Consider the following 56,103-nt stretch of genomic DNA (forward strand, 5'->3'; position numbering starts at 1 on the left):
TCCTTGCGGCCGGCGACGTGTTGTCAAGGCACGCTTTCCCGCCTTGACAACACGTCACCGGCCGTCAACACAATCCAGCTTCGGGGTGCACCCCCAACGCAACACGCCCCGCGAGGCCCGAGAACCCGCACGCCCCACGCAACACGCCCCGCGAGGCCCGAACCCGCCCCCCCAACGCAACACGCCCCGCGAGGCCCGAACCCGCCCCCACCGCAACACGCCCCGCGAGGACCCCAAAGCCCACCTCACCGAGCCATCTCCAACACAAACTCCCGAAACACCCCCACAGCCCGACTAACCGGCTCCCCCCTCCGCCAAGCCAACCCGATCGTCCTCCCCACCGGCGGCTCGATCTGCACCTCCGCCACGCCGGCCGGCGCCCCCGGCTCGAAATGCGGCAGCAACGCCACCCCCAACCCGGCCGCCACCAACCCCCGCACGGTGTCCGACTCCTGCCCCTCGAACGCGATCCTCGGCGAAAACCCCGCCGCCGCACACAACTCGTCCGTGATCCGCCTCAGCCCATACCCGGGCTCCAGCAACACGAACTCCTCATCCGCCAGCTCCTCCATCCGCACCCCACTGCGCCCAGCCAACCGATGCCCCGAAGGCACCGACAACAAAATCGGCTGCGTGGACAACACCGCCGTCTCGAACACCACGTCGTCAGGAACCGGCGCCAGCAACGCCAAATCCAGCTCGCCACCGGCAAGCCGATCCACCATCTCCTGCCGCGACCCCTGCACCAACGTGAACCGCGCCCCCGGCACCTGCGCCCGGTACCCCCGCAGCAAAGACGGCACCAACGACCTCCCCAGCAGGTGCAGGAACCCCAGCACCACCCGCCCGCTCTCCGGCTCGATCTCCTCCCGAGCCAGCCGCGCTCCCGCGTCGACGGAAGCCAGCGCCCGCTCGGAAGCCTCCGCCAACAACTCCGCCGCCCGCGTCAGCCGGATTCCCCGCCCATCCGACACCGTCAACGGCGCCCCCAGCGACTCCCCGAGGGCCGTGAGCCGGCGGCTCACCGTGGGCTGCGGCACACCCAGTAGCTCGGCCGCGCGTGTGACGTTCCTCGTGCTCCGCAGGGTCGCGAGGAGCAGCAGGTGGGGCGCGAGCTGGGAAGTCAGGTCTTCATGCGTCACGGTATGGATTATCGCGCATAACCGTATTGGACGTATTGGTTAGCTCTCCTTACTTTCGGCAGACGTGACCACTACAGCCAGTACCACCGTTCGGGTCAAGGTCGCCGTCGCCGCTGCCGGGTTCACGTCGTTCGCGCTGCTCTACGCGCCGCAGCCGGTGCTGCCGCAGCTCGCGCAGCAGTACCACCTCGACCCCGGCGGCGCGTCGCTCGCGGTGAGCGTGGCGACCGGGGCGCTGGCGATCTCGGTGCTGCCCATCGCGGCACTGTCCGAAGTGGTCGGGCGCCGGTCGGTGATCATCGCGTCGGTGGTGATTTCGGCGGTGCTGGGGCTGCTGCTGCCGCTCGTGCCGTCGTACTCGGTGATGCTGGTGCTGCGCGCTGTCCAGGGTGTGGCAATCGCGGGGTTCCCCGGCGTCGCCACGGCGTACCTCGTCGAGCGGCTCGGCAAGGTCGGCGTCGCGGCGGCGGTGGGCGCGATGATCGCCGGCAACTCCATCGGCGGCATGACCGGCCGCCTCGCGACGGGCTTCACCGCGGGCCCGCTGGGCTGGCGCGGCGCGCTGTACGTCGTGGCCGGCATCTCGCTGGTCTGCGCGATCGTCACCGTCGTCGCGCTGCCGCGCGGCCGGCAGCACCAGGAAGACCGCCAATCCCTGCGTGACGTCGGCATCGGCCTGCTCCAAGCCGTGCGCAAACCCGTGCTCCTGGCCCAGTACGCCGTCGCGCTGCTGGCCATGGGCTCGTTCGTCGCGCTCTACAACGCCGCCGGCTTCCGCCTCACCGGTGAGCTGCACCTCTCGCCGGCCATCGCGTCACTCGTCTTCCTCGCCTACGCGCTGGGCTCGGTCTCCTCGGCGACGGCCAACCAGCTGGCGACGAGGATCGGCCGCCGCCGCGCGATCATCGGCGCGCTGCTGCTCATGGCCGTCGGTGCGGCGCTCACCATCCCGGACTCCGTGGCGATGGTCGCCGTCGGTTTTGTGGTGCTGACCTGCTCGTTCTTCGCGGCTCACGCCATCGCCAACAGCTGGGCCGCCGCCGAGGCACCCGAGAATGCCCGCGGCCAGACCGGCGGCTGCTACACGCTCATGTACTACCTCGGCAGCAGCGTCGGCGGCGCGGTCGGCGCGGTGATCTACGGCGAAGCCGGCTGGGCCTGGCTCATCGCCGCCGTGGCCGTGTGGCTCCTGCTCGCCGCGGCCGCCGTCGGCGTGGGCACCACGGTCCACGTCCGCACCCGCGAGCTGGCGCACACGTAAGACCTCAGCCGACCGCCGCCACCAGCAGCCCGCCACCGACCGGCAACAGGGCCGGGACCAGGCGTTCGTCCTCCCGCATCGCCCGCGCGACCTCGCGCAGGGCGAGCGTCTCCGGGTCTCGCCGCGACGGGTCGGCGACGCGGCCGCCGGCCAGCACGTTGTGGAAGGCGATGATCCCGCCGCGGCGCAGCAGCGAGACGCCCTTCTCGTAGTAGTTGGGGAACTCGAGGCGCGTCGCGTCGACGAACACCAGGTCGTAGCCGCCGGGCGTGAGCCGGGGGAGCACGTCGAGGGCGCGGCCGACGATCAGCCGCGTGCGGCCGGGTGCGATGCCGGCTTCGAGGAACGTCTTGCGCGCCGCGCGCTGGTACTCCGGCTCGAGGTCGATCGACGTCAGCACGCCGTCGGGGGCCATCCCGCGCAGCAGGTGCAGGCCGCTCACCCCGACCCCCGTGCCGACCTCCACCACGGCCCGCGCGCCGAGCGTCGCGGCGAGGAAACGCAAGGTCGCGCCCGCCCCCGACGCCAGCGGGGCGCAGCCCAGGTCGGCCGCGCGCGCCCGCGCTGCGGCCAGTACGTCGTCGTCGGGAAGGTACCCGTCGACGTACTCGGCGCCGACCGGCTCGGCCGCCGAGGCCGCATGCGTCCCGGAACTCACGCGCGAAGGTTAGCGTTGCTTGTCGATAAATCAGCGAAGGCTCCCTGGTAAGCCCGCCGAAATAACTTCTCAGCCTGCTCTCAGTCCCGTCTCACTAGAACCATAAGGAGACCCGACAAACTCAATCTCGACCGTGCGGGAACACCGTGCCCGAGAGCAGCGTTGGCTGAGCAGAAGAGGAGAGTCGCAGATGGAGGTGCCTGCTCCCCTGATGCAGACCGCTGACAAGTCGGAACCCGAGCCGGTGACCGTGGACTCGGGCGAGGCCACCTGGACGCCCCCGTCCTGGGACGAGGTCGTGCGCGAACACGCCGACCGCGTCTACCGCCTGGCCTACCGCCTCACCGGTAACACGCACGACGCCGAGGACCTCACGCAGGAGACGTTCATCCGCGTCTTCCGCTCGCTCGCGTCGTACAAGCCGGGCACCTTCGAGGGCTGGCTCCACCGCATCACCACGAACCTGTTCCTCGACATGGCCCGCCGCCGCTCGCGCGTGCGCATGGAGGGGCTGCCGGACGACACCGACCGCATCGTCGGCGACGACCCGAGCCCCGAGCAGGTCTACACCGACACGCACCTCGACCCCGACTTGCAGGAGGCGCTCGACGAGCTGCCCCCGGAGTTCCGGGCCGCCGTGGTGCTCTGCGACGTCGAAGGCCTCTCGTACGAGGAGATCGGCGCCACGCTGGGTGTCAAGCTCGGCACCGTTCGCAGCCGCATCCACCGCGGCCGGCAGGCGCTGCGTGCGTCGCTGGAGCGCCGCCGTGCGCTCCGGGACGAGTCTGTGAAGGTGCCGGTATGACCGCTGCGCGAGGGTGGGGTCTCCCCGAGTCGCACCTGCTTCCCGATGTCGTGGTCGCGCTGGTCGACGGCGAGCTGTCGCTCGGCGCGCAGGACCGCGCGTCGGCCCACATCGCCCGTTGCCCGGGGTGCGCTGCCGAGGTCGCCGCCCAGCGGCAGGCCGTCGCGGCTGTGAAGCGCGCCGGCGAGCCGTCGATGTCGGCCGGGTTCCTCGCGAGCCTGCGGTCGATCCCGGACCACACCGAGCTGCCCGGCACTCCCGACAACCTGGCGATGACGGCCGACGGCCAGCTCGTCGCCATCCAGCGCCCGGACCGGGTCGCGGGCCTGCGTGACGCGGGGGTCCTCGGAGGTACTGCCCCGTTGGGCTCGTCCACGCCGCTCGGGCACTCGTCCCACGTGCTCGGCGGCGGCCGTTTCACCCTCACCCGTAAGCGCGCCGCACAAGGCGCGGGCGTTGTCGTCTCCGGGCTGGTGCTGAGCGCGCTGGCCCTGGTCGGCACGACCGCCGACAGCGGCGAAGGCGCCCCGGACACCGGCGGTGTGCCGCAGCCCAACGCGAACCTGCTGCCCGCGCAAATGGCCGTACCCCGCTCCGAGCCGACGCTGCCGCCCCCGACGTCGCCGACGGCCACGCCGGTCGTCGACCGGCTGACTCCGGTTCCGGCTCGCTGAGCCACCCGCACCGCTTCTCCAGGGGGAGGTAGCGGTGCGGGGCAACAGCTCATGAGGCCGGTGTGTTCGGCCACTGCCCCGGTTGGCTGAGCGCTCGCCGCGTTCCAGCGCGCGGAGCCAGCGCGCGGCCGGCCATCTGCCGCCGACTGCCACGCGGCTGGTCGCGTGGCCGGCCCGAATGTGCTCGGCGAACGGCCCCGACCACCGAGGCAGATCGTGTGGTGCGGCTCGGGCCAACAGCCATTTCACCGTCGTCTGGGCAGACTCGGACGTCGAGGCTTGGGTATCGTCACGCCCAGCCACCTGATCTCAGCCCCGGGGAATGATGACCGAGCAGCCGAACGCGAATTCCGCCCAGCCGCCTGCCGCGGGCGACGACCGGCTGGGACCCCGGCCGCTCGACCGCCCCGCCGTGGACCCGGCGCAGGAAGCGGTGTTCGGCCGGCCGCGCGGTGTCGACGGCGCGTTCGACAAGCTCTACACACCCGCCCCCAACGGCAAGGGCAACCTCGACCTCGCCCCGCCCACACCGGAGTCGCTCGCGGAGGCGTTCCGCCGCCCGCCGGGTGCCGAAGGCGTGGTGCTGGAGCGCCCGCGCGAGGCGACCGGCGAGCAGGCCGCGCCCGAAGATCCCCTGTGGACGGACCCGCGCGACCCGTGGCGTGATCCCGCGGCCGGCGCCGTGCTGGCCGGCCCGGCGATGCCCGCGGAAGACGAAGAGAAGCCCCGCAAACGCCCGTCCGGCGCGCTGCTGAGCCTGCCCGAGGTGCTGTTCGGCCGCCGCGTGCAGCCGAAGGCCCTGGCGCTGCTCGGTGTGGTCGCGCTGCTCGTGGGCGCGGTCGGCGGGCTCGTCGGCTGGTGGATCGCCGACACGGGTTCGGCGCTCACCGGCAGCGCCACGATCTCCGAGGCCGAAGCGGCAAAGGAACGCCCGCCGGGGTCGATCGCCGACATCGCGAAGCGCGTCTCGCCCGCGGTCGTGTCGCTCGAGGTCTTCAAGCCCGGCGCCGACTCCGGTGAGCAGGGCTCGGGCGTGATGATCGACCCGCAGGGCTACATCCTCACCAACGAGCACGTGGTCACCACCGCCGTCGCCGACTCGACCGTGAAGATCACCGCGATCTTCAACGACGGCACGCGCACCGAGGCCAAGATCGTCGGCTCCGACCAGAAGACCGACCTCGCCGTGGTGAAGGTCAACGTGACCAACCCCGTGGTGATGCAGATCGGCAAGTCGTCCGACCTGCAGGTGGGCGACGCCGTGATCGCCGTCGGTTCGCCGCTGGCCCTGCAGAACTCCGTGACGTCGGGCATCGTCAGCGCGCTCGACCGGCCGATCACGGCCGGCGGCGACAGCGGCGAGCCGCCCGTGACCTACGAGGCCATCCAGACCGACGCCGCCATCAACCACGGCAACTCCGGTGGCGCGCTCGTCGACTCCACCGGCGCGCTCGTGGGCATCAACTCGTCGATCCGCTCGTCGAGTGCCGACGGCGGCAGCATCGGCATCGGTTTCGCCATCCCGAGCGACTACGCGATGAAGATCGCGAAGGCGCTGATCAAGGACGGCAAGGTCGTCCACGCGGACATCGGCATCAACGCCTCCTCCACGGTCGCCGGCTCGGCCACGATGGGCGCGCAGGTGAAGAACGTCGAGCCCAACGGCCCCGCGGCCGCGGCCGGTATCAAGGAGGGCGACGTGATCACGAAGATCGGCGACCGCCTGGTACGCGACTCCGCGGAGCTGACCGTGGCTGTCCGCAACCACGACGTCGGTGAGGTCGTGCCGGTCCAGCTCGCGCGCGCCGGCGCGGTGCTGGTTGTCGACGTGACGCTCGGATCCGACTGATCGACGTCACATCGTCTTAAGCCCCGCTTCGTCCTTCGGGCCTGCCGGAACACGGGGCGGCCCGGGTACTCTGACCGGGGAAGCACCGAGCGGAGGTTCACGGGTGTTCGACAGTGTCGGATGGGGCGAGATCCTCGTGCTCATCGTCGCCGGTCTCTTCATCCTCGGCCCGGAGCGCCTTCCGGAAGCCGCGTCGTGGATGGCGAAGAGCGTGCGCAAGGTTCGCGAGTTCGCCAACGGTGCGCGCGCGCAGCTGCGCGAGGAGATGGGGCCGGAGTTCGACCAGCTTCGCAAGCCGCTGGAAGACCTGCGCGGGCTCCGCAACTTCGACCCCAAGCGGGTCGTGACCCAGCACTTGTTCGACGGGGACGCGGATCCGTTGGGGCTCAACAGCTTCAACTCCACGAACGGTTCGAACGGGACGAACGGGTCCAACGGTTCCCACGCCGTGAAGCCGCAGAGCGCCACGCCTCAGGCCGAACCGCTCAAGCCGGGCGAGCGGCCCCCGGTCGACCCCGACGCCACCTGAGCGCCGGGTCCGTCCGCTTGCGACCGGTCCGGGTGTGACCTCGGCCGGACCTCGCGACGTCGGGCGAGGGCCGACTTGCGGCGGTCGGAACGGGCGAGTTGGCTGTGGCGGGCTGCCGGTGTCGCGGCCGGCCCGACGTGACCCGACCTCTCGCACGACGAAACGAACTTCCTGGGTAGCCTCGGGCAAACCGCCCATAACGACCCTGGAGGTCTCTGACATGTCACGCCGTGCGGGCGCCCTGGCCGCAATCATCGCCGCAGCGGGTGTCCTGGCCGCCGGGTGCACCGCGGACGACGAGCCCAGCACCCAGCCGCCGGCCACTTACACGTCGGTGCCGGCGCCCGCGACGACCGGCGGGCCGTTCGGCTCGCCGTCCCCGAGCAGCACGCTGAACGCCCCGGCCGGAGACCAGACCTACGTGAAGCGCGGCGCCCAGACCGGCGTGCCCGACGTCGACGTCCTCATCACGCTCGACTGGGCCAAGGGCAAGATCAACCCGCCCGCCGGCACCGTCGACGTGCAGGTCGGCGACCGCGTCCGGGTCGTGCTCACCTCGGACCAGCAGGTCGACGTGAACGTCGACGGCCACCCCGAAGCCGCCACCGCCGTCGGCCCCGGCGACTCCGCGAACGTCGACTGGGCCGTCACGCAGCCCGGCGCCACCGCGGTGACGCTGGGCGCCGACAAGACCATCCTGACGACCGTCCGCGCCTCCTAGGCCTCCTAGGCGCCGACGAACCCCTCAGCGGCCGGCGGGGCTGACGTTCAGCATCATCCCCGCCAGGCCACGGGCCCGGACGGTGAGCTTCTTCGCCGCTTCCTTGAGCACCAGCGACGCCGGCGCGTCCGGCTCCGCCAGCACGATCGGCGTGCCCTCGTCGCCCTGCTCACGCAGGCGCGGGTCGAGCGGCACCTGGCCCAGCAGCGGCACCTGCGAGCCCACGGACTTCGACAGCGAGTCGGCCACGGCCTGGCCACCGCCGGAGCCGAAGATCTCCATGCGCTCGCCCGAAGGCGTCTCCAGCCACGACATGTTCTCGATCACGCCGGCCACGCGCTGACGCGTCTGCATCGCGATCGCCCCCGCGCGCTCGGCCACCTCGGCGGCGGCCTGCTGCGGCGTGGTGACCACGAGGATCTCCGCGTTCGGGACCAGTTGCGCGACGGAGATCGCGATGTCGCCGGTGCCCGGCGGCAGGTCCAGCAGCAGGATGTCGAGGTCGCCCCAGAACACATCGGCGAGGAACTGCTGCAACGCGCGGTGCAGCATCGGGCCGCGCCACACCACCGGCGCGTTGCCCGGCGTGAACATGCCGATCGAGATCACCTTCACGCCGTGCGACTGCGGCGGCATGATCATCGTCTCGACCTTGGTCGGCTTCTCGCGCGCGCCCAGCATGCGGGGGATCGAGTGGCCGTAGATGTCCGCGTCGACGACACCGACGGACAGGCCGCGCTCGGCCATCGCGACGGCCAGGTTCACGGTGACCGAAGACTTTCCGACCCCGCCCTTGCCCGAAGCCACGCAGTAAACGCGGGTCATCGAACCCGGCTGCGCGAACGGGATCACCGGCTCGGCGGAGTCACCGCGCAGCGACTTGCGCAGCTCCGTGCGCTGCTCGTCGCTCATCACGTCGAGCTCGACCCGCACGTCGGCGACGCCGGGGAGCTTCTTGACGGCCTTGGTGGTGTCCTCGGTCAGCGTCGCCTTGAGCGGGCAGCCCGCCACGGTGAGGTAGATGCCGACGGCGACCACGCCGTCTTCGCCGACCACGACGTCCTTGACCATGCCGAGGTCGGTGATCGGCTTTTTGATTTCGGGGTCGTACACGTCCTTCAGCGCGGTGCGGACGTCTTCGACGCTGGGGAACTGCTGTGTACTCGTCACCAGACCCATGTTACGTACCGGTCGGCACGTCCGATTTCGCCGCCTGCTTCGGCTTGCGTGATTTCGGTCGTACCGCGAGGTCGTCACGCAGCCGATCGAGCTCGCTGCGCAGGTAGTCGCGGGTGGCGACCTCGCCGACGGCGAGCCGCAGCGCCGCCAGCTCACGCGCCAGGTACTCGGTGTCGGCCTTCGTCTGCGCGGCGCGCGTGCGGTCCTCTTCCAGCGAGACGCGGTCGCGGTCGTCCTGCCGGTTCTGCGCCAGCAGGATGAGCGGCGCGGCGTACGCGGCCTGCGTGGAGAAGGCCAGGTTGAGCAGGATGAACGGGTACGGATCCCAGCGCAGCGACACCGCGACCAGGTTCAGCACGATCCAGACGATGACGATGAGCGTCTGCCAGAACAGGTACTTGCCGGTGCCGAGGAACCGCGCGATGCGCTCGGTGAAGCGGCCGAAGGTGTCCGGGTCGATGTTGAGCCGGAACCGCGCCTGGCTGCGCGGCTGGTCGAGCCGGCGGCCCGAGGAGAGTTCAGGCACGGTCGGCCTCCTGGGTGTGGGCTTCGGCCTGGTCGTGGACCTCGACGGGCACGTCGGCGACGTCGTGCAGGCCGGTTTCGCGCCAGTCGTCGGGCAGCAGGTGGTCGAGCACGTCGTCGACGGTGACGGCGCCCAGCAGGTGCTCCTCGGGGTCGACCACGGGGCCGCATGCGAGGTTGTACGCGGCGAAGTAGCGCGTGACCTCGGCCAGCGAGGCCTCGGGCCGCAGCGCCGTGAGGTCGGTGTCCACGGCGCTCGCCACGAGCTCCGCGGGCGGCTCGCGCAGCAGGCGCTGGAAGTGCACCACGCCCACGAACCGGCCGGTCGGCGTCGCCGTCGGCGGGCGGCACACGAACACCATGCTGGCCAGCGCGGCGGGCAGGTCGGCGTTGCGGATGTGCGCGAGCGCCTCGGCCACGGTCGCGTCGGGCGTGAGCACCACCGGTTCCGGGGTCATCAGACCGCCGGCGGTGTGGGACGAGTAGGCCAGCAGCCGCTTGACCGGCGCCGACTCCTCGGGCTCCATCAGCGCGAGCAGCCGCCTCTGGTCGGCGGGCGCCAGCTCGGCCAGCAGATCGGCGGCGTCGTCCGGGCTCATCGCCTCGAGGACGTCGGCCGCGCGCTCCTCCGACAGGTAGGCCAGCAGCTCCTTCTGGTCGTCCTCGGGCAGCTCTTCGAGCACGTCGGCGAGGCGTTCGTCGTCCATCGCGTCGGCGACCTCGTGGCGGCGTTTGAGCGGCAGGTCGCGCACGGTCGCGGCGATGTCGACGGCCCGCATGGTGTCGAACAGCATCAGCAGCTGCCCGGCGCCTTGCGGCTGTCCGGTGAGGTCGGTGAGGCCGAGCCCGGCGACCTCGTTCCACTGCAGCACGTGCATGGCGGTGCGGCGGCGGGCGATTCCGAGCCGGGTCTGGCGTTCGCGGATGGCGAGCTTCGCGAGCACCCAGTCGCGGGTGCGGGTGGGTTCCATCGCGGCGTCGACCACCGTCACGCGCGTCTCCGTGCCGGCGAGCGACGCGTGCGCGTCGAGCAGCTGCCCGCAGACGAGGACCTCGTTGGGGCGCTGGGTGAAGTGCCGCATGTTCACCGAACCGGTGGCCAGCGTCACAGCCGTCGGCTCGATCGTGGTGACGCGCAGCATCGGCACGAAAACGCGCCGCCGCGTCGCGAGCTCGACCACGAGGCCGAGGATGCGGGGCGGCTGCTGGTCGAGTCGCAGGCCCGCGACGACGTCGCGGACCTTGCCGATCGACTCGCCGTCGGGCCCGAACACCGGCAGACCCGCCAGCCGAGCCACAAAAACCCTGTTCACGGCAGCCATGGGGCAGACACTATCCGCAAGGCGGCCCCTGCGCCCGCGTCGCGCAACCGTGTCTTGCCAGCGTCCTCTCAGCTAGGACTTGCAGGCCCAGGCGGTCATAGCGGGAAGAACCGCGTAGAAGGGCTGCTCGTCGCCGAGACCGGTGAAGTCGCGCAGATCCGACTCGGACCAGAGCCGGTTCTGCACCGCGCGCACGAGCGTCCACGCGCGAGCGCGGTCGGGGTCGAGTCCGGTGGCTCGCAGTTTTTCGTCCACTGTGGATTCGCCGAACCGGTTCCACAGCAAGGAGAACACACCGTACTCGAGGTCGCCGGCGATCGGTTTGGGGTCGATCACGAGCCACGGTTCGCGCCGGGCGGCCAGCACGTTCTCGTAGTGCAGGTCCTCGTTCACGAGCAGCGCGCCCGCGGCGGGGCCGAGGTCGCGGCACACTTCGAGGGCCGCGTCGAGCTCACGGCGGGCGAACGGGCCGCCGAGGTCGTGCCAGCTCTTCGGCAGTTCCTCCAGGAGACGTTCGGCTTCGCTGCTCAACGTCCGCGACAACGCGGGTGGCGCCGGCAACCCCAGCCGGCGGGCGAGCTCGCTCATGATTTCCACGGCTTCGAGCACCGGCTCGGTGTGCAGCGTGCGCGTGTGGTCGAGGCGTTCCAGCAGTTGCACGCTTTCGTCCGGCGCGGACTCCAGCACCAGCACCGCACCCTGACCGGCCCATGTGGACAGTGCGAGCGGCTCGTCGCGGGATTCCTCGTGCGGCCAGCCGAGTTTGAGCACGGCGGGCGTGCCGTCGGCCCGGCGCGCGGGCTGCACGACGCCGACGAACCCGTGCATCGCCTCGCCTTCGAACTCCAGGTCCCATTCGCGGGCGAAGCGGCCGGCGAGATCGGGCAACGACGTCAGCCACGGCAGACACTCGGGTCCGAGGACCCGGGGTGCGCGAGCGGCGAACGACGGCGGGTCACGAGTCGGGGCACGTCCTTAATCGTGCCGGTCACGTCGAGTCATTTCTTTGGGCCGATTCCGCGCGTACAGTGAAATTCCAGGGGTTCTGCGATCCCGGGGAGTTGCCATGATCGTTGAAATTCTCAGTGCCGTGATCGTCGCGGGCGGGGTCTGGTTCGCGTCGGGCGTTCGGGTCGTGAAGCAATTCGAGCGCGGCCTGGTGTTCCGCTTCGGCCGGGTCCGGCCGGAGGTGCGCGGTCCGGGCGTGACACTGCTGGTGCCGGTGGTCGACCGCATGCACAAGGTGAACATGCAGATCGTCACCATGCCGGTGCCGGGCCAGGACGGCATCACACGCGACAACGTGACGGTCCGGGTCGACGCCGTCGTGTACTTCAACGTGGTCGACCCGGTGCTGGCCGCGGTCAACGTGCAGGACTACCGCGCGGCCGTCGGCCAGGTGGCCCAGACGTCGCTGCGGTCCATCATCGGCAAGAGCGACCTCGACGACCTGCTGTCGAACCGGGAACGGCTCAACCAGGGCCTCGAGATCATGATCGACAGCCCCGCGATCGACTGGGGCATCCACATCGACCGCGTCGAGATCAAGGATGTGGCGCTGCCGGAGTCGATGAAGCGCTCGATGTCCCGCCAGGCCGAGGCCGAACGCGAGCGCCGCGCCCGGGTGATCTCGGCCGACGGTGAGCTGCAGGCGTCGGAGAAGCTCGCGCAGGCCGCGGCGGCGATGAGCGACCACCCGGGTGCGTTGCAGCTGCGCCTGCTCGAGACGGTGGTGCAGGTTTCGGCGGAGAAGAACTCGACGCTCGTGCTGCCGTTCCCCGTTGAGCTGCTGCGGTTCCTCGACGCGAACACGCCGAAGGCCACGAAATCGGTGCCCGAGGAGGCGGTTTCGCCGGAGCCCGCCGCGCTCGACAAGTCCGAGACCAACGGGTTCGCGGGGCCGCCGCAGCCGCGCCACGAAGGCGACGCGCTGGCCGAGTGAGGCACCGGTGCGGCCCGCCTTGGTCGACGGGCCGCGCGAGTGTGCTGTCCGGTCAGTTGTCGAGGTACCCGTTGGTTCCGAGGATCACGATGGTGACGAAAAAGCCCACGTACAGCGCCACGATCACGTAACCGATCACCACTGCCGACAGCGCCATGCCGCGTCCGCCGGCCTCGCCGCGATTGGCCTTGGCGAGCGCGATGTGGCCCATGACGATCCCGGGGATCGCGATCAGGCACGTGATCAGGCCCAGCAGCGAGCAGACGAGCGCGCCGATGGCGAGGCCGTTGGACTGCTGCTGGCCGTACGGCGAGTACGGCTGACCGTAGGGCTGCGGCGGGCCGTACGGCGAGTACGGCGCGGCGGCCGGCATGCCGGGAGCGCCGGGCACACCGGGAGCGCCGGGAGCGCCCGGGTACGAGGCGGTCGGGCCCGGGTACGGCTGGCCGGGGTAGGCCGGAGCCGCATACGCACCGGCCGGCTGCACGCCGGGGTAGGCGGCGGGCTCGGGCTGGCCCGGCACCGCGAAGCCGCCGGAGGGCTGGCTGCCGGGCGCGGCGTAGGGAGACGGCTGCTCACCGGTCGTGCTCCCCGGCGCCGCGTAGGACGACGCGGTCTCGGTCGAGCCCGGCGCGGCGAACGAAGACCCGGTGCTGTCCGGCGCCGCGAAGGTCGTCGGCTGGTCGCTCGCCGAGCTGACGCTGTCGGGCGAGCTGAACGCCGTCGCGTCGCCCGACGGCGGGTCGTACGGGGCCGGGTCCGCGGTGGCCGGCGGGTCGTACGAGCCGGGGTCGGCGGTCACCGGCGGCTCGTACGCCGTGGTCTCGTTCGGCCGGTCCTGCGGCTCGGACGGGTTGGTCATCGGGTTCCCCCTCGGTTCTGGTGGTCGCCCACCGCGAGCCTTCTCAGCCGAAGGCGCCGTACTTGTCGAGCTCGTGCAGCACGAGCGGGATCATGATCCCCCACACGGCCAGCGCCAGGTAACCGATCACGAAGCCGGCGATCGCGAGCGCGCCGCCGGTCGCCCGCCCGTGGCGCGAGCGGTAGTAGGCGATGTGCCCCATCACGATCCCGGCGATCGCGGCGGGCGCGCACACGATGAAGCCCGCGATCGAGCACACCAGCGACCCGATCGCCAGACCCGCGCCGGGCGGCGGGCCCTGCGGCGGGTACGGCTGGTGCTCGAACGACGGGTGTTCGTAGCTCTCGTTCATCACGCTCCTTCCCGGCCACAGGTTGCCCGGAACCGGACTTTCCTGATTCGGCCAAAAGCAGGCCGACCCCGCGCGGCACGTAACCTGTTGCCGCGAAGCCATTCGGCCGTGACTGTGGCCGGATTGGTAACGATCGACACAGTACCGGGGCAAACGCGGTCCCGGCGTGAGCACCCTCATAGGCGCGTACCCGCCCGGCCGTCCATACTCCGCGGTAACCCCGCGGAAGGAGCCCAGGATGGCCCGCCTCGCCCAGACCGCCGGCCTGACCGACGTGCAGTCCGAGATCCTCGCGACCGTGCGTTCGTTCGTGGACAAGGAGGTCATCCCGCACGCTCAGGAGCTGGAGCACGCGGACGCCTACCCGGCGGAGATCGTCGAGGGCATGAGGGCGCTGGGCCTGTTCGGCCTCACCATCCCCGAGGAGTACGGCGGCCTCGGCGAGTCGCTGCTCACCTACGCGCTCGTCGTGGAGGAGATCGCGCGCGGCTGGATGAGCGTCTCGGGCGTCATCAACACGCACTTCATCGTCGCGCACATGATTTCCCGCCACGGCACCGAAGAGCAGAAGCAGCGCTACCTGCCGCGGATGGCCACGGGTGAGGTGCGCGGCGCGTTCTCGATGTCGGAGCCGGACCTGGGTTCCGACGTCGCCGCGATCAAGACCCGGGCCCTTTGCGACGGCGACGACTACGTGATCGACGGCGCGAAGATGTGGCTCACCAACGGCGGCACCTCGAACCTCATCGCGTTGCTCGTGAAGACCGACGAAGGCGCGCCGAAGGCCCACCACAACCTGACGACGTTCCTCGTCGAGAAGCCCGAGGGCTACGGCGAGGTGCTGCCGGGCCTCACCATCCCGGGGAAGATCGAGAAGATGGGTTACAAGGGCGTCGACACCACCGAGGCGGTGTTCGACGGCTTCCGCATCGGCGCCGGCCAGGTACTCGGCGGCGCGCCCGGCGAGGGCTTCGCGTACATGATGGACGGTGTCGAGGTCGGCCGCGTGAACGTGGCGGCGCGGGCGTGCGGCATCGCGATCCGCGCGTTCGAGCTGGCGGTGGAGTACGCGCAGCAGCGCAAGACGTTCGGCAAGCCGATCGCCGAGCACCAGGCCATCGCGTTCAAGCTCGCGGAGATGGCGACGAAGGTCGAGGCCGCCCACCTGATGATGGTGAACGCCGCGCGGCTCAAGGATTCCGGCGTCCGCAACGACGTCGGGGCCGGCATGGCGAAGCTGCTCGCATCGGAATACTGCGCCGAGGTCACGCAGGACGCGTTCCGCATCCACGGCGGCTACGGCTACTCCAAGGAGTACGAGATCGAGCGGCTCATGCGCGAGGCACCGTTCCTGCTGATCGGCGAAGGCACCAGCGAGATCCAGAAGACCATCATCAGCCGCGGGCTGCTGCGCGAGTACAAGTCGAAATCCTGAGCGGCTCCGAGTACCCGAGTTCACACCGGAGTGCGCGAAACCGCTCGTACCCTGGACCAGTGAGCGAGCTTTCGGACACCGAGCTGACGCGCGCAGCGCAGTCCGGTGACGTGACGGCGCTCGGCGCGCTGCTCGCGCGCCACGAAGCCGGCATGCGCGGCGTCGCGATCGCGCTCCTCGGTTACACGGCCGAGGCCGACGACGCCCTGCAGGACGCGGCCGTGGTCGCGCTGCGGCGGATCGGCGACGTCCGCGACCCGGCCGCGGTCGGTGCGTGGCTGCGGATGGTGGTGCGCAACGCCTGCCGCGCACGGCTTCGGTCCACACGCGACATTCCCGTCGCCGACGGCTGGGACCTCACGGCGTCCACGCTCGCCACTCCCGAGCAGCTGCTCGACGACCACGCGCTGCGCGACTGGGTCTCCCACGCCGTCGAACAGCTCTCGCCGCCCGTGCGGCTCGTGATGCTGCTGCGGCACTTCTCGCTCGGCGTGACGTCGTACGAGCAGATCGCGCGGGCGCTCGGCATCCCCGTCGGCACCGTGCGCAGCCGGCTGAACCAGGGCCGCGCCAAGCTCGCCGAAGCCCTGCGCGCCACCGCGGCTTCGGCCCACGACGACGCCGGCGCGCTCGTCGCGGGCAGCAAGCTCGACGCGCTGGACACCCTGGCCGCGGCCGAACGCGGCGAGTTCACCCGGGTCCTCGCCGACCGGTGGGCCGAGGACGTCGTGCTCACCGCGGGCGACGTCCGCGGTGTCGGCCACGACTTCCTGCTGCGCGGCATGGAGGGCGACCTCGCCGCCGGCGTGCGCCAGCGGCCGGTGCACATCGTCGCGAGCCGCGAGGTCGTGGTGTGGGAGATGGACCTGCTCAACCCACCCGACAACCCGACGCACTGCCCGCCCGGCGTCGCCTGGCTGATGAGGCTGGATGGCGGCCGCGTGGCAGAGCTGCGGCTCCACCACGCGCCTATGGCCGCCGTCACAGCGAACTGATCGAACCAACCCTCACCGCTGCGCATCGTGCGGGTGTCCACACACCCCGTACGAGACGGAGCACCCCGTGTCCGACCAAAACGTGACCGACCACCTCGCCCCCGGCACCCACACCGTCGAGCTCGACGGCCTCGTGCAGCGCTACCACGTCCACGGCACCGGCCCGGTGTGCCTCGCGCACTCCGGCGGCCCCGGCATCGACTGGGAGTACCTGCGCATGCCGGCCGTGGAGGAGCAGTTCACCGTCGTCTACCCGGAGCCCATCGGCACCGGCGGTTCGAGCCGGCTGGCCACGCACCCCGACGGCTACACGCGCGACCGCTACGTCCGCGCGGTCCTCGCCCTGCTCGACCACCTCGGGCTCGGGAAGACCCTCTTCCTCGGCCATTCCCATGGCGGTTTCGTCGCCCAGCGCCTCGCGCTGACGCACCCCGAGCGCGTCTCCGGGATCGTGCTCTACGACAGCGCGCCCGTCGTCGGAGCGGAGCACGGCGAGGAGCTGATGCGCCAGCTGGAGGAGTACGCGGCCCGCTCCGAAGGCGACCCCGGTCTGCCCGCCGTGCTCGCCGCGTTCCAGTCGCTCGGCTCGCTGTCGTCCGACGAAGACGTGACCACTGCCGTGCGCGGGATCCTGCCCGCGTACTTCGCCGACTTCCGCGGCCGCGTCGCCGAGTTCGGCCCGATGCAGGACCAGGTGAGCGGCGGGTACATCTCCGGCCGCGACGCCGAGGGCACGCCCGAGTTGTTCGACGACCGCCCGGTGCTGAACACGATCGAGGTGCCGGCACTCGTGGTCGTCGGCCGCTACGACGTGATCTGCGGGGTGCGCTGGGGCCGCGAGCTGCACGACGGGATCCCGGGCTCGCGGCTCGTGGTCCTGGAGCACAGCGGGCACTTCGGCCACCTGGAGGAGCCCGAGCTGTTCGCCGACGCGGTGGTCGGTTTCGCGAAGGGCCTGGACCACTGACGCACCGAGGGTGAACGGCATTCACCAGTACGCGGTTCGCACGGTTCGCCGGTTCTTGACAAGATGGACCCCTCGGACCGGACGAGTACGCAGGTGATGATGGTGAGCAGTCCCTTTGGTGGTGGACGGCCGGCCGGGCCGCCGCGGCTTCCGACGCCGCCCACCGGCTGGCCGATCGGGTCGTACGGCACTTACCAGGAAGCCCAGCGCGCGGTGGACTTCCTGGCGGAGAGCGAGTTCGCGGTCACGGACGTGACGATCGTCGGGGTTGACCTGATGCTTGTGGAGCGCGTGATCGGCAGGCTCACGTGGGGCCGGGTCCTGGGCGCGGGCGCGATGTCCGGCGCGTGGTTCGGCTTGTTCGCCGGGCTGCTGCTGGGCCTGTTCGTGAACCAGGGCTTCGCGTTGCAACTGCTCACCGGGCTCGTGCTCGGTGTCCTTTCGGGTCTGTTGTTCGCCGGCATCGGTTACCGCGCGGCCCGCGGGCGCCGTGACTTCTCGTCCGCGAGCCAATTGGTGGCCGGGCGTTACGACGTGCTGTGCCAGCCGCGTTCGGCCGAACAGGGGCGGGAACTGCTCTCGAAGCTGGCGTTGAAGCCGCCACCCGCCACTGCCTGACACCCGTTCTCCACTGCCCGGCGCCGCATCCCCGTGGTGCCGAGCAGTGAAGAACTGGGGCCGATTAGGGGGCGTCCTGGGCCGAATTCGGGTTGTGCCGTTGGCGAATTCGTGCTGAGTCACCCGAATGGAAGCACGGTCGGCCGACAGTTCACCCCGGTAATTCCGGCGTTTCGCGCTGCGCAAGCCTGAATCGTTACGGATACTGCTTGCGGGGTGTGATCGCCGGGCATAGGTTGTCCGACACCAGTCGGGCGGCCGCGTCCTCCAGCGCGACCGGCCGAGCACTGGCACGTCGGGGTGCTGGCGCGACTCGCCTCATCGCGTCGTGATGCCTGGGGGCGTCACGGTAACCGGCGTGCGCGGGTGAGGAGGCTTTTGTTCGATGGGGAAGAAGAGGCTACGGGGTCGCTCGCCCGCCCGAACGGGTGCGCTGCTGGCCGCCGGATTGATGACCACGGGTCTGCTCGCCGCGTGTGGCACAGGCTCGGGACCGATGAAGATCAACGTGTACTACGCGCCCGAGGACAATTTCCAGACCGTTGTGGACAACTGCAACAAAGCCGCGAACGGGCGCTACGAAATCGTCTACAACAAACTCCAGCGCGGTGCCGACGACCAGCGAATCCAGATGGCGCGGCGGCTCGCCGCCGGTGACACGTCCATGGACATCCTCGGTCTCGACGTGACGTGGGTGTCGGAGTTCGCCGAGGCCGGCTGGGCCGAGGAGTGGACGGGCCAGAACAAGGCCGCCGCGTCCGACGGCGTGCTGCAGGGCCCGCTCGAGACGGCCACTTACAACGGGAAGCTCTACGCCGCACCGAAGAACACCAACGTGCAGCTGCTCTGGTACGACGACCGCATCACCCCGAACCCGCCGAAGACGTGGGACGAGATGATGCAGATGTCGCAGCAGCTCAAGAAGGAGAAAAAGCCGTACAGCATCGTGTTCACCGGTGCGCAGTACGAAGGCCTGGTCGTCATCTACAACACGCTGGTGGAGTCACTCGGCGGCCACATCCTGTCCGACGACGGCAAGTCCGTGGTGATGGACCAGGGCGCGGTGGACGCGCTGGCGCTGCTCAAGCAGGTCACGTCGTCGGGCATCACGGACCCGTCGCTGACCAACCAGAAGGAGGACGACGTCCGCCAGACGTTCCAGCGCGGCAACGCCGCGTTCGAGCTCAACTGGCCGTTCGTCTACGCCTCCTACGCCGAGGAGAAGCCGCAGGACCTGTCGCACTTCAAGTGGGCGGTGTACCCCGAGGCGAAGGCCGGCATGCCGGCGAAGACGACCATCGGCGGTTACGACCTCGCGGTGAGCACGTACTCGCAGCACAAGCCCGAGGCGTTCGAAGCCGCGTTGTGCTTGCGCAGTGCGGAGAACCAGAAGTTCTCGGCCATCAACGACGGCGTGCCGCCGACCATCGAATCGGTGTACCACAACGACGTTCCGCTCGACCCGTCGAAGCCGGCGTCGAACGACAACCCGAACATGGCCATCAAGTACCCGATGCGCGACACCATCCTCGACGCGTTGAAGACTGCCGCGGTGCGCCCGCTTTCCCCGGCGTACCAGAACGCGTCCACGGTCATGTCGAAGATCCTGTCGCCGCCTTCGGAGATCAACCCGCCCGTGACGGCCCAGCAGCTGCGGGAACAACTCAGTGACGCGCTCCAGTCGAAGGGAGTGATCCCGTGACCGTCCAGGACCCCTCAACCGGTACCGCCGACACCACCGACACCACCGGCGCACCGGCCGCGCACGAGGTCGTGAGCCACCGCAAGGGAAAACCCGCTCTCAGCGAGGGGAAGAGGGCCGAACGGCGGCTGGGCCTGTGGCTCTGCGCGCCGGCCTTCCTCGTGATGATCGCGGTGACGGGCTACCCGATCGTCTACTCGATCTGGCTTTCGCTGCAGCGCTACGACCTGCGGTTCCCGGCGCAGCAGGAGTTCGTCGGGTTCGCCAACTACGGGGCCGTGCTCACGAGCTCGTACTGGTGGACCGCGTTCGGCACCACGATGTTCCTGACCGTGGTGTCGGTGGCGATCGAGTTCGCGCTCGGCATGGCGCTCGCGTTGATCATGCACCGCACGCTGGTGGGTCGCGGGCTCGTGCGCACCGTCGCGCTGATCCCGTACGGCATCGTCACCGTCGTGGCCGCGTTCTCGTGGTACTTCGCGTGGACGCCGGAGACCGGCTACCTCGCGAACGCCCTCGGCGAAGGCGCGGCGCCGCTCACCGAGCAGTGGCCGTCGCTGTTCATCATCATCCTCGCCGAGGTGTGGAAGACCACGCCGTTCATGGCGCTGCTGCTGATGGCCGGTCTCGCATTGGTGCCGGAGGACCTGCTCAAGGCCGCCGCGATGGACGGCGCGAGCGCGTGGCAGCGGTTCACCAAGGTGATGCTGCCGGTGATGAAACCCGCGATCCTCGTCGCGCTGCTGTTCCGCACGCTCGACGCGTTCCGCATCTTCGACAACATCTACGTGCTCACGAACGGAGCGCAGGATACGGGATCGGTGTCGATGATGACCTACGACAACCTCGTCAAGGGTCTCAACCTCGGCATCGGGTCCACGATGGCCGTGCTGATCTTCATCACGGTGGCGATCATCGCGTTCCTGTTCATCAAGGTGTTCGGCACCGCCGCACCCGGTACGGACGACGGGGGTAAACGCTGATGGCCATCGGTGGTGCGGTCACGACCGGCCGCAAAGTGAGCTGGGGCCTCATCGACATCCTCGTCGTGGCCTTCGCGCTGATCCCCGTGCTGTGGATCATCTCCCTGTCCTTCAAGACGAAGGACACGCTCAACGACGGCAGCTTCTGGCCCCAGCAGTGGACGCTGAAGAACTACGCCGACATCTTCCAGACGTCGGAGTTCCTGCGGGCCTTGGTGAACTCGATCGGCATCGCGGTGATCTCCACGGTGATCGCGGTGGTGCTGGGCACGATGGCGGCCTACGCCATCGCGCGCCTCGAGTTCCCCGGGAAACAGCTGCTCGTCGGGCTTTCCCTGCTGATCGCGATGTTCCCGCAGGTCTCGCTCGTCACGCCGCTGTTCAACATCGAGCGCAACCTGGGTCTCTTCGACACGTGGACGGGCCTGATCCTGCCCTACATCACGTTCGCCCTGCCGCTTTCGATCTACACGCTCTCGGCGTTCTTCCGGGAGATCCCGTGGGAGCTCGAAAAAGCGGCGAAGATGGACGGCGCGACGCCGGCCCAGGCCTTCCGGAAGGTGATCGCGCCGCTGGCCGCGCCGGGCGTGTTCACCACGGCGATCCTGGTGTTCATCTTCTGCTGGAACGACTTCCTGTTCGCCATCTCGCTGACGTCCACCACGGCGTCGCGCACGGTGCCGGCCGCGTTGTCGTTCTTCACCGGGTCTTCGCAGTTCGAGGACCCGACGGGCCAGGTGAGCGCGGCCGCGGTCGTGATCACCATCCCGATCATCCTGTTCGTGTTGTTCTTCCAGCGTCGCATCGTGGCGGGGCTGACGTCCGGTGCGGTGAAGGGCTGACCCATGGCTGAAATCGTCCTCGACAAAGTTTCGAAGCGTTACCCCGACGGCGCGCTTGCGGTGTCCGAAGTGGACATCACCATCGCGGACGGCGAGTTCATCATCCTCGTCGGCCCGTCCGGCTGCGGGAAGTCGACCACCCTCAACATGGTGGCCGGGCTGGAGGACATCTCGTCCGGCGAGCTGCGCATCGACGGCAAGCGTGTGAACGAGCGGGCGCCGAAGGACCGCGACATCGCGATGGTGTTCCAGTCCTACGCGCTCTACCCGCACATGAGCGTGCGCGAGAACATGGCGTTCCCGTTGCGGCTGGCCAAGGTGGCGGACGCGACGGTGAAGGCGAAGGTGGAGGAGGCGGCGAAGATCCTCGACCTCACCGCGCACCTGGACCGCAAGCCGTCGAACCTCTCCGGTGGCCAGCGCCAGCGCGTGGCGATGGGGCGCGCGATCGTGCGCAACCCCAAGGCGTTCCTGATGGACGAACCACTGTCCAACCTGGACGCCAAGCTGCGTGGGCAGATGCGCACGTCGGTGTCGAAGATCCAGAAGCAGCTGGGCACGACCACGCTGTACGTGACCCACGACCAGACCGAGGCCATGACGCTGGGTGACCGCGTGGTGGTGCTGCGGGCCGGGTACGTGCAGCAGATCGGCTCGCCGCAGTTCCTCTACGACAACCCGGCGAACCTGTTCGTGGCCGGGTTCATCGGCTCGCCGTCGATGAACTTCGTCCCGGCGACGCTGGAGAACGGCGAGCTGCACAGCCCGCTGGGCACCACGCCGCTCACCGACCGCGTCCGCCGCATGGCCGAGGCCGCCAACGCCCCGCGCGAGGTGATCGCCGGCATCCGGCCGGAGAACTTCGAGGACGCGTCGCTCGTCGACGCCGCCCAGCGCGGCGCCGGTTCCACGTTCACCGCGCACATCGACGTGCTCGAGTCGATGGGCTCGGAGAAGTTCGCGCACTTCACCGTGGAAGGCGAGGTGGCCACGTCGGCCGAGCTCGCCGAGCTGGCCGCCGACAGCGGTTCCGCCGACGTGCCGGGCGCCGAGTCACTCATCGTGGCCCGGCTCTCGGCCGAGTCCCAGGCCGCGGAGAACGCGGACCTGGAGATCTGGTTCGACGCGGACAAGGTGAAGCTGTTCGACCCGAGCAACGGCCGGAACCTGACCTACCAGGAATAGGTTCCTGCCCGCGAAGGCCCCTTCACGCTCAGCTCGGGAAGGGGCCTTCGTCGTGCTCAGGGGATCTTCGCGAACACCAGCGCCGCGACCTGGCTCGCGACCGGGCACGCGGCCGCGCCGCTCGAACCGCTCGTGTCCACCACGCTCACCACCGCCTGCTCGCCGCGCCCCGGGGTGTCGGGCGACGGCTGAGTGGTCGTCAGGTGGCAGAACGCTCCGTCGGTGCTCTGGCGCGCCGTGCGGCCGCCGAGGGTTGTGGTCGCGCCGGTGGGTGCCTGTTTCTGCACGGAGAACGCGACGCTCACCGTGCCGCGGATGCAGGAGTGGCCCGACAACCCGGCCGAGGGCTGCGTGCCGGCACCGGCGATCGTGTCGAGCTCGTGGACGTTGAGCAGCGCGCACGGGTCGACGCGGCCCCACGAGCGGTCGGGGAACTGGTGGTGGCGCACCTTGCCGCCGCTCGCGGCCGCGAGGACCCCGCCCACCACGGCGTCGGCGTCGGAGCAGCGGTCGGCCGACGCGCCGGCGCCCTCGGCGTCGGTCACGGCGACGTTGAGGCGGATGCCGTCGGCGAATGTCACCACGCGTGAGCAGGTTTTGTCGGGCGTGAACCCGGCCTGCTGCACGGCGACGCCGTCGGGGAGCGGCCCGGAGTACTCGTACGGCTTCACGTTCGGGTCGGCGTCGGCGGCCAGCGGGCCCACGCTCACCGTGTGCTGCCTGCCGCTGCGCACGTAGTCGGTCCGGCAGTCGGTGAACGACGAGTCGGGGTCGTCGGCCGTCGCGCCGCGCAGGCGGGAGACGTCGAGCAGGCTGCAGTAGTCGAGCGTGGTGAAGTCGCCGAGCGCCGCAACGGCCGTCATCGGCGAGGGGGCTTGCGAGACGGGCGCGGGGGCGGCGGCCGAGGAGCAGCCGGCGAGCAGGAGCGCGCCACCGAGCGCGACGACAACGGGTCCGAAGGGGGAGCGCACGGGGTGCAGTATCACCACGAATCGTGCGAAAAATCAGCCCTGACAGGGAAATCCCACAGTGCGCTGTGGTGTTCACGCAGGTCAGCGCCGTGAAATCGGACGCCGGTCCGTGCGTGGCGGGCGGGCCGGCTCGGGCCCTTAGGGGTCCGAATCGTCCCGGGGAGCGATGTGCTCGCGGCGCGTTCCTGGTGTCCTGGAGTCACGAACCCAACGGGAGGGACCACGATGACCGCACCTGTCACGCAGAGGCTGAGCCGCCCGCGCAACGACCGCATGATCGGCGGCGTGTGTGCCGGGCTCGCCCGCCGCTTCGGCACCACGCCGGGCAAGGTCCGCGTGCTCGCGCTGCTGTCCTGCCTGCTGCCCGGCCCGCAGTTCGTCGCCTACCTGATCCTCTGGGCCGTCATGCCCAGCGAGTGACGTCCGGCCGCACCGAAGCCGTGAAGGGCACCCGCGTGGTGCTCTTCACGGCTTTTCGCGCGGAACCGGGGGAGCGGCCGGATGCGGGTGGCGCGGCTGGCGCCACGCGCACATCGCCTGATCGATCTCGGCCTGGTCGAGCCCCGGGTGCGGCAGCTCGGTCGCGCGGCCCGGCTCGGCGCGCAGGCCGTCGAGGATCAGCGCGAGACAGCGGCGCCACAGGTGCGGCTCCACGGCGCTGGTGTACTCGACCGCCGCGCCGACCATCTGGTGGATCAGCGGCAGATCGGTGGGCACGAGGTCGGCCCGCAGCTGCCCGGACTCCTGCGCGCGCTCCATCAGCCGCGTGATGAGCGGCACCATGTGCGCTTTCACCTCGGCCACGTGCTCGTGCCCGAACGCCTTGGACAGCATGATCTCCCGCAGCCCGCGGTCGGCGGAGTGCAGCTCGACCGTGCGCCACACGAAGTCGACGAAGCCGTCCCACGGGTCTTCGGCGCCCAGCGCCTGCTCCGCGAGGTCGGCGATGTCCTGCAATTGCTCGACGAACATCGCCTCGACCAGGTGTTCCTTGCTGGGGAACCGCCGGTAGACGGTGCCGACGCCCAGGCCGGCGTGGTGGGCGACGTCGTCAAGCGTCGCCTCCAGCCCGCGTTTGCCGAAGACGGCGCGAGCGGATTCGAGGATGCGCCGGCGGTTGAGCTCGGCATCACGCCGCAGCGGCCGCGCCGGTGCGGCGTCCGGTGGCATGACGCCCAGGTTACCAAAAGAAGTCGAGGCACCATCTCCGGTTTTTGTGTACCTTGGGCCAAGTAAGGGGAGGGACCTACTCCGCATAGCGCTTTGAGCACTATCCGTGAGAGAAATCCGCATGCCTGACTCGACGGCCACGCTCGAGCGTCCGGGGGAGGACGCGCCGAGCCACGCCGAAAACCCGCACCACTCCAGACGCTGGGCCATCCTCGTGATGATCGGCCTGGCCCAGCTGATGGTGGTGCTCGACGCCACCGTCGTGAACATCGCGCTGCCTTCCGCGCAGGTCGACCTCGGTTTCTCCAACGACGCCCGCCAGTGGGTCGTCACCGCGTACGCGCTCGCGTTCGGCAGCCTGCTGCTGCTCGGCGGGCGGCTCGCGGACCTGTTCGGCCGCAAGAACGCGTTCCTCGTGGGCCTGGCCGGCTTCGCCGCGGTGTCCGCGATCGGCGGCGCGGCGAGCAGCATCGAGATGCTGCTGATCGCCCGCGCGGCACAGGGTGTGTTCGGCGCGCTGCTCGCGCCGGCCGCGCTTTCCCTGCTCACCACCACGTTCACCGACCCGAAGGAACGCGGCCGCGCGTTCGGCGTGTTCGGCGCGATCGGTGGTGGCGGTGCCGCCATCGGCCTGCTGCTGGGCGGCGTGCTCACCGAGTACCTCGACTGGCGCTGGTGCATGTTCGTGAACATCGTGTTCGCGGTCATCGCCTTCATCGGCGGCGCGCTGCTGCTGCGCCGCCAGGAGTCCGACGGCCCGCGGCCGAAGCTCGACCTCCCGGGCACGATCAGCGCGTCGGCCGGTCTCTTCGCGCTCGTCTACGGCTTCTCCAACGCCGAGCACGACTCGTGGGGCTCGATCTCGGTGTGGGGTTTCCTCGCGGCGGGGCTGGCGCTGCTGGCGACGTTCGTCGTGCTGCAGCAACGCGTGAAGCACCCGTTGCTGCCGATGCGCGTGCTGCTCGACCGCGACCGCGGCGGCTCGTACATCGCGATGTTCCTCATCGCGATCGGGATGTTCTCGATCTTCCTGTTCCTCACGTTCTACGTGCAGCAGAACCTGAAGTTCACGCCCATCGAGAGCGGGTTCGGCTTCCTGCCGATGGTCGCCACGCTCATGGCGGCCGCGACCACGGCGACGAGCGTGCTGCTGCCGCGATTCGGGCCGAAGCCGCTGGTGCCCACGGGCATGCTGATCGCCGCGGGCGGTCTGCTGTGGCTGAGTGCGATCGACGCCGGCAGCACCTACGCCGGAGGCGTGCTGGGACCGCTCATGGTGCTCGGCGTGGGCATCGGCCTGTCGATGGCGCCGGCGATGAGCGTCGCGACCTTCGGGGTCGAGCTGCACGACGCGGGCGTCGCGTCGGCGACGGTCAACACGATGCAGCAGGTGGGTGGCTCGATCGGCACCGCGCTGCTGAGCACGCTCGCGGGCAACGCCGCGACGGCGTTTCTGGCCGGGCGCGCGCCCACGCCGCAGCTCGTCGCGGAGGCAGCCGTGCACAGCTACACCACGGCGTTCACCTGGGCCGCGGTCATCTTCGCGGTCGGCGCGGTGATCACCGGGCTGCTGCTGCGCCCGGGCGCCCCGCGCGGTACGGCCGTGGTGTCGGCGGTCCATGTCTGACCACTGTTGTCTGCCTCGGCTCCGCCGAGGCGGCGAGATCGCCGCAAGCCGGCTTCTTCCCTCCCGATTTTCGTGCGGCCCAGGGGCCGCACGAAAATCGCTCAGTCCAGAAGCCGGCGCGATCTCGCGAGTGGCTGGGCGTCTGACCACTGACCGTTCTTTTTTCAACACCGGTAACCCACGCCGCGGCCCGCGCGACTCACCGGACATGACGGACCCGGCGAAGGTCTTCTTCCGCAATCCGAGCTACGACGGCCAGTTCGTGCGCACGCTCAACGCCGCGGTGGTGCACGCGGCCGACCTCGGCGAGGCGTTCGCGACCGCGCGCGGCCTCGACAAGCTCTCCGGCGGTGGCTGGTACGACGCGTGGTTGGCCACCGCGGATCGTGCTCGCGTCGCGGCGGACTCGGCGCTGGCCGCCGGGGACCGCGTGAGCGCGCGCCACGCGTTCCTGCGCGCGAGCGAGTACTTCCGGCAGGCGTACTTCTTCATTCGGTCCGATGTGGACGATCCGCGGCTGCAGTCCGCGTACCGCGGTCACGTCGAGGCGTTCGCGGAGGCCGCGAAGCTCCTCGAGTACCCCGCCGAAGCGGTGCGGATCCCATACGAGGACACGACTCTGCACGGCTACTTCTTCGCTCCGCACGCGTCCAGCACGCCGCGGCCCACCGTCGTACTGCCGTGCGGCTACGACTCCACGGCCGAATCCGGCTGGCTCGACGTGCCCGGCGCCGTCGACCGCGGCTACAACGTGCTCGTGTTCGACGGCCCCGGGCAAGGCGAGACGCTCTACATCCAGCACCGGTACCTGCGCCACGACTTCGAAAACTTGCTCACCCCCGTGCTCGACTGGCTGCTCGACCGGCCCGAGGTCGACCCGGAGAAGGTGGTCCTCGTCGGCCGGTCGTTCGCCGGGTACCTCGCGCCGCGCGCGGCGACGGCCGAGCACCGGATCGTCGCGCTCGTGTGCGACCCGGCGCAGCCGGACCTCGGCGCGCGGGTGCCGTCCGGCCCGGCCGCACTGGCGGCCGCGCCCGCGGTGCGGGTGCAGATGCGGCGCAACGCCGACCGCGCGGAGTTCTTCCGCGCCCGCATGGCCGCCCACGGCATCGACTCCGTCCGCGAGTACTTCGCCGAGTTGCGGCGGTTCACCATGCTCGCCGACGCGGCGAACATCACCTGCCCGGCCCTGCTCGTGGAGTCTGAACACGACTTCACGGGCGGCGGCGGCCCAACACTGCGCGACGCGCTCACCACCAAAGCCCAGGTCGTCCGGCTCACCGCGGCCGAAGGCGTCGACGGCCACTGCGCCGGCCTCGGCCAGCAGGTGTGGACGGGCACCGTCTACCCGTGGCTGTCGAAGACGTTGTGAGATCGCGCCGGCTTCTGGACTGAGCGATTTCCGTGCGGCCCCTGGGTCGCGCGGAAATCGGGAGGGAAGAAGCCGGCTTGCGGCGATCTCACCGCCTCGGCGGAACCGAGGCAGAAGAAACTGCTGAAAACCGTTCCCACGCCGATTGCCGCGTCACGCCCAGTGCCTCGCCGATGCGCGCCCAGGCCACACCGCGCGACCGCAGCAGGTCCACCTGAGCCTGGATGCGTCCGTCGGCCTGGGCGCTCACCATGGCCATGCGCGGGATACTCTGCAGGATCTCGTCGTCGGACTTCCGTTCCCACAGCGTCACTTCCGGCGTGGCCGGCTCGTGCTGCCCGGCGAGGATCTCGCCGCACAGGCTCACGCAGCCGTCGCAGATGTACACACCCGCGCCGGAGATGAGCTTGCTGACCTCGTCGGCGCGCTTGAGGCAGAAGGAGCAGTAGCTGTCGTCGGTCATCGGACCTCCCCAGGAACATGTCAGGACGTCCCTGACACTAGCCGTGTCAGGGAGGTCCTGACAAGGGTCAGTGGCGACGGGAGCGCAGCGCCTCGATCACGTCGTCGTCCCAGCGGTGGGTGCGGATGAGCCGGTAGCGCTCGGCGGCGACCCACAGGTACGCCTCGGCGTCGGTGCGGTCGCCGACCAGGTCGGCCTGGCGGAGCATGCCGGTGACGGGCGTGAACTCCTCGTCGAACCAGCGCTGCGCGAGCCCGGCGCGATCGGTGAAGCGGCCCTCGTCCTGCATCAGCCGGAAGCCCCACGCCTCCACGTGCTCGCCGAGCTGCGCGTAGTCCCACGGGTCCGACATGATCACCGACGCCCGCGCGTGGCCGGTCAGCGGCACGCGTTCGAGGAACAGCCGCCGGTAGTCCTTCACGATCAGGTCGCCGCGGTAGCGGATGCCGTTGGGGTTGAGCTTCGTGCGCACCGCGGTGACCTGGGCCTCTAGTGTGGACAGACCCTGTGCGTGGGCGACGGACACGCGATGGTGGCCGTCGATGATGAAGTGCAGCTCGCCCACGCGGTACACCTCGATCGGCGGGATCGCTTCCCCTCGGCGGGCCGCGAGCGCGAGCCGCTCCCAGCGTTCGCGCACGCGCCCGGACGTCGGGCGGAAGCGGCGGTCGAAGTCGCGGCTGCGGTCCACGGTGCCCACGATCGAGTCCAAAGTGATCACTCGCAGCCCGATGCGCGACTCGCCGGCGTAACCCAGCGCGTCGACGACTTCGTGGAACGGCAGCATGATGTTCACGTCGTCGGGCTCGCGGCGCAGCCACGTGGACAGTCGCGAAAGGACCTGGCCGCGGCGGGCGCGCAGGAAGTCGTGTTCGGCGTCGGCGCGCGGGAAGCCAGTGGGTCTGGTCATTGCGGGAACTCCATGATCCGGTGGCCCACCACGTTGCGCACGCGGGTGGTGCCGACCACGCGGTCGGGCACCGGTTCGCCGTGCGGGTGGATGTGGCCGTGCAGCAGCCAGCGCGGCCGCAGCGTGGCGATCGTGCGGTGCAGGCAGGCGAAACCGCGGTGCGGTGGGTCTTCGCGGTCCCCGAGGTGCAGCGGAGGGGAGTGGGTGAGCAGCACGTCGACCTCGCGCCCGTCGCGGCGGCGCCACTTCGCGCGCCATTCGAGCCTGCGGGCCCGGCGCGACTGCTGGCGTTGCGTCCATTGGTTCGGGCCGTCGTTGTATCGGATCGAGCCGCCGAGCCCGGCGAACCGGAGGCCGGCGACGTCGACCACCCGTCCGTCGGCGTTGATCCCGCCCGCGGGGCCGGGCCATTCGGTGGGGAAACCGTCCTTCATGGACAGTCCGCCGTAGCGGGTGTACCCACTCAGGTCGGGATCGTGGTTGCCCGGAACGAACACGCACGGCACGTCGAGCGCGCCGGCGAGGAACTCGAGGTAGTCGTACGGCAGGTCGCCGGCGGCGACCACGAGGTCGACGTCGAGCGAGCGGACCGCACCGGTCCACAGCCGTTCGTCGACCTCGTCGGCCACCACCAGCGCTTTCGGCATGCGCCCAGGGTAAGGCCTGGTGGCGTCACTTCATGCCGTGAGAGAAACCCGGGTTGAGGGTGATCACGGTGACGATGCCGAGGATCCAGACGATCCCGAGGGTCAGGGCCCAGAACTTGAGGTTGGTCAGCAAACGAGGCATGGGAGTACTCCTGTAGTGCTACCGGGTGAAGGAACGGGGACCGCGTGGCGGCCTAGAGCCAGCCGTTCTTCCGGAATATTCGGTACAGGAGCAGGCAGATCGCGAAGATCACCGTGACCGCGATCGGGTAGCCGAACTTCCAGTGCAGCTCGGGCATGTAGTCGAAGTTCATGCCGTAGATCCCCGCGCCCATCGTGGGAACGGTGATGATCGCGGCCCACGCGGTGATCTTGCGCATGTCGGTGTTCTGCTGCAGCGAGATCTTCGCGACGGTGGCGTCGACCAGGGTGCTCAGCAGCTCGTCGAACGCGGCCACGCGCTCGGACACGGTCACGAGGTGGTCGGCGACGTCGCGGAAGTACGAGCGCACCTCGTCGGGCACCAGCCGCGTGTAGCCCTCGGCCAGGCGCGAGACGGGCGTGGCGAGCGGCAGCACGGCGCGGCGCAGCTCCAGCACTTCCCGCTTCATCAGGTAGATCTGCTCGGCGCTCACCAGCGAACGCGGCGCGAACACCTGTGCCTCGATCTCGTCGATGTCGGACTCGATGCGGCTCGAGACCTCGAGGTAGTGGTCCACCACGTGGTCGGCGATGGCGTGGACCACCGCGGCCGGGCCGAGGTTCAGGCGTTCCTGGTCGTCGTCCATGTCGCGGCGCAGCCGGGCGAGGCCGGAGTGGTTGCCGTGGCGCACGGTGATCACGAAGTCGCGGCCGAGGAACACCATGAGCTCGCCGGTCTCGACGATCTCGTTGGCCGTCGTCGGCGACTCGTGCTCCACGTAGCGGACGGTCTTGAGCACCAGGAAGAGCGTGTCGTCGTAGCGCTCGAGCTTCGGCCGCTGGTGGGCTTCCAGTGCGTCTTCCACGGCCAGCTCGTGGAGCCCGAACGTGTCGGCGATGCCCTGGATCTGCTCTCCGTCCGGTTCGTGCAGTCCGATCCAGACGAACCCCGCGTGCCGCTTGCGCACCTCTTTGATGGCGTCGGAATGCGTCCAGCGGCCGGGCAAGCGCGCGCCGTCGACGTACACCGCGCAGTCGACGACGTACGCCGACAAGGGCACGGGGATCGGCCGCTCGAGCATCGGCTTGGTGCGGCTGCCGCCGCGGCCGCGAAGGCCTCCGAGGGAGGGGATGGCAGGCATGGGATCTCCTGGGCTGGCGTCGTGGTGGAGCACGAAGACGACGGCCAGGCGGACTTCAGCGTCCGTCCGGCATCACCGGCGTTCCCTGTTCGCCGGACCTACCAGGAGAGAGATCGGCCGGCCGGCTCGGCGGGAACGCTGGGACTACTAGGGAGCGGACTATCGCCACTACTCATGGGGCGTTCCTCACCTCCTTCAGGCCGGCGCGATTGTGAGACGCGGAGAGTGGTGGGGCTCGCGTTGACGCACGAACACCAATGGTCGAGGGTACTCCTCACCACCGGTGAGTGTCGCAAGTGGCTCAGGCGGGGTTACCGATCCGGCCAAAAGCAGGCCGACCCCCACGCGGCACGTAACCGTTGCTACGAAGTCATTCGGCGTGATGTGGTCGGATTGGTAACGATCGGCACAGTACCCCGGCACGGAGTTGTTCGAAGAGGAGCGCGGGTGGCCATCGCCCTGGAAGAGATCAAGCAGCGGTTGCGCACGTTCGCCGAGGTCGAGGCGCGCGGCGTCTCGCCGCTGTACGAGCACCTCGCCGCGCAGTCGGCCGAGGACGACGACGTCGCCGGCCTGCTCACCGACGCTCGCGGCGGCGAGGCTCGCGGCACCCTGCTGCTGGCCACGGCCCACCGCCTCATCCAGGCCGACCCGATCCACCCGCTGTCGCGCTACTACCCGTCACTGGGCGGTTTCGACGGCGTGGACAACGAGACCTGGCCGCTGTTCCGCACCTTCCTGCTGGAGCGCGCGGACAAGGCCCGTCAGATCATTTCGACTCGCTACACCCAGACCAACGAGGTCCGCCGCGCCTCGCTCGTGTACCCCGCGGTCGCAGCGGCCGCGAAGGAAGCGGGCGGCAAGATCGCCCTGCTCGAGGTCGGCTGCAGCGCGGGTTTGCTGCTCGGCCTCGACCGCTTCTCCTACCGCTACCAGTGCGACGGCGGCGAGCAGCTCGTCGCCGGACCCGCCAAGGCCGCCGTCGGCCTGCACTGCGCCCTGGACCTCGCGCCCGGCGCGGTGCTGCCGAAGCTGCCGAAGAAGGTCTCCATCGCCGCGCGCGCCGGTCTGGACCGTGCCCCCGTCGACCTCGCCGACGAGGACGAGCTGGCCTGGCTGGAAGCCTGCGTCTGGGCCGACCAGCCGGATCGCATCCGGCTCCTTCGCACGGCCGCCGCGGAACAGCGCAAACACGTGCCGCCCCTGATCGCCGGCGACGGCGTGGACGACCTGGCCGCGGCCGCGGCGACGTTGCCGGCCGAGCTGCCGCTGGTGGTCCTCACCAGCCACGCGCTGGCCTACTTCGGCGACCGTCGGGCCGACTTCGTGGCCGCGTTGGCTTCGCTCGCGGCTACGCGCCCCCTGTGGTGGGTCACGGAGGGCTTCTACGCGGCCGGTCTCAAGCTCGTGATGCCGGATCGCACGGACCTGGACGCACCGGCGCCCGGCTCGTCGGACTCCTGCGTGCTCGGCCTGGTCTCGTGGTCCGACGGCAAGCCCGTGGCCCGCGCGCTGGCCCGGACCACGCCGCGCGGGCAGCGCATGACGTGGCTGCCCGCCTGACCGCTCGCGCAGGCGCACCAGCTGCACCAGCTGCACGCTGTGTCACCTGTGTCACATTCACCCCATCGGTCACACCCGCGCACCGCTCGCCCATGCGTCCACACATGCATGCATTGATGCGGAATTGCTCAACCCGCATTTCCCGTGCTCATCCGCCGATCGGTGCGGGGATAACACCATTCACCGACGTGCGAAATCCACGAACATTCGCGCAAGCAATCGGCGCACCGCGGAAATGCACCGACTTGACTCAGGTCCTCGGCAGCGCGCCCCAGTCACGCAGCGTGATGAAAAGCAAGTCCACGAGCAGGCCCGAGGTGTGCAGCTCCACCAGTTCGGCCGAGTCGACCCAGCGGGCGTCGTCGGCGTCGTCGCCGGCGGTGAGGGTTCCGGCCGCGACGGTGCACTCGTAGTCCCGGATGTCGTAGGGGCCGCGGGCGACCATGCCCACGAATGTGTGCGGTGTCACGTCGAGGCCGGTCTCTTCGCGCAGCTCGCGAACGACGGCTTCGGTGTCCGTTTCGCCCTGTTCGACCCGGCCGCCGGGCAACGACCAGAGGCCCTTGCCCGGATCGTGACCGCGCTGGATGAGCAGCAGTCTGCCCTGGTCGTCGAACACGATGCCGCCCACGCAGGGCACTCGGATGTCCATGAGTGTCAACCCCTGGATTCGTCACGCTGTACACGGAGAGTAGCCATACGGTACACTTCGGACGGCCTGCTGACCCATGCGCGGGACTTTCCTGCCGCGTGGGTGGTTGGTGCGGTACAACGTAGAAAGTCAGTTTTCCGGTGCCACGTTTAGAGACGGGATTGATCGCTGTGAACGCGAAGAAGCTTGCGGGTCTCGTGGGTATCGCGTTGGTGCTGTTCTTCGTGATCGCTCAGCCGAACCAGGCGGCGGGACTCGTCGGCAACATCGTCGAATTCCTCCGTAGCTCGGCCGAATCGGTGGTCTCGTTCGTCAGCAACGTGTTCAACGGCTGACGGAGGATAACCTCGAGACATGTTCGCGCCACGCGACCCCGACGAGTACCTGCTCGACACCGAGCGGCGGGTCATTCGCATCCGCCGCCACTGGGCAGTGCTGCTCTGGGACACGTTCGAGGCGGCGGCCCTGCTCGCCGTCTGTGTGCTGGTCTCGTACCTGCTGCCACCGTCGTTGTGGGTGGTGCAGAACATCCTCTGGTACGTCGCGCTGCTGGTCGTGCTGCGGTTCGCCTACGCGGTCGTCCAGTGGTGGGTCGAGCGCCTCGTCGTCACGGACAAGCGCTTCGTGCTGACCAAGGGCGTCATCACCACGAAGGTGCTGATGATGCCCATCACGAAGGTCACCGACCTCACCTACGAGCGGCCCGGCTGGGGCCGGGTGCTCGGTTACGGGACGATGGTCGTCGAGTCCGCCGGTCAGATCCAGGCGCTGAACCGCATCGACTACCTGCCTCGGCCCGAGGAGTTCTACGACACGATCTCGGAGCTCGTGTTCGGCGACAAGCAGAAACAGGCCGAGCGCTTCTCCATGATCAAGGCGCAGCGTGCCGCGAGGGGCAAGAAGCCCGTCGGCTGACCTGCGGGCGTTGTCCCAGGTACCGGCGTCGCTGTGATGCAGCGCATCGTCGAGAATGGTCACGATGCGCATCGACCTGCACGCCCACTCCACGGCCTCCGACGGCACTGACAGCCCTTCCGGGCTTGTCCAAGCCGCCGTCCGGGCCGGCCTCGACGTGGTCGCGATCACCGACCACGACACCACCGCCGGCTGGGCGCCGGCGGCGGAGGCCGTCCCGCCCGGGCTGACTCTCGTCCCCGGCGCCGAGCTGTCCACCGTGTCCGTCGACCCGGAAACGGGCTGGCGGATCAGCGTGCACCTGCTCGCATACCTCTTCGACCCGACCGCGCCCGCGCTGGTCGCCGAGCAGACGCGCCTGCGGGCCGAACGCCGCACGCGGCTGCGCGCGATGGCGGCCCGCATGGCCGCCGACGGCCTCCCGATCGACGCCGACGAGATCATGGGCCTGCTGCCCGCCGACTCGCCGGCCGGCCGGCCGCACCTCGCGCAGGCGCTCGTGCGCGCCGGGCTGGTGTCGAGCGTCGACGAGGCCTTCGCGGAGTACCTCGGCAGCCGCCGCGGCTACTACGTGCCGCGCCACGACACCGCCGTCGAGGAGGCGATCGACATGATCGTCGCCGCGGGTGGCGTCACGGTGATCGCGCACCCGTTCGCCTACAGCCGCGGCGCGACGATCAGCGAGGACACCCTGCGCGACCTCGCCCGCCGAGGCTTGACCGGCGTCGAGGTGGACCACCCCAACCACGAGCCGGCCACGCGCGTCCGCACGCGTGAGCTCGCCGACGAGCTGGGGCTCATCCGCACCGGGTCGAGCGACTACCACGGCACGAACAAGACGATCGGCCTCGGCCAGGAGACGACCGACCCCGGTCAGTTCGAGCAGCTCGTCGCACGCGCCACCGGGTCGCAGATCGTGAAGGGCTGAGATGGGCGTCGCGCAGTTCTTCGACGCGAAGCTGTTCATCAGTGCCACCATCACTCTCATCGTCATCATGGACCCGCCGGGCACGGTGCCGGTGTTCCTGAGCCTGGTCGGCCGCAAGCCGATGGCCACGCGCGTGAAGGCGGCGCGTCAAGCGGTGCTGGTTTCGCTGCTGGTCATCACGCTGTTCGCCGTCGCCGGGCAAGCGATCCTCGCGTACCTCGGCATCGGCATCCCTGCGCTGCAGGGCGCTGGTGGCCTGCTGCTCCTGCTCATCGCGCTGCAGCTGCTCACGGGCAAGGGCGGCAACGAACCCGAAGCGACCGACGACGTCAATGTCGCCCTCGTGCCCCTCGGCACGCCGTTGCTCGCCGGCCCGGGCGCCATCGCGGCGACGATCGTGTTCGTCCGCCAGGCCGACGGCCACCTCGGCGCCTACATCGCGCTGGGGTGCGCGATCATCGCCGTGCACTTCGTGATCTACACGTGCATGCGCTTCTCGGGCGTGGTCATCCGGCTGATCAAGGAAAGCGGCATCACGCTCGTCGCGAAGATCGCGGGTCTGCTGCTGGCGGCGATCGCCGTGGAGCTGGTGGCGAACTCCGTGAAAGGCTTCATCGCCGGGAACTTCTAGGCTCGGCCGGCAGTCGCTGCCCGAGGCGTGGATCTCGCGCACCGACACGGTTTCGCGGTTGCCGGGCCACGAGCCGCGGCGTTCGGCCGAGGGCCGCCCCGCGCCGGAAAGTGTCGGTGGTGGTGCGTAGCGTGGACGCCGGAACCGAACGGGGGTCGAGTGAAGGAACAGCTGGGGTTCGATTTCGGCGTCGAGCAGCCGCAGCGGCTCACGAAGGTGTCGCCGGCGCGGCTGAGCACGTTCGAGGACTGCCCGCGCCGCTACCGCCTGAGCTACCTGCAGCGCCCGACGCCGCAGCGCACCGGCCCGTGGGCGCACAGCACGCTGGGCGCGGTGGTGCACAACGCGTTGCGGGCATTGTTCGACCTGCCCGTCGCCAAGCGCACCGCGCAGCGCGCGATGGCGCTCGTGGGCGAGTACTGGAAGGACGCGGGGTTCGAGGACGCCGAACAGGCCGCGCGCTACCGGGCGCGGGCCAAGGGCTGGGTCGGGGAGTACGTGGAGGACCACGACGTCACCGACGACCCGATCGGCCTCGAGCGCTGGGTGTCCGCGCCGGTCAGCACCACCGGCGGGCAGCCCACGATGATCATCGAGGGCCGCGCCGACCGCATCGACCGGCGCGGCGGCGAACTGGTCATCGTCGACTACAAGACCGGCCGGCGCGCTCCCGACGAGTACGAGGCCCGCGCTTCGCAGGCGTTGGCCATGTACGCGGTGGCTTCTTCTCGCACACTTCGCATGCCCTGCACCAAGGTCGAGCTCCACCACCTGCCCACCGGCACGATCGCCGCGGCCGAACACACGCCCGACTCGCTCCGCCGCCACCTCCAACGCGCCGAAGAAACCGCGGGCGACTTACGCCTCGCCACGGATACCCTCGACGCAGGCGCCGACGGCGACGCCCTGTTCCCCGCCCGCCCCGACCGCCGCTGCTCCTGGTGCGACTTCCGTCCGAGCTGTGCGGAAGGCCAGCAGGCCGCGCCCGCGTCCCAGCCGTGGGACCTCCTGGCGCCTTGACCGCCCTCCCTTCGAGCCGACGATTGGACGGACCCTCCACCGTGGCCTCACCCGACACCGAGGAACTGACCACCGCCCCCTTGGCCGCGGCGGACGTCGCCACTCGCGAGGGCACCGGTCCGTCGGACGCCCACGTCGAAGCTCCGCCGGCGGAGGCTGACGAGCACGGTCAGCCGTCGGAACCTGTTTCGGAAGCGTCTGTCGCCGAGTCGGCGGCCGTCGACGCCGAGCCCGACCCGGCCACGGCGACGCACGCGGCTGAGACGGCGGCCGAGTACCTGCCCGTCGCGGCGCCACAGCGGATCGACGCCGTCGGCGCGGGGAAGCCGCGTGGGCGGTGGTGGCGGGGGTTGACGGGGTCGATCGCCGCGGGACTGGCCGTGCTGGCGGTGGGCGTGCTGGGTGTCGGCGCGGCCTGCCTCGCCACCGGGGCGCCCGGGCCGAGCGTGCTGTTGCTGGTGGGCCACCCCGTCGCCGCGGTGGTCGCGTTGGTGCTGCAGCGGGTCGCGGATCGGCGCTACGGCCGCGCCGCCGGCCTGGCGGGCATTGGGGTGCTGGTGGTCGCTTTCGTGGCGCTCACCGTGTTCTGGTGGGCCTGACCCGCGTGCTCTCCGAGGACGACGCGGCGGAGCTGTACGACGTCCTCAACAGCTGGGGCGACTTCCCCGCGGATCACTTCTACGACGCCCTCGTCGAGAGCGCGCACAACGTCCTCGACGTCGGGTGCGGCACCGGCGGCATGCTGCACCACGCCCGCGACCGAGGCCACCGAGGCCGGCTCCTCGGCCTCGATCCCGATCGCGCGGCGCTCGCCCGGGCAAGGCGGCGCACGGACGTCGAGTGGCGGGAAGGAACCGCCGCCGCGCTCACCGCCGAAGCCGAGTTCGACCTGGCCACGATGACCGGCCACGCGTTCCAGTGCCTCACCACCGACGAAGAGCTGCGCGACTCCCTCACCGCCATCCGTCGCGCGCTACGACCCGGCGGAAGGTTCGCGTTCGAGACGCGCCACCCGCGGGCAAAGGCTTGGGAGGACTGGACTCCCGCTCACCCGGTCACCGTCTCCCAGCCGCGTCCCCTCCGGTTGTGGCACGAGGTCGAGTCGGTCGTCGGCGGCGTTGTCACGTTCACCGAGACCGCCGCCGACCCCGAAGGCACCGTGCTGCGCGTCGACCGCGCGGCGCTGCGGTTCCTCGGCCCGGCCGAGCTGGACGACTTTCTCGCCGCGGCGGGGTTCGTCGTCGAGGAGCGGTTCGGCGACTGCGAACGCGGCCCCCTGACGGAGCAGAGCCGCGAGATCGTCACGATCGCTAGCGCAGTGCGGCAACCACAGGACCGCGCTGCTCAAGCAGCACCGGCCCCAAAGCTGTAAGCCGTACAACCCCTCGGTATGCCCCACGGTCGACGCCGACCGTGCGGATCGTGGCGCCGTTGGATTCGTTGAGCACGGCCAAACCGCCGTTGATGGGGACGACGAGCTGGCGGGCGAAGGTGATGCCGGGGCCACGGGTGCTGTCGAGGGTCCAGCGCGGGGTGAGGTCGTCGCGCGACAGAGCGACGGTCTTGGTGCCCGTGAACCAGTACACGCCGCTGTCGGTGCGGGTGGTCTGTTCGACGCCGCCCGCGGGGTCGCCGGCCAAATCGCCGGCCGGCAGGTCCATCGGGTACGCGGAGCGCTCATTGCCGTCCGGGCCGTAGATGACCAGGAGCTTCTGGTCGGGCAGCAGCACGGCTGTGAAGTCGCCCGACATGGCAATCACGCGGGCGCGCGAGCCGGCCAGGATGGTGCTGAAGACGACCTGCGGCTCGTCCTCGTGTTCGGCCGTGGCCTTGTAAACGGTGAGGCGGTCGTGGGGATCGCCGGGGCAGCGCTCGATCACGCCGACCTTCTCGGCGGCCGCGGCGACCGTGCCGTACGTGCAGCCCGTGCGCGGCTGCTTGTTCGGGTTGACCATGAACGGGACCTGGCCGTACTCCATGCTCTTCACGAGGTCGTCGCGCCAGGTGTCGAGCAGGTGCTTGCCGGTGGTGGTCACGTGGCTGCCGTCGCTGACGAGCTGGGTGCCGAGCTCCGCGTCGCCGTTGCGCTGGGCCGTGATCTGGCCCGTGGTCGGGTCGAGCTGTGTGACCTCGCTGCAGCCCATTGCCTTGTGGTACACCGCGTTCACGCGGCCCCACGCGGTGTCCACAGTGCACAGTTGCAGGTTCTCGCGCGTGTAGTGCCAGCGGATCTGCCCGGTGAGCGGGTCGCGGCCCGCGATCTCGCCGCCGTCGGCGGTGGTCACGGTGTCGCCCTCGCCGATCGGCACGGGCGTGGCCGAACTGGGCGCCTGCCACAGCTGCGCCATCGAACCCGGCACAGCCGTGGGCGCCGGCGGCAACCTCGGCGGCGTGGAAGCGAGCGCGCGGCTCGTGTGCAGGTTGTCGCTGTTCAACACGACAACCAGCGCCACAACCACCACGACCACAGCGATCAACGCCGCGATCACGCGGTCCCGCCCGCGGTTCCACGGCGAGCGCCGCACGCGAACGGGAGGGCCCGTCACAGTGCTCGCAGAACTCTGCGACGGGGGCAAAACATCTTCGGTGCCGAGGGGACGGTGCGAAACCACCCCGGAGTCCGAAGGCGGTACAAAAGCCGGAACGTCCGGTTCAGACTGGTCCGGTGCGCCGTCTTCGTGGTCGCTCACGTACCTGGCTCCCGCCTTCGGCTCCGCTGGTCCCCTCAGTCTGCCGACGCAGGTGTATCAGACGTCGCGGAGGGGCGGCGACGACGGCGCCGACGTGCCGGACGCTCACCCGTTTCTCCGGTTTCGCCCGAAGCCGAGGCCGACGCGGTGGCCGCGCCGGCAGGGCCGGTCGACTCCCCACCGCCACCACCACGGGTGCGGCGACGCGACCGCGTGCGCTCCTCGCCCGAACCCGAACCCGAACCCGAACCCGAACCCGAACCCGAACCCGAACCCGAACCCGAACCCGAACCCGAACCCGAACCCGACGCAGCGGAGTCGGCGGCAGCCGCAGCGTGCGCCTTCTCGACCGCCTCAGCCGCATTCGCGCCACCACGGGTGCGCTTGCGCGGAGCCCGCGTGCGCTTGCGCGGCGCGGCCTCCTCGGCAGCGGCGCCCCGGCCACCACGGCCACGGCGCCTGCCGCCCAGGTCCTCTTCCTCCTCGGCGGCCAGCCCGGCGCGAGTCCGCTTCGCGAGCGGGAGCCGGCCGGTGGTGCCCTCCGGGATGCCGAGGTCGCTGAACAGGTGCGGCGACGACGAGTACGTCTCCACCGGCTCCGGCTTGTCCAGACCCAGCGTGTCGGAAATAAGCTTCCAGCGGGGCATCTCGTCCCAGTCGACGAGTGTGACCGCGACACCCGTGCGCCCCGCGCGGCCGGTGCGGCCGATGCGGTGCACGTAGGTCTTCTCGTCGTCGGGGCACTGGTAGTTGATGACGTGGGTGACGTCGTCGATGTCGATGCCGCGAGCCGCGACGTCGGTGGCCACCAGCACGTCGACCTTGCCCGAGCGGAACGCGCGCAGCGCCTGTTCGCGAGCGCCCTGGCCGAGGTCACCGTGCACGGCGGCGGCCGCGAAGCCGCGCTCCACCAGGTCGTCGGCCACCTTCTGCGCGGTGCGCTTGGTGCGGCTGAAGATCATGGTGAGCCCGCGGCCTTCGGACTGCAGCACCCGGGCGATGACCTCCGGCTTGTCCATCGAGTGCGCCCGGTAGACGAACTGCGTGGTGCGCTCGTGGATCGCGCTCGCGTCGTTTTCCTCGGCGCGGATGTGCGTGGGCTGACGCAGGAACGTGCGCGCCAGCGTGATGATCGGGCCCGGCATCGTGGCGGAGAACAGCATGGTCTGCCGTTCGTCCGGCACCATCCGCAGGATGCGCTCGATGTCGGGCAGGAAGCCCAGGTCGAGCATCTCGTCGGCCTCGTCGAGCACGAGCCCGCGGACCTTGCCCAGCACCAGGTGCTGCTGCTCGGCCAGGTCGAGCAGGCGGCCCGGGGTGCCGATCACGACGTCGACGCCCTTGCGCAGCGCCTCGATCTGCGGCTCGTACGGCCGCCCGCCGTAGATGGCCAGCGTGCGGATGCCGAGGTGCTTGCCGGCGCCCTTGAGGTCGTTGGCGACCTGGATGCACAGCTCGCGGGTCGGGACCACGACCAGCACCTGCGGGGTGCCGTCGCCGGGCACCTGCACGCGGTGCAGCAACGGGACGCCGAAGCCCAGCGTCTTGCCCATGCCGGTGCGGGCCTGGCCGATGAGGTCGTCGCCCGCCATGGCCAGCGGCAGCGTGAGCGCCTGGATGGCGAACGTGCGCTCGATGCCGGCCTCGCCCAGCGCCTTCACGATCTCCGGCTTCACGCCGAACGATGCGAAGGTGGGCGCCTCGGGCTCGACCTCGACGCCCGCCTGCAGCGGGTGCGAGGTGTCGAGCGCGGCCGGGCCGGTCTCGCTGTGCTCCAGCGCGACTGCGGGGGTGGTGGTTTCTTCGGTTGTGGACTGTTCTGCGGTCAGGGTGATCGCCTCTCTCGTGACCAGCGCGCACAGGCCGGTTGTCACTCGACACTCGACCGGGGGGTCTGGGCAGGCACCGTGAAGATCCGGCGCCGCAGCCGCCCTCCCGGGAATGCCGCTGGAGGCGTGCACGCACAATTGCAGCGAGCCCCGGCAGCCCTGGTGGCGCCGGTCGCCCGCCTGTTTCCCGCAGCCAGAAGACGTGCGGAAGCCTTGTCAATTCTTCCGCAGTGTACCTGGTCAGGAGTTTTTCAACACTACCGGGCGCGACGGCGCGGCGTGGGATCGGTCTCTTCACGGCGTCGACCACGGGTTCGGCGATACCCTCGTCGCCGTGACCGACCCGAAAGAGATCAGCGAAGGCGTCGTCGACCTGCTCGGCGTGATCGCCTATCTCGAGCTTTCCGCGTTCGACCGGATGGCCGAGGACGCCCGCACCGCGCCGACGCTCGCCGGCCGCGCCGCGCTCGCCTCCATGGCCGCGGCCGAGATCGGTCACTTCGACATGCTTTCGGCCCACCTCGCCGCCCACGGCGTGTCCGTCGACGACGCCATGCGCCCTTTCGTGGCCCAGGTCGACGCGTGGCACGCCTCGACGCGGCCCAAGTCGTGGCTGGAATCGCTGGTCAAGGCCTACGTCGGCGACGGCCTCGCGGCGGATCTGTACCGCGAGATCGCCAGCTGGCTCGACCCGGAGACGAAGGACCTGGTGCTCACCGTCCTCGCCGACACGGGTCATTCCGCGTTCGCCGAGCGCGAAGTCGCCGCAGGCATCAAGGCTGACCCGAAGACGCGCGACAAGCTCGCGCTGTGGGGCCGCCGGCTCCTGGGCGAGGCCCTCACGCAGGCCCAGTACGTGGTCGCCGAACGCGATGGCCTGGCCGAACTCATCGTCTCGGGCTCCGGCGACCTGTCGGGAATCGCCGGGTTGTTCCGGCGGTTGCAGCAGGGGCACACGAAGCGCATGCAGGCGCTCGGTCTCGGCTGAAGTGCCGGTTCACCACGCGGTGGCGCGACACCGCAGCGCTGCGGTTGGGCTAGCCTTGCCAGGCGTAACGACAACGAATTTCCAGCGGAGGTCCCACGTGGAGGTCAAGATCGGCATCAAGGACACGCCGCGCGAGCTGGTGGTGTCCAGTGGCCAGACCGCCGACGAGGTGGAGAAGCTGGTCGCCGAGGCCCTGACGGCCGGTGACGGGCTCTTCCGCCTCAACGACGAGAAGGGCCGCAAGTACATCGTCCCGTCCGACCGCATCGCGTACGTCGAGATCGCCCCCTCGGACGTCCGCAAGGTCGGCTTCGGCGTCGGCGACTGAGGCTCGCGAGTTCTGGCGGTTCTCGAGTTTTCGCGGTTTGACGAAAAGCCGCCCTGGGCTTTGGCCCGGGGCGGCTTTTTCCTGTCTTGGGGAGCTTTGATGAGTCGCTGGGCCCCGAATCAGGCAGTCGCCGCTTCGACTTCTTCCAAGCTCGTCGGCACCGAAAACGGCGGCGTGGACGTCCCCATGATCCGGTACCGCCCCCAGGGGTCCGGATCCGACAGCTCACCGTCAGCCGAACGATCCTCCACCACGACCGTGCAAGCCTTCTTCCGGCCGCCCACCGCCGCGGTCAGCTCGCCCGAAGCGGAGACCCGCCCGTACCAGTGGTAGTACCCGTCGATCGGCTGGAAGTAGCCGCGCAGGTCGACCTGCACAGCCATTTCCACGCCATCGACGACGAGGGTCGCAGTGCCGGCGTAACCGTCTTCGTCGCTCATGAAAAGCCTCCCAACGAGAGAAAACAGCTCAGCCCGCGTCGCTGTCCGCCGGGGCGTCGGTCTTGGCGCGTCCGAGCCGGACGACCTTGTTCTCCTCCAGCGGCAGGTTCGGGTCGATCACGACGCCGTGCTGGCGGGTGAGCCCGTCGATGGCCGCCCAGATGATCTGCGTGAGGTACTCGACCACGGAGTCGCGACTCATCGAACGGCGGTCGAGCCACCACTCGCCGGTGCTCTGGACCATGCCGACGATCCCGTGTGCCCACGGTTCGGCCGCGCCGGAGTCCATGGAGAACATTCGCATGTAGTCGCCGAGCAGGGCGGTCAGCGCGGTGGCGATGACTTCCTTGTCCTCGGCGACGACGTCGGAGTCGCTCACCGTCTTCTCGTGCAGACCGCCGCGGGCGAGCAGGCGGTAGAGGTTCGGGTGTTCCTCGATGACGGAGAAGAACGCGTCGAGCGCCATGCGGATGCGGGGCACCGGCGCGAGCTCCGCGTTGATCGCCGGGATCAGGCGTTCGAAGAGGATCTCCGTGCCGCGCTGGCCGAGGGCCACGTACAGGTCGGCCTTGTCCTCGAAGTGCCGGTACAGCACGGGTTTCGTGACGCCGGCCTCCGCCGCGACGTCCTCCATGCCCAGGTCCGGACCATGGCTGTCGAGCGCCCGCAGCGCGGCCTCCACGAACTCCGCCCGGCGCGCGATGCGGTGCTTGCGCCACCGGTCCCGCCGGGCGTCACCGGTCGCGGCCTCGCCCGGAGCCGGGTGCTTGCCGGACTGCTTGCTGGAGCGCTTGACACGTTCGATCACCCGGGTCATGCTACCAGAGGTAACTGTTACCTCAAGTTACAGCTAGAGGTTACCGCTACAGGAGAGAGGGCGAGCGATGACGCGGACGCTCAAGGAGACCGATCGGGAGAAGACCGCCGACCGGCTGCTGAAGTCTTCGGCGAACAAGTTCTACGACCCCGATGTCGACATCGACTGGGACGCACCGCTCGTCGACGGCAAGAACTTCATCCTCCCCGAGCGCTCGTCGCTCTACGGCACGAAACTCTGGGACGAGCTCACCCCCGAGCAGCGCATCGAGCTCGGCAAGCACGAGGTCGCGAGCGTCGCCACCACCGGCCTGTGGTTCGAGATCCTCCTTATGCAGATGCTGCTCAAGGAGGTCTACGACGAGGACCCCACGAGCTCCCACGCGCAGTTCGCCCTCACCGAGATCGCCGACGAATGCCGCCACTCCACGATGTTCGCCCGCATGGCCGCGCGCATCGGCTGCCCCGCCTATGGCCCGGTGCCGGCGCTGCGCCAGTTCGCGAAGCTCATGCCCACCATCTCCTACGGCCCCGCCCGCTACGGCGCGATCCTCGTGGCCGAAGAGGTGCTCGACCGCTTGCAGCGCGAGCAGATGGTCGACGAGAACGTGCAGCCGCTGGTGCGCATGGTCAACCGCATCCACGTGCTCGAAGAAGCGCGCCACGTGACCTTCGCGCGCGAAGAGGTCACGCGCGGGATGGCCAAGCTGGGCAAGCACGAGATCGCCTACCAGCAGTTCATCATCGCGTTGATCTCGTACTTCGTCACGCGCGCGTTCATCAACCCCAACGTCTACAAGGCTGTCGGCATCCGCCCGCGCGACGGCGTCGAAGCGGCGCTGAACAACCCGCACTGGCGCGCGACGATCGCGTGGGCCGGCGAGAAGATCATGCCCTTCCTGCAGGAGTCGGGCCTGGTCGGCTTGCCGGGGCGCTATTTCTGGAAGAAGTCCTTCCTGCTGCCGGAGGGCAAGTGACCACGCTCGAAGGGCTGCGTGACCCGGCGCGCGAGCACCGGTTCGTGGCCGGCGACGGTGCCGCCCTGCAGGTCGAGACGTCCGGTCCGGCAGACGCACCGACGACGCTCGTGCTGGTGCACGGCTGGACGCAGGACCACCGCACGTGGGACGGCGTCGTGCGGCACCTCGGTCCGGCCACGCGGGTGTTGCGCTACGACCTGCGCGGCCACGGGGGATCGTCGCCGGCTCGGCGGGGGGCTGCGACGATCCCGCGACTCGCGGACGACCTCGCCGAGCTGATCGCCGAACGCGTACCGAAGGGACCGCTCGTGCTGGCGGGCCATTCGATGGGCGGCATGACGATCATGGCGCTCGCCGAACGTCATCCGGAGCTGGTGAAGGCGCGCGTCGCCGGTGTGGCGTTCGTGGCCACGTCGTCGGGCCAGATGGACCGCATCACGCTGGGGCTGCCGGGCCTGGCCGGGTCGATGTCGGCGCGGTTCGAGCGGCGGCTGGCCAAAGCGCTGGCGCACCGCAAGGGCGAACGGCTGCCGTTGAGCCCGGCGATGGTGCGGTCCGGCGCGCGGTTCCTGGTGTTCGGCGACAAACCGAACCGCGGCGACGTGAACAGTGTCGTGGACCAGCTGCTGTGCGCGCATCCAGCATCATTGGGGGAATTCCAGGACGCGATCTCCGTGCACGACTGCCGCGTGGCCTTGCGCGCGCTGCGGACTGTGCCCGCAGTGGTGCTGGCGGGGGAGAAGGACCGGCTGTGCCCGCTGTCGCACGCGAAGGTGATCGCCGACGAGCTGCCCGACGCCGAGTTCATCCGCTACCCGGGCGCCGGCCACATGCTTCCGCAGGAACGCGCGGCCGAAGTCGCCGCGCGGCTCAAGACCCTGCTGCAGGCCGTGTCCGCTAGAACCCCTGCTGCATAAGGGACTTCAACGCCGCGACGGTCGCCGGCACATCCTCGAACACGGGGGTGTGCCCAGTGTCCACTGTGGTCAGTTCCGCGTCAGGCAGGAGCGCCACCAGGTAGCGCGCGTCCGCCAAGGACCGCGCTCGGTCGTGGACGCCGTGCAGTACCCGCACCGGACACCGGATCGACGCGAGCTCCGGTGTGAGGTCGAGATCGCGCTGGCTCGTCAGCACCTCCAGCGCGGCCTCCTGCGGCACGCGCGCGGCGTACGCGAGCAGGTCGTCACGCAGCTCCACCGGCAACGGTGAAGCGAACGACCGGTCCAGCACCGCCGCGTGCAGCTTCGGCCCCCAAGCCTGCGAAATCGTCTGAAGGATCCCGTCGACGTCACCGTGGCCCCGCATGTGCGCGCCGGTGTTCGCAAGCAGGAGCCCGGACACCAGCCCGGGGTGTTCGGCCGTGAGCCGCAACGCGATGCAGCCACCCGTCGAATGCCCCACGAGCAGCACCGGCCTGTCGATCCGCGCAGCGATCCGCTCGGCCACGTCCTCGATCCGCCACGGCCCGGGCGCCGACATCCAGTCCACGGCGTGCACGACGCCCGGCCACGCCCGCGCCAGCGGACCGAAGACCGCCGGGCTGCAGAGCGTGCCGGGGACGGCCACCACGAGCGGGGCCAAGCGCGTCAGCCGTCCTTGAGCGGGAAGCCACCGCCGATGCCGCGCCACGCGAGGTTGGCCGTGAGCGCCACGGCTTCCTCCTGCGACATCGCCTGGTTGTGCTGGAGCCAGTAGCGCGCGGACACCTGCGACATGCCCACGAGGCCGACGGCCAGCAGCCGCGCCTTGTGGTCGTCGAGCCCGGCGTCGGCCGTGATGGTCTCGGTGATGGCCTCGACACTCGCCGAAGTCGCGCGGTCCACCGCCTCCTGCACGGCCGGCTCGCCGCGCAGGTCGCTCTCGAAGACCATCCGGAACGCGCCGGCGTCTTCACTCACGAAGTCGAAGAAGGCACCGACCGTGGCCGGCACGCGCTGGCGGTTGTCGCTCGTCGAGTCGAGCGCCCCCTTCACACGGCTCACCAGGGCGTCGACGTGGCTTTCGAGCAGTGCGATGTAGAGGTCCAGCTTGCCGGGGAAGTGCTGGTACAGCACGGGCTTGCTGACGCCCGCCTCCTCGGCGATCTCGTCCATGGCCGCGGCGTGGTAGCCGTTTTCAGCGAAGACGCGTTGCGCGGCCGTCAGCAGCTGGGCGCGGCGTTCGGTCCTGGGCAGCCGGACGCCCCGTTGCTGCAGTCGCGCCATTTCCGTCATTCTTCCTCCCGTCCACGGCTTCGCCGGGCAGTAGCACCACCGCGTGAAGCGGGTTTGAGATTACTCGTGGGTACGCCCGGAACGCCAAGTGTCGGGCATCCTGGGGTGGTGACCACATCCACGACGCGCCCGGCGACCGCGACGGCGGTGCGCCCGGCTGTGACCCACGTGCCGCTGTCCACGGCGCCGCTGCCCGCGCTCGAGCCGGTGCTGCCGCCCTGGCCCGGCGTTGTCGAGGACGTGGGCGGTGTTTCGCTGAACGTACGCCGCACCCCTGGGCCCGACGGTACCGTCGCCGTCTACGTCCACGGGCTCGGCGGGTCGTCCAGCAACTGGACCGACCTCGCCGCGCTGCTCGCGCCCACCGCGAGCGGCCGCGCGATCGACCTGCCGGGCTTCGGCTTTTCAGAGCCCGCCCCCGGCTTCGACTTCAGTCTCGACGAGCACGCAGAGGTCATCGCGCGCTACATCGAGGGCCTCGACGCGGGGCCGGTGCACCTGGTCGGCAACTCGATGGGCGGCGCGATCGTGCTGCTCGTGGCCGCCGCGCGCCCCGAGCTGGTCCGCACGCTCACGCTGATCTCGCCGGCGATGCCCGACCGCCGCCCGGACCCACGGCGGCTGTCGGACCCGATGATGGCCCTGGCGTACCTGCCGGTGGTCGGCGCGCGCGTGCGCCGCCGGCTGGCCTCGACGACGGCCCGCGAACGTGCGGCGCAGGTCATCAAGCTGTGCTTCTACGACCCGGCGAAGTTCCCCGAGCAGCGGCTCGACGAGCTGACCGAGGAGCACGGCGCCCGCGCCGCGCTGGCCTGGGCCGCGCCCGCGATGGCGCGCAGCACGTTCGGCATCTTCCGGCGCTGGAGTGCGGTCGGCGACGCGTCGCTGTGGTCCGTCGCGGCGCGGGTGAGCATCCCCACACTCGTCGTCTGGGGCCTTCACGACCGGGTGATCTCCGTGCGGCGCGCGCCCCGCACCGCCCGGCTGCTCCGACACGCCCGGCTGCTGGTCCTTCCCCGAACCGGGCACGTGGCTCAGATGGAGCGCCCGAATGTCGTAGCCCGGGCCGTTCTGGGGTTGTGGGAGGCCGCCGAGAAGGGCACTTGGTAGTCCGAACGAGTGACAGATCATCTCTCGGTCATCAGCCAGTCGCCGAGAGCATCACGGTTTGGATATGGCACCCTGGGGCGGTGGACCGGCCGAAGGACGCACGAGGAGACGACCGGCGAGCCTCGTACGCCGGTTCAGCCAGGCGTGCGACGTCGGCCTCGTCAAAGAATTCGTCGAGTAGTTCGTCATCCAGCTCGAGGAGCTCCGGCAACTCTCCACTCACGGACACGGGCTCCCCGCGCGTCGGCCAGTTCCGGCCGTCGAAGCCGCCCGCCCAGCGCGTGGGCGAGGACCGCTACCGCCCCGGCTCCCGGCGCACCAGCGCGGAGCCGCTGAAGGCGTCGTGGCAGCCGAAGGGTGATGAGGAGAAGCCCGCCGCCCGCAGGCCGGCCGCGAAGAAGCGCGGCGTCGGCGGGTTCGTGAAGACCTACGGCTGGCGCGTGTACGCGCTGCCGATCCTGGTCGTCATCACCGCGCTCGTCGTGGTGAACACGGCCACCAGCCCGGCCGAGCCCGGTTCGACCACCACCGCGGGCAGCGGCGAGTCGGCGGTGGGCGACGCGGCGGCCGGCGCGATCGACGGTGGCCAGGCCATCCCGGAGAACCCCGCCAAGCCGGCGGACGTGAACGTGCCGACGGCCGAGCTGCCCACAGGCGGCAACTACACCGAGAGCGGCAAGGGCACCTGGCACGTCGTGCCGGGCTCCGGCCCGACGGTCGGCAAGAGCGGCAAGCTGTACACCTACACCGTCGAGGTCGAAGACGGCATCGACCCGTCGAGTTACGCCGGTGACGACAGCTTCGCCACGGCCGTGCAGGGCATCCTGTCCGACCCGCGCAGCTGGACGTGGAACGGCAAGATCCGGCTGCAGCGCGTGGACGCGAGCTACCCCGACCCGAGCTTCCGCGTGAGCCTCACCACGCCGAACACCACGCACCGCGCCGACGCGTGCGGGTTCCAGATCAAGTTCGAGGCCTCGTGCTACCGCCGCAGCATGGGCCGGGTGCTCATCAACCTCGCCCGCTGGGTGCGTGGCGCGAAGGCCTACGGCGCGGACATGACGGGCTACCGGCAGTACGCCATCAACCACGAGGTGGGCCACGCGCTCGGCAACATCCACGTCGGCTGTCCCGCGACCGGCGACCCCGCGCCCGTGATGATGCAGCAGTCGTTCGGCGTGGCCGACGACTATGTGGCGATGCTCAACAACATCCCCGGCGGTGACAAGGGCAAGGTGGCGTCCGACCACCACGTCTGCGTGCCCAACGCCTGGCCGAACCCCACGCCGCCGGCGCAATAACGGTCTCGCGTTACAAAGCAACCCTCGTCCCACGATCCGGACGCCGGGAAGCCCACCTTGCCTGTGGGCGTTGTGGATACTGGGATTGACTACGCGATCCACGCGAGTATGGAGGACCCGATGTCAGACACGGCACTGCCGCCGCTCGTTGAGCCGGCTGCGGAGCTCACGAAGGAAGAGGTGGCCCGGTACAGCCGCCACCTCATCATCCCGGACGTCGGGGTGACCGGGCAGAAGCGACTCAAGAACGCGAAGGTCCTGGTCATCGGTGCCGGCGGCCTCGGCAGCCCCGCGCTGCTGTACCTCGCCGCGGCGGGTGTCGGCACGCTCGGCATCATCGACTTCGACGTGGTCGACGAGTCGAACCTGCAGCGCCAGGTCATCCACGGCGTGTCCGACGTCGGCAAGCTCAAGGCCGCGTCGGCGCAGGAGTCGATCGCCGAGATCAACCCGCTGGTCAAGGTGCACCTGCACGTCGAGCGGCTGGAGTCGGCGAACGCGCTCGAGATCTTCGAGCAGTACGACCTGATCCTCGACGGCACCGACAACTTCGCCACTCGCTACCTGGTCAACGACGCCGCCGTGCTGCTGGGCAAGCCGTACGTGTGGGGCTCGATCTTCCGCTTCGAGGGCCAGGTCAGCGTCTTCTGGGAAGACGCGCCCAACGGCAAGGGCCTGAACTACCGCGACCTCTACCCGGAGCCGCCGCCTCCCGGCATGGTCCCCTCGTGCGCCGAGGGTGGCGTGCTGGGCGTGCTGTGCGCGTCCATCGGCTCGATCATGGTGACCGAGGCGATCAAGCTCATCACCGGCATCGGTGAGCCCCTGCTCGGGCGGCTCATCAGCTACGACGCGCTGGAGATGAAGTACCGCGAGGTCAAGATCCGCAAGGATCCCGAGACCCCGAAGATCACCGAGCTGATCGACTACGAAGCCTTCTGCGGTGTCGTGTCCGACGAGGCCGCGCAGGCCGCCTCGGGCAGCACGATCACGCCGGCGGAGCTCAAGGCCAAGTTCGACAACGGCGACGACTTCGCCCTCATCGACGTCCGCGAGCCCGGCGAGTACGAGATCGTGAACATCAAGGGCGCGACGCTGATCCCGAAGGACCGCATCCTCTCGGGCGAGGCGCTGGCCGAGCTGCCGCAGGACAAGCCGATCGTGCTGCACTGCAAGTCGGGTGCGCGTTCGGCGGAGGCGCTGGCCGCTCTGCACGCGGCCGGGTTCAAGGACGCCACACACCTCGGTGGCGGCATCCTGTCCTGGGCCAAGCAGATCGACCCGAGCCTGCCCACCTACTGACGGTTTCCATCCACGATGGCCTTCCCGGTTCGCCCGGGGAGGCCATCGTGGCGTTTTGGGCGCGCGGCGGCGGGTGTGTCGGAAATATGAAAGCGGTCCGTGACCAGCGCGTCTTCTCGTTCGTGGCGCGCACGGGCGGGTACCTTCGGTTCTCGTGCGGTCCACTCTCGAACGGCCACCCGAGCGGGTGTGCGCGGCCTTCGGCGGCGACATCGGCCTCGTTTCGGCGTTGCCGGACTCGACGGCCTGGCGCTGTGGGGAGCTGGTTTTGAAGCCGGTTTCCGACCGCTCGCGCACGCTGTGGACCGCCCGCGCGCTGGAGCACGCCGACGACCCGGGCCTGCGGATCGCGAAGCCGGTGCGCGCGAGTGACGGCCGTTGGATCGTCGGCGACTGGTCGGCTTGGCGCTACGTCTCGGGCACGGCCGAGAACCACGTCGACGGCGCCATGCTCGCCGCCGTGAAGCTGCACCGCGCCACGGCCGACCTGCCGCGGCCCGATTTCCTGTCCGCGCGCGACGACCTCGACGCGGTGGCCGACCGCATCGCGTGGGAAGAGCTCGACCGTCCGCTCGACGAGGCCAAGGGCGGCCGCTGGTTCGAGGTGCTCGCGCCGTCGCGCCGGCCGATCAAGCTGCCGTTGCAGGTCGCGCACGGCGAGCTGCTCGCGGGCGTGCTCTTCGACGGTGATGCCGCGCCCGGCATCGTCGACTTCGTGCCGTACTACCGGCCGGGCGAGTGGGGCGCGGCCATCGTGGCCGTCGACGCCATGGCTTGGGGCGGTGCCACCGGCGAGCTGCTCGACCGCTGGGCGCACCTGCCGGAGTGGCCGCAGCTGCTGCTGCGCGCGGTGCTGTTCCGCTTGGCGGCCAACGCGTTGAACCCGCGTTCGACGGGTGCGGCGCTCGACGGTCTGCGCGCGGCGGCGCGTGAGGTCAGCGCGATCCTCTGAGTTTTTCCGACCTCACCGTGGGGTCGCGGGAAGTGGCGAGTGATGTCAACTGCCTGAAACAATCAGGCATCTCCAGGTAACACGGCGTGCTTAGCGTCGGGGCCATCGCCGACCCCGAGGAGCGCCCGTGCCGCACGTCGACACGCACTGCCCCTACTGCGCGTTGCAATGCGGGATGCGCTTGGCGGGCACGCGCGTCACGCCGCGCGACTTTCCGGTCAACGCGGGTGGCCTGTGCCAGAAGGGCTGGACGTCGGGGGAGCTCCTGCGTTCCGGCGATCGGCTGACCACACCGCTGGTCCGGCGCGACGGTGAGCTGGTGCCGGCGAGCTGGGCCGAGGCGCTGGACCTCGTGGCGGCGAAGCTGCGCGACCTGCGGGTTTCGCACGGGCCCGACTCCGTCGCGGTGTTCGGCGGCGGTGGGCTGACCAACGAAAAGGCTTACCTGCTGGGGAAGTTCGCGCGGATCGCGCTGGGCACCTCGCAGATCGACTACAACGGCCGGTTCTGCATGTCGTCGGCCGCGGCGGCGGGCCTGAAGGCGTTCGGCGCCGATCGCGGGTTGCCGTTCCCCGTCACGGATCTCGCGGACGCGGACGTCGTGCTGCTGGCCGGGGCGAACCCGGCGGAGACGATGCCGCCGTTCGTGCAGCACCTGCGAGGTGCCGAGCTGATCGTGATCGACCCGCGGCGCACGCCGACGGCCGAGCTCGCGACCCTGCACCTCGCGCCGGCGCCGGGGACGGATCTGGCTTTGGCGTTGGGAATCCTGCACGCGGTGGTCGCCGACGGGCATCTCGACAAGTCCTATGTGGATCTTCGGACGGCCGGGTTCGACGAAGCCTGGCGCCTTGCCGCTGCGTGGTGGCCGGAGCGGGCCGAGCGCGTGACCGGGGTCGCGGCGGCCGATCAACGCCGAGCTGCCGCGATGCTGGGTGAGGCGCACAACGCGTACGTGCTGACTGCGCGGGGCACCGAGCAACACGCGACGGGGACGGCGAACGTCGGCGGGTGGATCAACCTGGCGTTGGCGTTGGGGCTGCCCGGTCGCGTCGGCTCCGGGTTCGGCTGCCTCACCGGGCAGGGCAACGGCCAGGGCGGGCGCGAGCACGGGCAGAAGGCGGACCAGCTGCCGGGGTACCGGAAGATCGACGACCCGGCCGCGCGCGAGCACGTCGCCGGAGTGTGGGGTGTCGCGCCGGAAAGCCTGCCGGGGCCGGGGCGTTCGGCGACGGAATTGCTCGAGGCGCTGGGGCAGGAGGGCGGGCCGAAAGCGTTGCTGGTTTTCGGCAGCAACGTCGTGGTATCGGCGCCGCGGTCCCGGCGGGTCGAAGATCGACTGTCCGCTTTGGACCTTCTCGTGGTCGCCGACTTCGTGCTGTCGGAGACGGCCGAGCGCGCTGACATCGTGCTCCCCGTGACGCAGTGGGCCGAGGAAGACGGCACGCTCACCAACCTCGAAGGCCGAATTCTCCTGCGCCGCAAGGCCGTCGACGCGCCGGTGGGCGTCCGGTCCGACCTCGACGTGCTGCAGGAGCTCGCCACCCGCCTCGGCCAGCCCGCCGAGCGGTTCCCGGTGGACCCCCCGGCTGTCTTCGAGGAGCTGCGCGCGGCGTCCAAGGGCGGCACGGCGGACTACTCCGGCGTCACCTACGACCGGCTGCGCTCCGGTGAGGCGCTGCACTGGCCGGTGCCTTCCGCGGAGCACCCCGGAACCCCGCGGATGTTCCTCGATCGCTTCGCCCACCCGGACGGCCGGGCCCGGTTCGCCGCCGTCGACCACACCGGGCCCGCGGAGCTGCCCGACGCCGAGTTTCCCTTGCAGGCCACCACGGGCCGGGTGCTCCAGCACTACCAGTCCGGTGCCCAGACGCGCCGGATCGCGGAGCTGGTGGACGTCGTGCCCGAGGTGTTCGTGGAGATCCACCCCGACACCGCCGCCCGCGCGGGCCTCGCGGAGGGAGAGCGGGCGCTGGTCCGTTCGCGACGCGGGGAGACGGTCGCCCGAGTGCGGTGCGTCGCCTCGCTGCGGCCCGACCTGGTGTTCCTGCCGTTCCACTTCCCCGGTGCGGGGCGCGCGAACCTCCTGACGAATCCGGCGCTCGACCCGGTGAGCCGCATGCCGGAGTTCAAGGTCTGCGCGGTCGCGCTGTCCAGAGTGGACGCCGGGGTGGACGCATGAGCGCCCGGCACGTGGTCGTGGCCGGTTACGGCATGGCCGGCGCCCGGCTGGCCGACGAGCTCCGGCGCCGGGACCCGTCGGCGGAACGGGTGCGGCTGACGATCGTGGGCGCCGAGCCGCATCCCGCGTACAACCGGGTGCTGCTGTCGTCCGTGCTTGCGGGCGGGCTGAGCGCGGCGACAGTGCGGCTGCACGACGAGGACTGGGCGGCTCGGGCTTGCGTCGACCTGCGGCTGGCCACGTCCGTCACCGGGGTCGACCGCGCGAACCGTCGCGTGGAGACCACCGACGGCCCGCTGGCGTACGACGCGCTCGTGCTCGCCACCGGCGCCACGCCGTGGCTCCCACCGGTCGAAGGGCTCGAGCCGGGGCCGGGCGTCGCGACGTTCCGGACCCTCGACGACTGCACCCGCATCCTCGACGCCGCCCGGCCCGGTGCTCCGGTCGTGGTGCTCGGCGGCGGGCTGCTCGGCCTCGAAGCGGCACGGGGCCTGGCCGGGCGCGGCGCGAACGTGACCGTGGTGCACCCGCACGGCCACCCGATGGAACGTCAGCTCGACGCCGGCGCCGGCCGCGTGCTCGCGCGGCGGCTCGCCGAGCTGGGCGTGACCTTCCGCTTCGACGCGACGGCCGCGCGCCACCTGCCCGGTGACGGCGTGAAGCTCGACGACGGCAGCTTCGTCCCGGCCGACCTCGTGGTGGTCGCCGCCGGCGTCCGCCCGGACACGGCGCTGGCCGAGGCCGCCGGGCTCGCGGTGGACCGCGGCGTGCTCGTCGACGACCTGCTGCGCACCAGCGACGGCCGCATTCACGCACTCGGTGACTGCGCGCGCCACGCCCACGCACCGGCCGGGCTCGTGCAACCCGCCTGGGAGCAGGCGGCCGTGCTCGCGGACCTACTCACCGGCGCCGACACCGCGGCGCGCTACCGAGGCACGACGGTGGTCACGCGGCTGAAGGCCCGCGGTGTCGACTTGACCGCGCTCGGCGAGACGCATGCGAGTGACGACGCCGACGTGCTCACGATCGACGACCCGTCCGGCGGCCGCTACGGCAAGCTCGTGGTCCGCGGCAACCGCGTGACCGGCGCGATCCTGCTCGGCCTGCCCGATGCCGCGGCCACCGTCACGCAGTTCCACGATCGCGGCATCCCACTGCCCGAAGACCGGCTCGCCGTGCTGCTCGGCCGCGCGCTGCCCGCGGGCGCGCCGGCCGCCGCGAGTCCCGCCGACCTGCCGGCGTCGGCGCTGATCTGCCGGTGCAACGCCGTGACCAAGGGCCGGCTCGTCGACGCGTGGCGCGGTGGCGCCACCGACGTTGCCGCGCTTGCCCGCACCACCCGCGCCACCACCGGCTGCGGCGGCTGCCACGACACCGTGTCGGCCGTCGCGGGCTGGTTGGCGGCGCAGTGAGCACCCGACTCTCTCTCGCCAAGGAGGACGCCGTGAAGAATCGCTGGATCGAGCACTGGACACCCGAGGACGAGACCTTCTGGGAGACGACCGGGAAGCGGATCGCCCGCCGCAACCTGTGGTTCTCCGTGTTCGCCGAGCACATCGGGTTCTCGATCTGGACACTGTGGTCGGTTGTCGTGCTGTTCATGGGCCCCGCGTACGGGTTCTCGGCGGCGGACAAGTTCCTGCTGGTGTCCACGCCGACGCTCGTGGGCGCGATTATGCGGCTGCCTTACACGTTCGCGGTGGCGAAGTTCGGTGGCCGCAACTGGACGATCTTCAGCGCGACGCTGCTGCTGGTGCCGACGGTGCTGACGGCGATCGTGCTGCACCCCGGAACGTCGCTCGGCACGTTCGTGCTGATGGCCGCGCTGGGCGGGGTCGGCGGCGGGAACTTCGCGTCGTCGATGACGAACATCAACACGTTCTACCCGGAGCGGTACAAGGGCTGGGCGCTCGGCCTCAACGCGGGCGGCGGAAACCTGGGTGTCGCCGTGATCCAGCTGGTCGGCTTGCTGGTGATCGGCACCGTGGGGGCGACCGCGCCGCGACTGGTGTTGTTCATCTACCTGCCGCTGATCGTGATCGCGGCCTTGTGCGCCGCGCTGTTCATGGACAACCTCGCCACGGTCCGCGGAGACACCAAGGCCATGCGTGAAGTCGTCCGATATGGACACACGTGGGTGATGTCGCTGCTGTACGTCGGCACGTTCGGGTCGTTCATCGGCTACAGCTTCGCGTTCGGGCTGGTCCTGCAGAACCAGTTCGGCCGCACGCCGTTGCAGGCCGCGGCGGTGACGTTCCTCGGGCCGCTGCTC

Annotated in this window: 58 protein-coding genes (1 of these 58 only partly in view); 37 read left to right on the forward strand and 21 right to left on the reverse strand. The window is 70.3% G+C overall.

The window, feature by feature from the left end; genetic code table 11:
- Window positions 1-245 precede the first annotated feature (245 nt).
- The gene (locus tag AB0M56_RS41260) at window positions 246-1,142 is read right to left on the reverse strand and encodes a LysR family transcriptional regulator (protein ID WP_364186437.1); all 897 of its coding nucleotides are present in this window, start codon (window positions 1,140-1,142) and stop codon (window positions 246-248) included.
- Window positions 1,143-1,206: 64 nt separating this feature from the next.
- Here AB0M56_RS41260 and AB0M56_RS41265 point away from each other — a divergent pair, with 64 nt between their 5' ends.
- Complete coding sequence (locus AB0M56_RS41265) at window positions 1,207-2,403, forward strand: MFS transporter (protein WP_364186439.1); 1,197 nt, start codon at window positions 1,207-1,209, stop codon at window positions 2,401-2,403.
- 4 nt (window positions 2,404-2,407) lie between these two features.
- Here the strand turns inward: AB0M56_RS41265 and AB0M56_RS41270 are convergent, their stop codons facing one another.
- Entirely contained in the window at window positions 2,408-3,061 is a 654-nt protein-coding gene (locus tag AB0M56_RS41270) for a class I SAM-dependent methyltransferase (protein WP_364186441.1), read from the reverse strand.
- A 190-nt stretch (window positions 3,062-3,251) separates the two neighbouring features.
- Here AB0M56_RS41270 and sigE point away from each other — a divergent pair, with 190 nt between their 5' ends.
- The 5 genes from sigE to AB0M56_RS41295 all read left to right on the forward strand — a co-directional run bounded on the left by sigE (window position 3,252) and on the right by AB0M56_RS41295 (window position 7,639).
- Window positions 3,252-3,866: an RNA polymerase sigma factor SigE gene (gene sigE, locus AB0M56_RS41275; protein ID WP_364186443.1), complete on the forward strand. Its 615-nt coding sequence runs from the start codon at window positions 3,252-3,254 to the stop codon at window positions 3,864-3,866.
- On the forward strand, window positions 3,863-4,540 hold the full coding sequence (locus AB0M56_RS41280) for a zf-HC2 domain-containing protein (RefSeq protein ID WP_364186445.1): 678 nt from the start codon (window positions 3,863-3,865) through the stop codon (window positions 4,538-4,540). The genes sigE and AB0M56_RS41280 overlap by 4 nt, the downstream gene beginning before the upstream one ends.
- A gap of 325 nt (window positions 4,541-4,865) precedes the next feature.
- Window positions 4,866-6,389 (forward strand): trypsin-like peptidase domain-containing protein, encoded by a 1,524-nt coding sequence (locus tag AB0M56_RS41285; RefSeq protein WP_364186446.1) that lies wholly within the window; start codon window positions 4,866-4,868, stop codon window positions 6,387-6,389.
- 103 nt (window positions 6,390-6,492) lie between these two features.
- Window positions 6,493-6,918 carry a Sec-independent protein translocase protein TatB gene (gene tatB / locus AB0M56_RS41290; protein WP_364186448.1) on the forward strand — a complete coding sequence of 142 codons (426 nt, stop codon included), beginning with the start codon at window positions 6,493-6,495 and terminating at the stop codon, window positions 6,916-6,918.
- A gap of 220 nt (window positions 6,919-7,138) precedes the next feature.
- Window positions 7,139-7,639, forward strand: coding sequence for a hypothetical protein (locus AB0M56_RS41295; protein ID WP_364186450.1), 501 nt, complete (start codon window positions 7,139-7,141; stop codon window positions 7,637-7,639).
- A 24-nt stretch (window positions 7,640-7,663) separates the two neighbouring features.
- On the opposite strand, the gene AB0M56_RS41300 is transcribed toward AB0M56_RS41295, so the two are convergent.
- From AB0M56_RS41300 to AB0M56_RS41315, 4 genes are all read right to left on the reverse strand, one after another.
- The gene (locus tag AB0M56_RS41300) at window positions 7,664-8,809 is read right to left on the reverse strand and encodes an Mrp/NBP35 family ATP-binding protein (RefSeq protein ID WP_364186452.1); all 1,146 of its coding nucleotides are present in this window, start codon (window positions 8,807-8,809) and stop codon (window positions 7,664-7,666) included.
- 10 nt (window positions 8,810-8,819) lie between these two features.
- Complete coding sequence (locus tag AB0M56_RS41305; RefSeq protein ID WP_364186454.1) at window positions 8,820-9,344, reverse strand: DUF1003 domain-containing protein; 525 nt, start codon at window positions 9,342-9,344, stop codon at window positions 8,820-8,822.
- A complete protein-coding gene (locus AB0M56_RS41310; RefSeq protein WP_364186456.1) occupies window positions 9,337-10,665 on the reverse strand; it encodes a CBS domain-containing protein in 1,329 nt (442 codons plus the stop codon). The genes AB0M56_RS41305 and AB0M56_RS41310 overlap by 8 nt, the downstream gene beginning before the upstream one ends.
- A gap of 72 nt (window positions 10,666-10,737) precedes the next feature.
- Window positions 10,738-11,571 (reverse strand): aminoglycoside phosphotransferase family protein, encoded by an 834-nt coding sequence (locus AB0M56_RS41315; protein ID WP_364186566.1) that lies wholly within the window; start codon window positions 11,569-11,571, stop codon window positions 10,738-10,740.
- 160 nt (window positions 11,572-11,731) lie between these two features.
- Between AB0M56_RS41315 and AB0M56_RS41320 the strand changes: the two genes are divergently transcribed.
- Window positions 11,732-12,607: a slipin family protein gene (locus AB0M56_RS41320; protein ID WP_364186458.1), complete on the forward strand. Its 876-nt coding sequence runs from the start codon at window positions 11,732-11,734 to the stop codon at window positions 12,605-12,607.
- Between the two features lie 52 nt (window positions 12,608-12,659).
- Here AB0M56_RS41320 and AB0M56_RS41325 read toward each other — a convergent pair whose 3' ends face one another.
- Window positions 12,660-13,469, reverse strand: a complete 810-nt coding sequence (locus tag AB0M56_RS41325) for a DUF4190 domain-containing protein (protein ID WP_364186459.1) — start codon at window positions 13,467-13,469, stop codon at window positions 12,660-12,662.
- Window positions 13,470-13,512: 43 nt separating this feature from the next.
- Window positions 13,513-13,821, reverse strand: coding sequence for a DUF4190 domain-containing protein (locus AB0M56_RS41330; RefSeq protein ID WP_220246425.1), 309 nt, complete (start codon window positions 13,819-13,821; stop codon window positions 13,513-13,515).
- A gap of 238 nt (window positions 13,822-14,059) precedes the next feature.
- Here AB0M56_RS41330 and AB0M56_RS41335 point away from each other — a divergent pair, with 238 nt between their 5' ends.
- From AB0M56_RS41335 to ugpC, 8 genes are all read left to right on the forward strand, one after another.
- Window positions 14,060-15,256 (forward strand): acyl-CoA dehydrogenase family protein, encoded by a 1,197-nt coding sequence (locus tag AB0M56_RS41335; protein ID WP_364186461.1) that lies wholly within the window; start codon window positions 14,060-14,062, stop codon window positions 15,254-15,256.
- Window positions 15,257-15,315: 59 nt separating this feature from the next.
- Window positions 15,316-16,251, forward strand: a complete 936-nt coding sequence (locus AB0M56_RS41340) for a sigma-70 family RNA polymerase sigma factor (RefSeq protein WP_364186463.1) — start codon at window positions 15,316-15,318, stop codon at window positions 16,249-16,251.
- A 67-nt stretch (window positions 16,252-16,318) separates the two neighbouring features.
- Window positions 16,319-17,218, forward strand: a complete 900-nt coding sequence (locus AB0M56_RS41345) for an alpha/beta hydrolase (protein ID WP_364186465.1) — start codon at window positions 16,319-16,321, stop codon at window positions 17,216-17,218.
- Between the two features lie 96 nt (window positions 17,219-17,314).
- Window positions 17,315-17,836, forward strand: coding sequence for a general stress protein (locus AB0M56_RS41350; protein ID WP_364186568.1), 522 nt, complete (start codon window positions 17,315-17,317; stop codon window positions 17,834-17,836).
- A 385-nt stretch (window positions 17,837-18,221) separates the two neighbouring features.
- Window positions 18,222-19,538 carry an ABC transporter substrate-binding protein gene (locus AB0M56_RS41355; RefSeq protein ID WP_364186467.1) on the forward strand — a complete coding sequence of 439 codons (1,317 nt, stop codon included), beginning with the start codon at window positions 18,222-18,224 and terminating at the stop codon, window positions 19,536-19,538.
- Window positions 19,539-19,609: 71 nt separating this feature from the next.
- Window positions 19,610-20,521 carry a sugar ABC transporter permease gene (locus AB0M56_RS41360; protein ID WP_364186569.1) on the forward strand — a complete coding sequence of 304 codons (912 nt, stop codon included), beginning with the start codon at window positions 19,610-19,612 and terminating at the stop codon, window positions 20,519-20,521.
- A complete protein-coding gene (locus AB0M56_RS41365; RefSeq protein WP_364186469.1) occupies window positions 20,521-21,363 on the forward strand; it encodes a carbohydrate ABC transporter permease in 843 nt (280 codons plus the stop codon). Before AB0M56_RS41360 ends, AB0M56_RS41365 begins: the two co-directional genes overlap by 1 nt.
- 3 nt (window positions 21,364-21,366) lie before the next feature.
- The gene (gene ugpC, locus AB0M56_RS41370; protein WP_364186470.1) at window positions 21,367-22,548 is read left to right on the forward strand and encodes a sn-glycerol-3-phosphate ABC transporter ATP-binding protein UgpC; all 1,182 of its coding nucleotides are present in this window, start codon (window positions 21,367-21,369) and stop codon (window positions 22,546-22,548) included.
- A gap of 56 nt (window positions 22,549-22,604) precedes the next feature.
- Here the strand turns inward: ugpC and AB0M56_RS41375 are convergent, their stop codons facing one another.
- Window positions 22,605-23,519 (reverse strand): hypothetical protein, encoded by a 915-nt coding sequence (locus tag AB0M56_RS41375; RefSeq protein WP_364186472.1) that lies wholly within the window; start codon window positions 23,517-23,519, stop codon window positions 22,605-22,607.
- A 225-nt stretch (window positions 23,520-23,744) separates the two neighbouring features.
- On the opposite strand from AB0M56_RS41375, the gene AB0M56_RS41380 reads away from it, so the two are divergent.
- Complete coding sequence (locus AB0M56_RS41380) at window positions 23,745-23,939, forward strand: PspC domain-containing protein (RefSeq protein ID WP_220246430.1); 195 nt, start codon at window positions 23,745-23,747, stop codon at window positions 23,937-23,939.
- A gap of 45 nt (window positions 23,940-23,984) precedes the next feature.
- Here the strand turns inward: AB0M56_RS41380 and AB0M56_RS41385 are convergent, their stop codons facing one another.
- The gene (locus tag AB0M56_RS41385) at window positions 23,985-24,689 is read right to left on the reverse strand and encodes a TetR/AcrR family transcriptional regulator (protein WP_364186474.1); all 705 of its coding nucleotides are present in this window, start codon (window positions 24,687-24,689) and stop codon (window positions 23,985-23,987) included.
- A 121-nt stretch (window positions 24,690-24,810) separates the two neighbouring features.
- Between AB0M56_RS41385 and AB0M56_RS41390 the strand changes: the two genes are divergently transcribed.
- Together AB0M56_RS41390 and AB0M56_RS41395 are read left to right on the forward strand one after the other, a co-directional pair.
- On the forward strand, window positions 24,811-26,316 hold the full coding sequence (locus AB0M56_RS41390; protein WP_364186476.1) for an MFS transporter: 1,506 nt from the start codon (window positions 24,811-24,813) through the stop codon (window positions 26,314-26,316).
- Between the two features lie 208 nt (window positions 26,317-26,524).
- Window positions 26,525-27,688 carry an alpha/beta hydrolase family protein gene (locus AB0M56_RS41395; protein ID WP_364186477.1) on the forward strand — a complete coding sequence of 388 codons (1,164 nt, stop codon included), beginning with the start codon at window positions 26,525-26,527 and terminating at the stop codon, window positions 27,686-27,688.
- 88 nt (window positions 27,689-27,776) lie between these two features.
- Here AB0M56_RS41395 and AB0M56_RS41400 read toward each other — a convergent pair whose 3' ends face one another.
- The 4 genes from AB0M56_RS41400 to corA form a co-directional block, all read right to left on the reverse strand.
- Window positions 27,777-28,151 (reverse strand): ClpX C4-type zinc finger protein, encoded by a 375-nt coding sequence (locus AB0M56_RS41400; RefSeq protein WP_364186479.1) that lies wholly within the window; start codon window positions 28,149-28,151, stop codon window positions 27,777-27,779.
- Window positions 28,152-28,218: 67 nt separating this feature from the next.
- Window positions 28,219-29,061 (reverse strand): chromosome partitioning protein ParB, encoded by an 843-nt coding sequence (locus tag AB0M56_RS41405; RefSeq protein ID WP_364186481.1) that lies wholly within the window; start codon window positions 29,059-29,061, stop codon window positions 28,219-28,221.
- Window positions 29,058-29,708 carry a metallophosphoesterase gene (locus tag AB0M56_RS41410; RefSeq protein WP_364186482.1) on the reverse strand — a complete coding sequence of 217 codons (651 nt, stop codon included), beginning with the start codon at window positions 29,706-29,708 and terminating at the stop codon, window positions 29,058-29,060. The genes AB0M56_RS41405 and AB0M56_RS41410 overlap by 4 nt, the downstream gene beginning before the upstream one ends.
- A gap of 194 nt (window positions 29,709-29,902) precedes the next feature.
- Window positions 29,903-30,991, reverse strand: a complete 1,089-nt coding sequence (corA, locus tag AB0M56_RS41415; protein WP_364186483.1) for a magnesium/cobalt transporter CorA — start codon at window positions 30,989-30,991, stop codon at window positions 29,903-29,905.
- A 447-nt stretch (window positions 30,992-31,438) separates the two neighbouring features.
- On the opposite strand from corA, the gene AB0M56_RS41420 reads away from it, so the two are divergent.
- Window positions 31,439-32,554 (forward strand): DUF2332 domain-containing protein, encoded by a 1,116-nt coding sequence (locus AB0M56_RS41420; RefSeq protein WP_364186485.1) that lies wholly within the window; start codon window positions 31,439-31,441, stop codon window positions 32,552-32,554.
- Window positions 32,555-32,804: 250 nt separating this feature from the next.
- On the opposite strand, the gene AB0M56_RS41425 is transcribed toward AB0M56_RS41420, so the two are convergent.
- Window positions 32,805-33,206, reverse strand: a complete 402-nt coding sequence (locus AB0M56_RS41425; protein ID WP_364186486.1) for an NUDIX domain-containing protein — start codon at window positions 33,204-33,206, stop codon at window positions 32,805-32,807.
- A 170-nt stretch (window positions 33,207-33,376) separates the two neighbouring features.
- Between AB0M56_RS41425 and AB0M56_RS41430 the strand changes: the two genes are divergently transcribed.
- The 7 genes from AB0M56_RS41430 to AB0M56_RS41460 all read left to right on the forward strand — a co-directional run bounded on the left by AB0M56_RS41430 (window position 33,377) and on the right by AB0M56_RS41460 (window position 38,072).
- Window positions 33,377-33,541 carry a hypothetical protein gene (locus tag AB0M56_RS41430; protein ID WP_204091374.1) on the forward strand — a complete coding sequence of 55 codons (165 nt, stop codon included), beginning with the start codon at window positions 33,377-33,379 and terminating at the stop codon, window positions 33,539-33,541.
- Window positions 33,542-33,560: 19 nt separating this feature from the next.
- Window positions 33,561-34,121 (forward strand): PH domain-containing protein, encoded by a 561-nt coding sequence (locus AB0M56_RS41435; RefSeq protein WP_220246440.1) that lies wholly within the window; start codon window positions 33,561-33,563, stop codon window positions 34,119-34,121.
- Between the two features lie 55 nt (window positions 34,122-34,176).
- Window positions 34,177-35,049: a PHP domain-containing protein gene (locus AB0M56_RS41440; protein ID WP_364186488.1), complete on the forward strand. Its 873-nt coding sequence runs from the start codon at window positions 34,177-34,179 to the stop codon at window positions 35,047-35,049.
- 1 nt (window position 35,050) lies between these two features.
- Window positions 35,051-35,680 (forward strand): MarC family protein, encoded by a 630-nt coding sequence (locus AB0M56_RS41445; RefSeq protein WP_354871416.1) that lies wholly within the window; start codon window positions 35,051-35,053, stop codon window positions 35,678-35,680.
- A gap of 159 nt (window positions 35,681-35,839) precedes the next feature.
- On the forward strand, window positions 35,840-36,700 hold the full coding sequence (locus AB0M56_RS41450) for a PD-(D/E)XK nuclease family protein (RefSeq protein WP_364186490.1): 861 nt from the start codon (window positions 35,840-35,842) through the stop codon (window positions 36,698-36,700).
- A gap of 41 nt (window positions 36,701-36,741) precedes the next feature.
- Window positions 36,742-37,299: a hypothetical protein gene (locus AB0M56_RS41455; RefSeq protein ID WP_364186492.1), complete on the forward strand. Its 558-nt coding sequence runs from the start codon at window positions 36,742-36,744 to the stop codon at window positions 37,297-37,299.
- Complete coding sequence (locus AB0M56_RS41460; protein WP_364186493.1) at window positions 37,290-38,072, forward strand: class I SAM-dependent methyltransferase; 783 nt, start codon at window positions 37,290-37,292, stop codon at window positions 38,070-38,072. Before AB0M56_RS41455 ends, AB0M56_RS41460 begins: the two co-directional genes overlap by 10 nt.
- Here AB0M56_RS41460 and AB0M56_RS41465 read toward each other — a convergent pair.
- A complete protein-coding gene (locus AB0M56_RS41465; protein ID WP_364186494.1) occupies window positions 38,011-39,390 on the reverse strand; it encodes a hypothetical protein in 1,380 nt (459 codons plus the stop codon). The genes AB0M56_RS41460 and AB0M56_RS41465 overlap by 62 nt on opposite strands.
- Before the next feature lie 35 nt (window positions 39,391-39,425).
- Window positions 39,426-41,264, reverse strand: a complete 1,839-nt coding sequence (locus tag AB0M56_RS41470; RefSeq protein WP_364186495.1) for a DEAD/DEAH box helicase — start codon at window positions 41,262-41,264, stop codon at window positions 39,426-39,428.
- Between the two features lie 289 nt (window positions 41,265-41,553).
- On the opposite strand from AB0M56_RS41470, the gene AB0M56_RS41475 reads away from it, so the two are divergent.
- On the forward strand, window positions 41,554-42,207 hold the full coding sequence (locus AB0M56_RS41475; protein ID WP_364186497.1) for a ferritin-like fold-containing protein: 654 nt from the start codon (window positions 41,554-41,556) through the stop codon (window positions 42,205-42,207).
- Between the two features lie 97 nt (window positions 42,208-42,304).
- Window positions 42,305-42,535 (forward strand): DUF3107 domain-containing protein, encoded by a 231-nt coding sequence (locus AB0M56_RS41480; protein WP_220246448.1) that lies wholly within the window; start codon window positions 42,305-42,307, stop codon window positions 42,533-42,535.
- A 119-nt stretch (window positions 42,536-42,654) separates the two neighbouring features.
- On the opposite strand, the gene AB0M56_RS41485 is transcribed toward AB0M56_RS41480, so the two are convergent.
- Together AB0M56_RS41485 and AB0M56_RS41490 are read right to left on the reverse strand one after the other, a co-directional pair.
- Entirely contained in the window at window positions 42,655-42,975 is a 321-nt protein-coding gene (locus AB0M56_RS41485) for a DUF4873 domain-containing protein (protein WP_364186499.1), read from the reverse strand.
- A 28-nt stretch (window positions 42,976-43,003) separates the two neighbouring features.
- Window positions 43,004-43,792, reverse strand: coding sequence for a TetR/AcrR family transcriptional regulator (locus AB0M56_RS41490; RefSeq protein WP_364186501.1), 789 nt, complete (start codon window positions 43,790-43,792; stop codon window positions 43,004-43,006).
- A 67-nt stretch (window positions 43,793-43,859) separates the two neighbouring features.
- Between AB0M56_RS41490 and AB0M56_RS41495 the strand changes: the two genes are divergently transcribed.
- Both AB0M56_RS41495 and AB0M56_RS41500 read left to right on the forward strand, forming a co-directional pair.
- Window positions 43,860-44,768, forward strand: a complete 909-nt coding sequence (locus AB0M56_RS41495; protein ID WP_364186502.1) for a diiron oxygenase — start codon at window positions 43,860-43,862, stop codon at window positions 44,766-44,768.
- Window positions 44,765-45,688, forward strand: a complete 924-nt coding sequence (locus tag AB0M56_RS41500; RefSeq protein WP_364186504.1) for an alpha/beta hydrolase — start codon at window positions 44,765-44,767, stop codon at window positions 45,686-45,688. Before AB0M56_RS41495 ends, AB0M56_RS41500 begins: the two co-directional genes overlap by 4 nt.
- Here AB0M56_RS41500 and AB0M56_RS41505 read toward each other — a convergent pair.
- The gene (locus AB0M56_RS41505; RefSeq protein ID WP_364186505.1) at window positions 45,669-46,352 is read right to left on the reverse strand and encodes an alpha/beta hydrolase; all 684 of its coding nucleotides are present in this window, start codon (window positions 46,350-46,352) and stop codon (window positions 45,669-45,671) included. The two genes, AB0M56_RS41500 and AB0M56_RS41505, sit on opposite strands and share 20 nt — an antisense overlap.
- Before the next feature lie 5 nt (window positions 46,353-46,357).
- A complete protein-coding gene (locus AB0M56_RS41510; RefSeq protein ID WP_364186506.1) occupies window positions 46,358-46,984 on the reverse strand; it encodes a TetR/AcrR family transcriptional regulator in 627 nt (208 codons plus the stop codon).
- 189 nt (window positions 46,985-47,173) lie between these two features.
- Here AB0M56_RS41510 and AB0M56_RS41515 point away from each other — a divergent pair, with 189 nt between their 5' ends.
- From AB0M56_RS41515 to AB0M56_RS41545, 7 genes are all read left to right on the forward strand, one after another.
- On the forward strand, window positions 47,174-48,094 hold the full coding sequence (locus AB0M56_RS41515; RefSeq protein ID WP_364186571.1) for an alpha/beta fold hydrolase: 921 nt from the start codon (window positions 47,174-47,176) through the stop codon (window positions 48,092-48,094).
- An 80-nt stretch (window positions 48,095-48,174) separates the two neighbouring features.
- Entirely contained in the window at window positions 48,175-49,395 is a 1,221-nt protein-coding gene (locus AB0M56_RS41520; RefSeq protein WP_364186507.1) for a DUF3152 domain-containing protein, read from the forward strand.
- Between the two features lie 120 nt (window positions 49,396-49,515).
- Window positions 49,516-50,697, forward strand: coding sequence for an adenylyltransferase/sulfurtransferase MoeZ (gene moeZ, locus AB0M56_RS41525; protein WP_364186509.1), 1,182 nt, complete (start codon window positions 49,516-49,518; stop codon window positions 50,695-50,697).
- Window positions 50,698-50,851: 154 nt separating this feature from the next.
- Entirely contained in the window at window positions 50,852-51,649 is a 798-nt protein-coding gene (locus AB0M56_RS41530) for a TIGR02569 family protein (protein ID WP_364186511.1), read from the forward strand.
- A gap of 127 nt (window positions 51,650-51,776) precedes the next feature.
- A complete protein-coding gene (locus AB0M56_RS41535) occupies window positions 51,777-53,831 on the forward strand; it encodes a molybdopterin-dependent oxidoreductase (RefSeq protein ID WP_364186512.1) in 2,055 nt (684 codons plus the stop codon).
- Window positions 53,828-55,243: an FAD-dependent oxidoreductase gene (locus tag AB0M56_RS41540; RefSeq protein WP_364186514.1), complete on the forward strand. Its 1,416-nt coding sequence runs from the start codon at window positions 53,828-53,830 to the stop codon at window positions 55,241-55,243. Before AB0M56_RS41535 ends, AB0M56_RS41540 begins: the two co-directional genes overlap by 4 nt.
- Before the next feature lie 32 nt (window positions 55,244-55,275).
- Window positions 55,276-56,103, forward strand: the 5' portion of a protein-coding gene (locus AB0M56_RS41545; RefSeq protein ID WP_364186515.1) for a nitrate/nitrite transporter. 510 nt of this gene lie beyond the right edge of the window; only the first 828 of its 1,338 coding nucleotides appear in the window; the start codon lies at window positions 55,276-55,278; the stop codon falls past the right edge of the window.

The organism is Amycolatopsis sp. NPDC051372, from assembly GCF_040682095.1.
Taxonomy (GTDB): domain Bacteria; phylum Actinomycetota; class Actinomycetes; order Mycobacteriales; family Pseudonocardiaceae; genus Amycolatopsis.

Excerpts from the sequence above, each read along its gene's own strand:
- AB0M56_RS41325 (WP_364186459.1), bottom strand. The coding sequence starts at position 13,469 with ATGACCAACCCGTCCGAGCCGCAGGACCGGCCGAACGAGACCACGGCG.
- AB0M56_RS41320 (WP_364186458.1), top strand. The coding sequence starts at position 11,732 with ATGATCGTTGAAATTCTCAGTGCCGTGATCGTCGCGGGCGGGGTCTGG.
- AB0M56_RS41285 (WP_364186446.1), top strand. The coding sequence starts at position 4,866 with ATGACCGAGCAGCCGAACGCGAATTCCGCCCAGCCGCCTGCCGCGGGC.
- AB0M56_RS41435 (WP_220246440.1), top strand. The coding sequence starts at position 33,561 with ATGTTCGCGCCACGCGACCCCGACGAGTACCTGCTCGACACCGAGCGG.
- AB0M56_RS41295 (WP_364186450.1), top strand. The coding sequence starts at position 7,139 with ATGTCACGCCGTGCGGGCGCCCTGGCCGCAATCATCGCCGCAGCGGGT.
- AB0M56_RS41425 (WP_364186486.1), bottom strand. The coding sequence starts at position 33,206 with ATGGACATCCGAGTGCCCTGCGTGGGCGGCATCGTGTTCGACGACCAG.
- AB0M56_RS41385 (WP_364186474.1), bottom strand. The coding sequence starts at position 24,689 with ATGCCACCGGACGCCGCACCGGCGCGGCCGCTGCGGCGTGATGCCGAG.
- AB0M56_RS41510 (WP_364186506.1), bottom strand. The coding sequence starts at position 46,984 with ATGACGGAAATGGCGCGACTGCAGCAACGGGGCGTCCGGCTGCCCAGG.
- AB0M56_RS41365 (WP_364186469.1), top strand. The coding sequence starts at position 20,521 with ATGGCCATCGGTGGTGCGGTCACGACCGGCCGCAAAGTGAGCTGGGGC.
- AB0M56_RS41495 (WP_364186502.1), top strand. The coding sequence starts at position 43,860 with ATGACGCGGACGCTCAAGGAGACCGATCGGGAGAAGACCGCCGACCGG.
- AB0M56_RS41380 (WP_220246430.1), top strand. The coding sequence starts at position 23,745 with ATGACCGCACCTGTCACGCAGAGGCTGAGCCGCCCGCGCAACGACCGC.
- corA (WP_364186483.1), bottom strand. The coding sequence starts at position 30,991 with ATGCCTGCCATCCCCTCCCTCGGAGGCCTTCGCGGCCGCGGCGGCAGC.
- AB0M56_RS41330 (WP_220246425.1), bottom strand. The coding sequence starts at position 13,821 with ATGAACGAGAGCTACGAACACCCGTCGTTCGAGCACCAGCCGTACCCG.
- AB0M56_RS41390 (WP_364186476.1), top strand. The coding sequence starts at position 24,811 with ATGCCTGACTCGACGGCCACGCTCGAGCGTCCGGGGGAGGACGCGCCG.
- AB0M56_RS41410 (WP_364186482.1), bottom strand. The coding sequence starts at position 29,708 with ATGCCGAAAGCGCTGGTGGTGGCCGACGAGGTCGACGAACGGCTGTGG.
- AB0M56_RS41280 (WP_364186445.1), top strand. The coding sequence starts at position 3,863 with ATGACCGCTGCGCGAGGGTGGGGTCTCCCCGAGTCGCACCTGCTTCCC.
- AB0M56_RS41405 (WP_364186481.1), bottom strand. The coding sequence starts at position 29,061 with ATGACCAGACCCACTGGCTTCCCGCGCGCCGACGCCGAACACGACTTC.
- ugpC (WP_364186470.1), top strand. The coding sequence starts at position 21,367 with ATGGCTGAAATCGTCCTCGACAAAGTTTCGAAGCGTTACCCCGACGGC.
- AB0M56_RS41355 (WP_364186467.1), top strand. The coding sequence starts at position 18,222 with ATGGGGAAGAAGAGGCTACGGGGTCGCTCGCCCGCCCGAACGGGTGCG.
- AB0M56_RS41400 (WP_364186479.1), bottom strand. The coding sequence starts at position 28,151 with ATGACCGACGACAGCTACTGCTCCTTCTGCCTCAAGCGCGCCGACGAG.
- AB0M56_RS41485 (WP_364186499.1), bottom strand. The coding sequence starts at position 42,975 with ATGAGCGACGAAGACGGTTACGCCGGCACTGCGACCCTCGTCGTCGAT.
- AB0M56_RS41310 (WP_364186456.1), bottom strand. The coding sequence starts at position 10,665 with ATGGCTGCCGTGAACAGGGTTTTTGTGGCTCGGCTGGCGGGTCTGCCG.
- AB0M56_RS41440 (WP_364186488.1), top strand. The coding sequence starts at position 34,177 with ATGGTCACGATGCGCATCGACCTGCACGCCCACTCCACGGCCTCCGAC.
- AB0M56_RS41335 (WP_364186461.1), top strand. The coding sequence starts at position 14,060 with ATGGCCCGCCTCGCCCAGACCGCCGGCCTGACCGACGTGCAGTCCGAG.
- AB0M56_RS41395 (WP_364186477.1), top strand. The coding sequence starts at position 26,525 with ATGACGGACCCGGCGAAGGTCTTCTTCCGCAATCCGAGCTACGACGGC.
- AB0M56_RS41350 (WP_364186568.1), top strand. The coding sequence starts at position 17,315 with ATGATGGTGAGCAGTCCCTTTGGTGGTGGACGGCCGGCCGGGCCGCCG.
- AB0M56_RS41445 (WP_354871416.1), top strand. The coding sequence starts at position 35,051 with ATGGGCGTCGCGCAGTTCTTCGACGCGAAGCTGTTCATCAGTGCCACC.
- AB0M56_RS41490 (WP_364186501.1), bottom strand. The coding sequence starts at position 43,792 with ATGACCCGGGTGATCGAACGTGTCAAGCGCTCCAGCAAGCAGTCCGGC.
- moeZ (WP_364186509.1), top strand. The coding sequence starts at position 49,516 with ATGTCAGACACGGCACTGCCGCCGCTCGTTGAGCCGGCTGCGGAGCTC.
- sigE (WP_364186443.1), top strand. The coding sequence starts at position 3,252 with ATGGAGGTGCCTGCTCCCCTGATGCAGACCGCTGACAAGTCGGAACCC.
- AB0M56_RS41540 (WP_364186514.1), top strand. The coding sequence starts at position 53,828 with ATGAGCGCCCGGCACGTGGTCGTGGCCGGTTACGGCATGGCCGGCGCC.